The following is a 57,671-nucleotide window of genomic DNA, read 5'->3' as shown; positions in this document are numbered from 1 at the left end:
GGAACGGATATCTTCAAACAGGTTCGCATCGTTTACATAAACGTTGGCGAAATCGGTATTTAAAATATCTCTGATTAGGGTAGAAGTACGATCCATCTCTCCCCAAACACGTTTAGAGGGTTCGGTATCCGGCAGTTTCTTAGTGAAACTTTCCCATTTGGATACAGAATCCAATAAGTCTTTTTGCAATTCGGCAACACCTTTTCCTTCGGAAACCGTTCTAATGATTACCCCAAAATTTTGAGGCTTAATACTTTCGATAATCTTTTTGAGTCGATTACGTTCGGTATTGCTTTTAATCTTTTTAGAAATCGATATTACGTTAGAAAATGGAACAAGCACAATATATCTTCCTGCAATCGAAAGATCAGAGCTTAACCTTGGTCCTTTGGTAGAAATAGGTTCTTTGGCAATCTGAACCGGTAAGATTAAATTTTTGCTGACGATCTCGGATATTTTACCCGCTTTGTTAATGTCGGCTTCTAATTTAAAGTTATCTAATAAATTGCCATTGACTGTGCCGTTACGCTTAATTTTAGTAAGCTTTATCAAAGACTGTACTTGTGGGCCCAAGTCGAAATAATGCAAAAAAGCATCTTTTTCGTAGCCAACATCAACAAAGGCAGCGTTAAGGCCGGGCATAATTTTTTTAATGCGGCCCAAATAAATATCGCCTACGGCGTAGTTATTGTTAACGTGCTCCTTATGGAGTTCTACAAGGTATTTGTCTTCAATTAAAGCTATGGTTACTCCCGTAGGAGTAGAATCGATTATTAATTCCTTTACCAAAAGCTACAGATTTTAAGGCAATTGAATGCCCTATTACACATGGACAAAAAACACATAGAATCCAAAAATAAATACCGTTTATCATGGTATTTATTTTTGGCCAATACACAGCTAGGAAAAACCTATTTTTTCTTGTGTCTGTTTTTTCTTAAACGTTTTTTGCGTTTGTGGGTAGCCATTTTATGTCTTTTTCTTTTTTTACCGCTTGGCATAATCTTAAGTTTTAAATGTTTTTATTAATCTGTTAATTAACGTTTATTCTTTAACTCGGCCACCTTTTTATCAACAAATGATGATACAGTTGGGTTGGCCGCTAATTTCTTGCTGTTTAAATAAGCGTCTATTGCTTCTTTGTTCTGGTTTAAGCTTTCATGAGCCATTGCTAAATAAAGGTAGGCATCAGGGCTAGCTTTAATCTGACTGATGATATTGTTGAAGCGAACAATAGCTTTGTCAAACTGTCCAGATTTCATAGCAAATATGCCTAAATTCATATTTGCCTTTAAGTTTTTAGGATCTTCCTTAACCACCTCCTGCAACATCGCTATACCTTGCATTGGGGCGCCTAAACCGTTTACAATGGTTATCCCCATTCCTGTTCTAGCATCAAGGCTAGTAGAGTCCAAGGCTAATGCTTTTGTAAAGGCATTGTTGGCTTTCTGAAGCATATTTGGTTTTAAAAGGCTATCCTGTGTATTATCGAAAGCTTTTAAAAACCTATTGCCTGCATTTATCCAATTGGTTAAAGAAGCTTCTCCATTGGCAACAACTTCAAGGTACAGGGCACTAGGTGCCGCTTGTTCCAAATCTTCCCATTTCTGGGCCAATTTCTGTGCCTGAGTAAGTTTTTCGGCACCAGAAGCACTTTGGTAAGTACTTTCTAATGCTGTTATTTCTTTGCCCGAAGCATTGCTGATCAAGTTTTTTGCTGTGGAAGAAATTTCTTCTAGGCTCAGTTGTGGTGCTTGGTTTTCACTGGTAGCTACGGCCGGTTTGGCTGTAGGCTCTTTGGTTTCTGCCAAGCCCTTGATATCCCTCGTAAACAAAAATCCGACAAGCAATACGATTGCGAAAATGATGATAGCCTGTTTTGTGCGGATATTGTTTGCCATAACGATACGATTAAGCTTCTGCTTTAACTTTTTTAGAGTTGTTTTTCACTTTGTCAACAAAAACTTTTGCTGGTTTAAAGCTTGGTACAAAATGCTCTGGAATAATGATCGCTGTATTTTTAGAAATATTTCTAGCAGTTTTTTGTGCTCTCTTTTTTACAACGAAACTACCAAAACCTCTTACGTAAACATTTTCGCCGCCAATCATGCTGTTTTTGATCACTTTGAAAAATGCCTCTACTGTTTCTTGAACGTCTACTTTTTCAATTCCTGTCTTTGTTGATATTTCCGAAATAATATCTGCCTTAGTCATATTTTCTATTTATTAAGTTATTGAGTATTAAATATTATAACTGTTTTGGGGTTGCAAAAGTATTGCTTTTTAATGAGATAGGAAAATAAAAGATGATTTATTTACAATTGAACTTATCATGTAAATGCAAGTTTTATCAAAAAGATAGATTAAGGTTGTATTTTTGGCGAAATGAGCTTCCAGAACGAAATCGTAAAATGGTATAAAATTAACAAACGCGACCTTCCTTGGCGAGGAACAACAGATGCTTATGTCATTTGGCTTTCGGAAATTATACTGCAACAGACTCGTGTAGAGCAGGGTATGCCCTACTTTAACAAGTTCTTGGAAAACTTTCCAAACGTTAAATCCTTTGCCGAGGCCAGCGAAGTACAGGTGCTCAAACTTTGGCAGGGATTGGGTTATTATTCAAGGGGAAGGAATATGCTGTTTACGGCTAAGCAAGTGATGGATCAGCATGCAGGCGTGTTTCCGGTTCGATACGAACAACTGGTTAAGTTAAAGGGAGTAGGCGATTATACGGCCGCAGCCATTTCTTCCTTTTCGAGCAACGAAGCCAAAGCCGTGGTTGATGGCAACGTGTTTAGGGTTTTGGCCAGGTATTTCGGAATAGAAGAGCCGATCAATTCTACCCTGGGCAAGAAAATGTTTGCAGAGCTGGCCCAAAGCTTAATTGACGGACAAGAACCTGCGCTCTATAACCAGGCCATTATGGAATTTGGCGCACTGCAATGCAAGCCTAAATCACCGGTGTGCTCCGTTTGTCCCTTACAATTGGGTTGTTATGCCTTAAAGCATAAAAAGGTAGAGATATTGCCCGTTAAATTGAAGAAGGTAAAAGTTAAGGAACGCTGGTTCAATTATTTTGTAGCCATAAAAGATGGCCACGTGCTAACCAAGGAACGGAAGGCGGGAGACGTATGGCAACACCTGTATGATTTCCCTCTGATCGAGACATTGGGTGCCGTTGGTTTAGAGGACAGCAGCTTTAGGGAGAAAATAGAAAATTACTTTGGTTCGGATGCAAAAATCGGCCTTGTAATGCAAAAGAAGCATATATTGACGCACCAAATTATATATGTGCAATTTTTTGCTTTAGACAATTATATTGTTAACTTTAATGAACATACAGAAATTAAATCTGTTTTATTGGAGGAGTTTGAGGCTTTGCCCCATCCAAAGGTAATCAGCGAATTTATGCAGCTGCATGTGAGGAACTAATCAAATAGAATATATGTCGGGTATTAATAAAGTTATTTTAGTAGGGCATTTGGGCAAAGACCCAGAAGTTAGGCATTTAGAAGGAGGGGTTACTGTAGCAAGTTTTCCATTGGCCACCTCAGAAACCTTTAACAAAGATGGAAAACGTGTAGAGCAGACCGAATGGCATAATATTGTGCTATGGCGAGGCCTGGCCGAAGTAGCCTCTAAGTATTTGCAAAAAGGTAAACTGGTTTATATTGAAGGTAAATTGAGAACACGTTCTTTTGAAGACAAAGAGCGCGTTAAAAAATATGTAACGGAAGTTGTAGCAGAGAATTTTACCATGCTGGGTAGGAAAAGCGATTTTGAGGCACCATCAACTGGCCAAGAAAATGCACCAAAAACAGAAGATACTTATGTAAGTCCGGTAGATGAAACTGGAGATCTGCCCTTTTAGTTTACTAATCAATTGTGATAAAAAAGGCCCGAATTTCGGGCCTTTTTTATTTATTCTACGGTTACTGATTTGGCGAGGTTTCTTGGCTGGTCTACGTTACAGCCCCTCAATACCGCAATGTGGTAAGAGAGCAATTGTAGAGGGATGGTAGCCAATAAAGGCAAAAAGGCCTCGCTGGCATCAGGAATTTCGATGCAGTAATCTGCCATTTTCTTTACATCGGTATCGCCTTCGGTTACGATGGCAATTACAACTCCTTTTCTGGCTTTTACTTCCTGGATGTTGCTGATTACCTTTTCATAAGAAGAATTTTTGGTGGCAATAAACACAACTGGCATTTCTTCATCGATTAAGGCAATGGGTCCATGTTTCATTTCTGCAGCTGGATAGCCCTCTGCGTGGATATATGAAATTTCTTTTAGTTTCAGAGCACCTTCCAAGGCAACAGGGAAACCACTTCCCCTTCCCAAGAACAAGCAGTTCCTCGAATCTTTGAATTTTTCGGCAATGGCTTTGATCTGCTCGTTAGATTCTAGAGCACGATGAATTTTATCTGGAATACAATCTAGTTCGGTCAACAGTTCGATCAACTTAGAGTTAACGATGGTTCCTTTTTGTTGCGCCATGTAAAATGCCATTAGGGTAAGCACGGTTACCTGGGCAGTAAAAGCTTTGGTAGAGGCTACTCCAATTTCTGGTCCGGCGTGGGTATAAACGCCCGCGTGGGTAATTCTTGGAATCGAAGCCCCAACTACATTACAAACACCAAATATGGTAGCGCCTTTTTCTTTGGCCATTTCAATAGCAGCCATCGTATCGGCGGTTTCTCCAGATTGGGAAATCGCAATCACTACGTCTTTTTCGGTAATAATTGGATTTCTATACCTGAATTCTGAAGCGTATTCCACTTCTACGGGTATGCGTGCGTATTCCTCTATCAGGTATTCGCCCACTAAGCCTGCATGCCATGAAGTGCCACAGGCGACAATAATGATGCGATCGATATTCTTTAGCTTCTCTGCAAACTCTTTAATGCCACCCAACTGTACTTTGCCTTCAGATGGATAGATACGGCCACGCATACAGTCTCTAATTGAACGAGGCTGCTCATAGATTTCCTTTAACATGAAGTGTTCGTAGCCGCCTTTTTCCAACATCTCCAGTTGCAGTTCCAACTCTTGGATGTAAGGAGTTTGTACTACATTGTCTAATCTTTTGATCAAAAGCTCATCACGTTTGATAAAAGCAATCTCGTTATCGTTAAGGTAAATTACGTTTTTGGTATACTCGATAATCGGAGTAGCATCTGAGGCAATAAAATATTCGCCTTCACCAACGCCAATAACCATCGGACTTCCTTTTCTGGCAGCAATTAGCTGATCGGGATGATCCTGATCCATAATTACGATAGCATAAGCACCATTTACCTCATTTAAAGCCAAACGAACGGCCTCTAGCAAGTCGATGCTCTCGTTTTTATAGATGTCTTCTACCAAATGGATCAATACCTCGGTATCGGTATCACTATTGAAAGTATGACCCCTCCTTAAAAGTTCTTCTTTAAGCGTTGCATAGTTTTCGATAATCCCATTGTGGATGATGCTCAATCGACCGCTGTTGGAAGTATGGGGATGGGAGTTCCTGTCTGAAGGTGCGCCGTGTGTCGCCCAACGGGTATGGCCCATGCCAATGGTTCCATTCAGGTTTTTATCTTCGGCATAGTTTTCCAGCTCTTGGACCTTGCCTGCTTTTTTATAGATATTCAGGTTACTGTGGTCGATTAGTGCAATACCGGCACTGTCATAGCCCCTGTATTCTAATCTTTTTAAACCTTTAATAACAATTGGCCACGCTTCACGGAAGCCGATATAACCTACAATTCCACACATACAGTATTGTTTTAAAAAAAATAAATCGCTCAAAAGTATTGCTTTTGAACGATTTAATCAAACGTTTGCGTTGAATATAATTAGCTAGTTGATCTTCGTATAGTAGATATTCAATTTCATTACCTTGTCGCTAGCTGCAGGGGTCTTTTTAAAGGTTCCAATAACCGCTCTTGCACCGGTGCTAAGTGATGGACTAATGTTAAACTCTGTAATTGGGGTAGGTGCTAGAAATGTACCGTAATCTTGTGTTTTCCCATCTAATAAATCTTGGATATAGGCAGTCACTACAAATACATATCGGTTCTTCGTGATATCAAAATAACCGCCAAAAATTGCTTCCGTTCTGGTAGCGCGAGGATCACCTGCTACAGTAGAACTTCCCCTGTCATTGTCAGGTACATTTCTTCTCTGTTCAGCAATGTCATATCTATAAAGCGCCAAACGAGGAGCGGCATTGAAGGGGAGTGCGTCTGTTCCTGTACTAAGATCTATCACCAACTCTGCCTTATTTACCACGACTTTACCTACATTGGCAGTAAAGTTCTTCAAATAAGGGAAAGAAATCTTTGTCCTTAAGCCTGAAAGTGGTTGCAAATAGGTAACTGGAAATTGTTGTGTAGGATTGCTCAATTGCGTGGTTATCTGAGTTGTATAGTTTTGCTTTATGGTAGCGGCAACTGGGCTGATCGTTGTTGTAATCGGAAAGCTAACGGCAGTTGTATCAATCGTACTAGAGGAGGTATTGGTAGATTTATAATAAAGTTCAAGCCTAGAATTGGTGCTCCCAAAATCGAAAAACATCATTCCGCCTACCCCTGTAGTATTAGCCTTGTTAATGTCGACATGAAGCCCATTGAAATAACGGATAAAATTATCGTTAAACTTCAAATCTGCAGCAGTAATATTGGTGATTAATCCTTGCATGTAAGCCTTGTCCAGTTGCAACCTGATTTGTGGAGTAACGGTTTTTAAGGTATCGGCCTTGCCTGTTACGATATCAGTAACTTTGTATCTGGTGTTAGGGTATATCTTTCCGTTTTTGTTGGCTAACAAAGTGCTGAAATGCGCCCAGTCCTTGCTGCTCAAATAAGAATTGGAAGTGGTCATGTTTTCTCTTAGCAAGGAAACATTGATGTTGAAGTTTTGGGTACTATCTCCATAAAATTCATTGGCATAATTTAAAACCAATACCGCTGAATCCAGTACAGGTGAACTTCCAAAAGAATAGCCATCGTTTGGCAAATTAACCGTCATTGCCAAGCTAGATTCGGTTTCGCCAAAGATTGGATCTTTAAGGTAGCCAAACGGGTGTCTAGCCAAAATAACACTAGCAACAATGTCGTCTTTAACTGTTCTCGAACTAATGGTAGCGGTATCGATTAATGAACCCTGTATAGCTGTGCTAGGGTCAATTTCCAAACCTATTGTTGAAGTCTTTTCACATGAAGCGAAAAGAAAAAGACTTATCAACAGGGTCAATAAGTCTAATTTTAAGAATCTCATATTTATATTAAAAATAATGCTGTATTAAGCTACTGAAACCAATTCCTCATTAGAGATCTCTTCATAAAAAGTGAAGAAGTTCTCGTAATTTTCGGTTAAATTAAAGGCTAAAGTCGGCTTATTAGAATCTTTAACAAATTTTAACACATCATTATCTAGCTTTTCATCTGCCAAAACCACTGCGTCTGAGTGGGTTACGGCGCCAATATGCATGCTGTTGCAATCGGCCTTAATAAAGGCTTTGGTGTCGTCCTCGGTCATGTTGTTCATTACCGCTTTTTTATGCAGGTCTGCATTTAAAGTTTCGGCAAAGCAGTTCTCATAAATAGAGTAAACCACTTTTGAATTCTTGAACGTAGGATCGTTTTTGTAGGTAGTTTTGATATAAGTAGGTACTAAAGCAGTCATCCAGCCATGGCAATGTACAATATCTGGTGCCCATCCTAGTTTTTTAACCGTTTCTAAAGCGCCTTTGCAGAAAAAGATCGTACGCTCGTCGTTATCGGCATAAAATTTATTCTCTTTGTCTCTGAAAACGTGTTTCCTTTGGAAATAATCTTCGTTGTCTAAGAAATAAACCTGCATGCGTGCCGCAGGAATTGAGGCTACCTTGATAATTAATGGGTTGTCATTGTCATCAATAATGATATTCATACCCGATAAACGAATAACCTCGTGCAGCCTGTTTCTTCTTTCGTTAATGTTGCCGAACCTTGGCATCAAGATGCGGATTTCAAATCCTTTTTCTTGCATTGCCTGTGGCAGTTGACGTGTAATTTCAGAAATTTTAGTGAGTTCGAGGAAAGGCGACATCTCGTGGGTAACAATCAGTAGCTTCGTTTTTGCCATCTCCATATTATATATTAAATTATGTTAATTTAAAGATTATCAAGGGGCAAAGGTACGAATAATATTAATATTTATCAATAACTTATGCAAGAGGCTTTGTAAGTTTTGGATAAATGCTCAACTTAGCACCCTTAAAATTAAACCGACAACTTGGAAATCATACATACGATAACCGCATTGAAAGCCTGGCTACGACCAATGCAAGATGACCAATCGAAAATTGCTTTGGTGCCCACCATGGGGGCGCTGCACAAAGGCCACCTCTCGCTCATCGAAATTGCGCAGCAACAAGCTCCAATTGTGGTTTGCAGTATCTTTGTTAACCCTACGCAGTTTACAGATCCAAAAGACCTCGAGAAATATCCAAGGCCCTTGGAACACGATATCAAAATGCTAAAGGAAGCAGGCTGCAGTGCCGTGTTTATGCCAACCGTTGCCGAAATGTATCCCCAGTACCCTCAACCAGAAAAATGGCATATAGATCTGGGCAATGCAGAATTTCTGTTAGAAGGCGAATTTAGAAAAGGCCATTACCAAGGAGTAACGCAAATTGTAAAAAAGCTTTTCGATGCAGTAGAGCCAGATTTGGCCTTTTTTGGACAAAAGGATTTCCAGCAGGTGCTGATGATCAAAAACATGGTGAAGTACTTTGACCTTCCGGTCGAGATTATTTCATGCCCGATTATAAGGGAAGACGATGGCTTGGCCATGAGCTCAAGAAATATCCATCTTTCTCCAAACGATCGGCAAAATGCCCTAGTATTGAGTCGTGCGCTTCAATATGTGAAGGACAATTACTTTCAATTGAGCCTCAACGAACTTTTAGACAAGGCAAAACACGTGATCAATGCGGTTCCCGGCGTAGAACTTGATTATTTTACCATTGCGGATCAGGAAACGCTATTGCCAATCAGCAATAAAGAAAGCGAAAATGCCATCGCGCTTGTTGCAGCAAAAGTGGGCGAAACCCGGCTGATAGATAATATGTTGTTGAGTTAGCATCAAGTATCAGGTATCGAGTAGCAAGATTGTAAAGCGTTTAGCGAAAGGAGTATGGCGTTTATACCCCCTAACTTTAACCTTCTGCCCTCCACCTTCCAGCCCTCCGCATTAAGATATGACCCGCCTTTTACCTTAAACCTTTCAACCCTCAACCTTTATCGCTAACTTTGCATTATGATTATCGAGATTTTAAAATCGAAAATACACCGTGTTAAAGTAACACAGGCAGAATTGAATTATGTGGGCAGTATTACCATTGACGAGGACTTGATGGATGCCGCCAACATTATTGCAAACGAAAAGGTTCAGATTGTAAACAACAACAATGGTGAACGTTTCGAAACCTATGCCATTCGTGGCGAGCGCGGTACAGGTACCATTTGCCTGAATGGCGCAACGGCCAGAAAAGTACAGGTGGGTGATATTTTGATCATTATGTCATACGGCTCTTTACCTATTGAAGAGGCCAAGAAATACCAGCCAATCCTGGTATTCCCCGACGATAATAACCACCTGCTGAAATAGCATCCGTAATTAATTGGCCCTGTTTTCCTCTTCGGTTTTTTTGCTTTCCCTGGCCTTGTAGGTCGAACTTCCAAAGTTGTAGGTTAAGGCAAATACCAATCGCTGAGCGCCAAAATAATGATAAAAATCATTGTTAAAGATGGTCTTGTCCCTGAAAATCAAGCCTCTTTTAATACTGTCGAATGCGTCGTAAAGGGTAAGCTTGGTATTAACCCTGCTCTTGAACCAGGCTTTTTGCAGTCCAAAATCAATTCCGTAAACCGGCTTCATGATGTAAAGGCCATTGCCACTTTTCGATTCATAGGTATAACTTGCATCAAATAACCAATCTTTTAAGCTGAAAACCTGGCTGCCGTTAAGCGTAAAGTTGTATACCGGTATTTTATAGGTTTTGCCGAAGTATGGCCTTAATTCCCTGTTGTAATAGAAACCAGCATTATTGTTCATCCGCCACCACTTATTTACAGTGACGGGCAAGCTCACCTGTAGATTCGCGAAATCTCTGTAAGGGATATTTCGGCCCAAAAAGATGAGCTCGTTTGTTGCCGGGTTGTATTCGGGATAACGCTCCATCGGGTCTGTTTCCCGGCCAGCGTTTAACGAAATGTTAAGTGCCTTTCTGCTGTACGACAAAGCTAAAAGGTTAGTGGTAGAAGGCTGCAAATAAGGATTGCCTATCCAATAATGTCGAGGGCTATAATAAAACCGAAAAGGATTGAGCATGGCAAAAGTTGGCCTAGTCATTCGTCTGCTATAGCTCAAAGTAAGTTGTTCGTTTGGAGCAATGGCATAAGTAATGCTCAGGCTCGGCAACCACTTCAGGTATTTTCTATCGGTAACCAGGCCGGTAGTAATAGAGTTGGCTTCCGTATTGGTATGTTCTGCCCTTAAGCTCAAGCTGTAATTAAATTTGTTCCACTGTCCAATATAAGAAAGATAGGCAGCAGCGATATATTCTTTATAGCCGAACTCATTGCTGCGCTTGGGGTCCAAGCTAAAAACATCGTTGCCCAACGTATCATAGCGAAGCTTGTTTTGGGTGGTGGTGTAGGCAAACTTGGCACCAAGCTCCAATTTTCCTATGCTCGTGTTTTGCGTGTAGTCTGCCTGAGTGGTGCGGATCAAGATATTGTTCCTGGAGTTGGTTTTCCAGTAATTCATCAATTGATTGCTAAATACATTTCGGTTCTGGATGTCCTCTGTTTGGCGATTGTCTACCTGGGCTACAGAAGCAATTACGTGCAGCTCGCTGTTTTTGAATTGCGCATCGTAATTGAGCCCGCCTGCATAATTATGCTGTTTGGGCAATGCATCATTATCGCTCTTAACAAGTCCAATGGTACTGCTTAAGTCGGCATTTTGGGTAATCAACTGATTGCGCGATGTGGCATTTCTATCGATCTGATAGGTGCGCACGAAAGCTTCCAAGCTCTGTCCTTTTTGGAGTTCATAGGCAACCTTGGCCTGTATGTTATAGTTTTGGTTGGCAGTAACGGTTCGCGTATCTGTAATCATGGCATTGGTATTGGGCAAGAACTGTAAGGCATGATATTTATAAAAAGTACTTCCGGTGGTATGCCCAAGTTTTAAATCGTAGATCAGCCGGTTAGTTTTGTAAACCAGCGATAAATTATTGTCGAGCAAGCTGTAGTTGTTTCGCTGAAAGCGGGCATTATAGGTGCCTCTCAAACCCAAAGTTTGGTTTCGCTTCAGCTTTACATCTATAATTCCTTGGTATTCGCCATCATATTTTGAAGAAGGCTGGTTAATCATTTCGATCGATTCGACCATGTCTGGAGACAAGCTGCTCAGGTAGGTTAGAATCTCATCGTTATTCATGTTTACGGGTTTGCCATCAACAAACAAAGTAGGCGTTGCCCTGCTGGCCATTTGCATGGTTCCATCTTGGTTAACTTGCAGGCCCGGAAGTTTCTTAAAAACATCTAATAGGTTAGATGACGACTTGAAAAAAGCATTATTGGCTACGCCGACCTTGATCTGCCCATTTTGTGTGCTAAAGCTAGGCGTTCCACCCGTAATGGTTACTTCTTTAAGCAGGCTTGGGTCTTCGACCATTAAGATGTGGCCCAGTTCTAAAACCTTTGGCCCGCCTTCGTTTACTTCGAGCTCCTTTTGAACTTTCTGATAGCCCATTAGGCTAACCGACAGTAGGTATTTTCCGTTAGGTATGGCGCTAAATTCGAATAATCCAGCGGTATCGCTAGCGCTATATTTGATCACGTTAGGGAGATTCTGGTCCGTTAAAACCAGGTTAGCCATGGGGATAGGTTGGCTGGTCTTGCCCTCAACCAATTTCCCCTTAATGGTTTGGGCGTTCAGCAATAGGTTCGTGCATGCAAAAAAGCAAAGCAGCAATGTCAGTTTCATCTTCGTGTGTTTGGATTTTATGGAATGGTCCAAAACTAGAAGAGAAGAACAGAGAAGGAGTTTTAATTCTCAGATTTGGGAGTTCGGAATTATAAAATGAGACCAGGTCTAGCCCGCCAAATTAAGGCTTAACTGTTCCTTGTACAAGGTTGGCGTGGTTTGTTTATGCTTTTTAAAGGCCGTATAAAAAGTAGATTTAGAATTGAAACCAACCTCGTAGCCTATGGCCTCGAGTTTAATGCCCTTATCGTTGGCGATGAGTTCGCAGGCCTCGTTTATCCTAAATTCGTTAATGTAAACGGCAAAGCTTTTGCCTAGGTTATCGTTCAGCAATTGCGAAAGCTGATGGCCAGAAATATGAATTTTTTTGGCCAGGTCGTTCAGCTTGAGGTCTGGATTTTTGTAAAGCTGTTCTTCATGAATGATTTTTTGCAGCTTCTCGGTTAGGGCCAATGCCTGCTCGTCGGCAATTTTTTTATTGGCATAGCGCTCCACATCTTGGGTGCCCAAAAAGAGGTTGCTGGTTTTCCGCTTGCTCACAAACAGAAAGATGTTCAGGTAAAGGATAAGCGAGAAGAACAAGGCGCCGCTGATACAGGGTCCATTAAAGAAATCAAAAAAAGATAATTTGAAGGCGGCTGGGACTACCAGGTTGCCTATATAAACAGAAAGCAATAGCTTTTCTATGGTCGAAACTTTTTCTTTTGCGTTAAAAACTTTGATAAAAGCAGGCCTGAGTAGCCATCCCGTTAAAAGGATACAGGCAGCAAATTGAACCAATATGAGGTTTCCAATATAGCTATCCCAGATTTCTGGCTGGCTATCATAAGGAGCAAGGATACTAACGGTTGCAATTGCCAATGTCCAGAACAGATAGATCCAAAGCTGATTGGTCGCGATTTTTGTTTCTTGGCCCAATGCCGATTTTATAAAATAGAAAAGAGAAGGGCCCACCAAAGCGCTTCCCCAAATGCCTATGTGGATATAAATGGCTGGTAATTCTGGGTAGAAATACAGAATAAAAGACTTGCCTATCTTTAGGCACACCGCCAACAGCAATAAGCCTAAAAAATAAGAGGAGGGCGATTTCGACTTTTTAAAGAGCAATAGATAGAGGCTGATGATAAAGCCATTGAATACACCTAAGGCGCTAAAGAAAAACAAGATTTGCTGACTCAGGTTCATTTAACAAAAATAATAATCTTCGGTTAACACTAAGCTTATTGTGGCAAACGATTTTGGATTGGATGTATTAAAATCGTGATATACCACTGCAGATGCCTTTTAAAGGGGCTGTTGTGTAAAAAATTGCTATGGTTGCATAGTAATTTAGGCAAGAAATACTAAATTTGGAAAATCTAACCAATTATAAACCATAATTATGCATTTTGAATTAAGTGAAGAACAATTGATGATACAACAGGCTGCCCGCGATTTTGCGCAGAACGAATTAAAGCCTGGCGTAATTGAGCGTGACGAACACCAAAAGTTTCCTGCCGAGCAAGTAAAAAAACTGGGAGAGCTCGGATTTTTGGGGATGATGGTTGATGGCAAGTACAACGGCAGCGGTATGGACGCGTTGTCTTATGTGCTGGTTATGGAAGAGCTTTCTAAAGTTGATGCTTCTGCCTCTGTAGTGGTTTCGGTAAACAATTCATTGGTTTGCTATGGTTTGGAAAGCTATGGCAACGAAGCCCAAAAAGAAAAATACCTAAAGCCATTGGCTTCAGGCCAAACCATTGGAGCCTTCTGCTTGTCGGAGCCGGAAGCTGGTTCTGATGCCACCTCGCAGCAAACTACAGCCGAAGACAAAGGCGATTACTATTTGCTAAACGGCACCAAAAACTGGATTACCAATGGCAGTACGGCCGGAGTTTACCTCGTAATTGCCCAAACGCACAAGGAACTTAAGCATAAAGGAATCAATGCGTTTATTGTAGAAAAGGGAACGCCGGGCTTTACCGTAGGACCAAAAGAAAACAAACTGGGCATTCGCGGTTCAGATACGCATTCGTTAATGTTCAACGATGTAAAAGTGCCTAAAGAAAATAGGATTGGCGAAGATGGCTTCGGCTTCAAATTTGCCATGAAAACCCTCGAAGGTGGCCGTATTGGTATTGCCGCACAGGCCCTAGGCATAGCTGCAGGTGCATACGAATTGGCTTTGGCCTATGCACAGCAACGCAAATCTTTTGGCAAGCCCATTGCAGAACACCAAGCCATTGCCTTTAAGCTGGCAGATATGGCAACGCAAATCGAAGCTGCCCGGTTGTTGGTTTATAAAGCAGCATGGCTGAAAGACCAAGGCCAATCTTATACTTTGGCAGGCTCTATGGCCAAGCTTTTTGCAAGTAAGGTTGCCATGGATGTAACTGTTGAAGCTGTCCAAATTCATGGAGGCTATGGTTTTGTAAAAGAATACCATGTAGAGCGCCTAATGCGCGATGCTAAAATTACCCAGATTTATGAAGGCACCTCTGAAATCCAGAAAATGGTGATCAGTAGAGGTATTTTAAGCTAGAGAGATATTTTTAACAAGATAAAAGCCACAGATTAACAGATTGTTAACTGTGGCTTTTTGTTTAGCTAATGAAAGCTGTAAACTGAAAAATGCAAACTGCTTTTAGGAGCGCAGGTTTATGCAATGGCTTAAAGTTAATCCGGCTTTCCGCTATATCTTTTGCCTTAGGGGCAAAAAGGATGTCGCTCCAATTCGGGCTATTTTACCTTGGCCGGTGCAACTGAACATAGCCGCACAAACTTTGTTCTTAAACCCGATTGACAGCGGTAGCCTGGAGCGAAGCGAAAGCTTAAGCAAAAAGCGGGACTGACAATCAATGAAACACCGCCTCTGCTTTTTAAACACCACTTGGCTAAAATCTGTTAATCTATGCTAGGGGCCTAGGGTATGGCGGTTGGCGTTTTCAATTTCTCGCTATACGCTATACGCCCTACTCCATACACGCTACACTAGTCTTTATCCGTTCCAAATATCGAATCCAATATCATTTTGATTACTGCAACGGCTATTGCCAAAATAGTGGCCGATAAAAATCCAGAAGTATTAAATCCGGTCATGAAATGATCTACCAATAAAATCATCAATACGGTAATGATGAATGAGATCAGGCCTAGGGTCAATACGTTGAGCACAAAAGTGAATATCCGCAAGATAAAACCTATGGTGGCATTAGCTAGGGCAATAAGCACGGCGGCAATTATGGCGCTGCCAAAGCCATCAACCTGTACACCGGGTACCAGGTAGGCGCCGGCCATCATGGCAAGGCCCATCAATAAAACTTCTAAAATTAATCTCATATTTATCTAATTTAGTTGGATGTTTAATAAAATTACATTTTTTGTGCCAATTTGTTTGGCCTTGCTCCTTTTTGGCTGCGGCAATAAAGAAAAGGAAGCTTTGTCCATCCGATTTTCGGCAGACAGTACGGCCATCGTCATTTCGGGCATAGAAGAAGCGGGACTGCTCCAGCTAAAAACCAATCTGGCGAAAGATACCGCCTACCAGCAATTGGTGTCGGTGTTGCAAACCCCAGCCGAAGACGATTCGACCAGCATGGAAATAGACTGGCCCGGCAAGCTGAGCATTAAGGGAGATAGCCTTTGGTTTGCGCCGGCAAATCCTTTCGTTAAAGGAAAAAGCTACCTCATAGAAACCATGCTCAACACCCAATTTGCAAGCGGTGGTGATATCATTCGTTCTAAAGTAGGTCATACGGTAAAACCGCTACAACAAATTTTGGTTCGCTAAGCATGCAAATTCCATACTAATATGAAAAATATAATTACAGCAATACTGCTGGCACTTATTTTAAAAGTGGTTTACGATGTATGCAAGAGCAAGGTTTTGTCTACGGTCGAAAAGATTATTTTTTGCTTGGTTGTTCTCATTTTGCCCTTCTTGGGAGCTGTGATATTTTACAAGTATCAACACAATAAATTTCTGGCTATGCGCAATAGAAAAAACGAGAACATTTTTTAATTCTGATCAGCCATTCGATAAAGGCCTTAAGGTAAAGTCACTGCAACAAATTTTGGTTCGTTAGTGGCTCATTTGCAGCGCACTGTTGCATTTTGAAAAAATAATTTGTACATTTGCATCGTAATTAAGGAAAGAGAGGGGACCGTGTCCCCTCTTTTCTTTTGCAAGAATTTAGGATATGCAGGTAGAAAACAGAGTTAGAGAACTCGTAGAAGAGAAGATTGCAGACAGGCCTGAGCTGTTTTTGGTAGAAGTAAGGATGTTGCCAAACAACAAACTGATCATCCATGTAGACGGCGACGAAGGAATAAACATTCAAGATTGTGCAGCAATCAGTCGCCATGTTGGTTTTCATTTAGAAGAAGAAAATACCATTGATAAGGCTTATAACCTGGAAGTTTCTTCGCCAGGAGTTGGCGAACCGCTTCAGCTGAAACGCCAATATCATAAAAACATAGGCAGAGAACTCGGCATTAAGCTGGCCGATGGCGAAAAAAAAGAAGGCAAGCTTTTAGAAGTTGGCGAAAATGCCATCGTTATTGAAGAGAAAGTAAAAGAAAAAGGTAAAAAAGCGCAATTGGCAGAAACATCAATTGAGTTTGAAAATATAATAGAAACAAAGGTTTTAATTTCATTTAAGTAGAAAAATGAACAATATTAATTTAATCGATTCATTTCAGGAGTTTAAGGACTTCAAAAATATCGACCGCCCGACAGTAATCAGCGTACTGGAAGAGGTATTTCGCAGTATGTTGCGCAAAAAATATGGAACAGACGAGAACTGTGACGTAATTGTGAACCCAGATAACGGGGATTTGGAAATCTGGAGAACCAGAAAAGTAATGGAAGACGGATTTTCTGAAGACGACGACCTGGAGATCGAGCTGGCCGAAGTAAAGCTGCTGGATCCGGATATGGAAGTTGGCGACGATTACATCGAACAGATTACTTTGGAGAGCTTTGGCCGCAGGGCGATTTTAGCTGCCCGCCAAACTTTGGTATCTAAGGTTTTGGAATTAGAGAAAGACGAAATCTTCAAAAAATATAAAGATAGAGTTGGCGAAATCGTAACCGGCGAAGTTTACCAGGTTTGGAAAAAAGAAACTTTGGTATTGGATGATGAAGGCAACGAGTTGATGATGCCTAAAACGGAGCAGATCCCGGCCGACTATTTCAAAAAAGGAGATGCCGTGCGTGCGGTAATTTCTAAAGTTGACATGGTTAATGCTACGCCAAAAATCATTATCTCGAGGATTGCGCCAGAGTTCTTGCAACGCTTGTTCGAAATCGAGGTTCCAGAGATTTTTGATGGTTTGATTACCATTAAGAAAATTGTTCGCGAACCAGGCGAGCGTGCCAAGGTTGCGGTAGAATCATACGATGACAGGATTGATCCGGTAGGTGCCTGCGTTGGGATGAAAGGTTCTCGTATCCACGGTATCGTGAGAGAGCTTAAAAATGAAAATATCGACGTAATTAACTTTACCAACAATATTTCATTGTACATCCAACGTGCGTTGAGCCCTGCAAAAATCACCTCTATTAAATTAGATGATGCCACTAAACACGCTTCGGTTTACTTAAAGCCAGATCAGGTTTCATTGGCAATTGGTCGCGGTGGCCACAACATTAAATTGGCAGGTAAATTGACGGGATATGAAATTGATGTTTACCGCGAGGCTGGCGAAGAAGATGAGGATGTGGATATCGAAGAATTCTCGGACGAAATCGATAGCTGGATCATCGACGAGCTTAAAGCAATTGGCTTAGATACTGCCAAAAGCGTATTGGCCCTGTCGCTTGATGAACTGGTGAAGCGTACCGATTTAGAAGAAGAAACAATTAAAGAAGTGATTGCCATTTTGCAATCGGAATTTGAATAACGCTTATGGCTTGAATAAGACAAGAATAAACGTTACTTTTGTATATAAACAGTAAAAAAAATAGGATAATAAATGTCAGACGATAAACCCATAATTTTATTTAAAGCAGCTAAGGAACTTAACATCGGAATTGCTACGGCAGTAGATTTTCTGGGTAAGAAGGGCTTTGCTGTGGAAAATAAGCCCACTACGAAACTTTCAAAAGATATGTATGATACCTTGATGAAAGAATTTCAGGGGGACAAAATCGTGAAAGAAGAAGCCAATCAGATAGTTATAGGTAAAATTCGTCGTGATGAACCCGAAGCAGCTGAGAAAGCTCCTGAGACGCCTAGAAAAAAACAAGATTTTGAAAACGAAGGTGTTTTAATCAAAAACCTTCATTCATATACTCCTCCTGCAGAAAAACCTGTAGCAGAGAAACCTGTTGAGGCTCCAAAAGAAGAGCCGGCTCCTAAAACAGAACCTGTTGAAGAAGGCGCATTGCCAGGTGTTAAGGTTGTAGGTAAAATAGACCTCAACGATCTTAACCCTAAAAACCGCGTCCCGAAAAAAGAAGAGCCAGCTCCAGTAGTTGAAGAGAAAAAAGAAGCTCCGGTTGAGGCGCCTAAAGTTGAAGCGCCGGTAACACCACCAGTTCAGGAAGAAAAACCTGTTGAGGTGAAGAAAGAAGAGCCCAAAGTTGAACCTCAGCCTCCAGTTGAGCCCGAAGCAGCTAAACCAGCTGTTGCAGACGATGGCGTAATTAAAGCTCGCTCAGTTAAATTATCAGGACCGAACATTATTGGTAAAATCGTTTTGCCAGTTACGCCTGATCGTAGAAACCAGCCTGTGGCTTCATCTGCAGATAGCGAAGCGGCTAAACGCAAACGTAAACGCAAGAAAACTGTTGGTGGCAATCCAAATGCTCCAGGTCAGCAAGGTGGTGGCCAGCCAGGCCAAACGCAAGGTCAGGGACAACCCGGACAGCCGCGTAACCCGAATGCACCAGGTGGCAATAGGCCAGATTTCAGGAATAACCCGAACCACCAAGGTGGCAATCGCCCTAACCCTAACTATAGAGGCAACCATAACAAGCCAGGTGCACCGGCTACTCCTAAAGAAGAGCCAACAGAAAAAGAAATACAAGATCAGATCAAGGCAACATTGGCTCGTTTGAGCGGTGCCGGTAAGTCTGGTAAATTTGCACAACGTGCTAAATTGCGTCGTCAGAAACGTGATGATGTAGCAATGAATGCCGAAGAACTTGCAGCAGAAGAACAGTTGCAGTCGAGGGTATTAAAGGTTACAGAGTTTGTTACGGCAAACGAATTGGCCAACATGATGGACGTACCGGTAACCAAAATTATTGGTACCTGTATGAGCTTGGGCATGTTCGTTTCGATTAACCAGCGTTTAGATGCTGAAACCCTAACCATTGTAGCCGATGAATTCGGTTACGAAATCCAGTTTGTAAAACCAGATGAGGAAGAAGATAGGGTAATTGAAGAAGAAGATGCACCAGAAGATTTGGTGCCTCGTGTACCAGTAGTTACCATCATGGGTCACGTTGACCACGGTAAAACTTCATTGCTAGATTATATCCGTAAAGCAAATGTGGTAGCTGGTGAGGCCGGTGGTATTACGCAGCACATTGGTGCTTATAAAGTAACTACCAACTCTGGCAAACAAGTAACCTTCTTAGATACACCGGGTCACGAGGCGTTTACCGCGATGCGTGCACGTGGTGCCAAAGTTGCGGATATTGCCATTATTGTAATCGCGGCTGATGATGCGGTGATGCCTCAAACCAAAGAGGCCATTAACCATGCACAGGCAGCAGGCGTACCATTGGTATTCGCCTTCACCAAAATTGATAAGCCAGGTGCCAACACCGACCGTATCAAAGAACAGCTTTCTACCATGAATATTTTGGTTGAAGAGTGGGGTGGTAAATTCCAGTCGCAAGAAATTTCAAGCAAGAGCGGCTTAAATGTCGATTTGCTTTTAGATAAGGTATTGTTAGAAGCAGAATTGTTAGAATTGAAAGCCAATCCTGATAAGCGTGCTACAGGTACCGTAATTGAGGCTACTTTAGATAAAGGCCGTGGTATTGTAACTACCGTTTTGGTACAAGGTGGTACCCTGAGAGTAGGAGATCCGATCTTGGCAGGTAGCTATAGCGGTAAAGTAAAAGCCTTGTTTAACGAGCGTGGCCAAAAAGTTGCCGAAGCTGGCCCATCAGTACCAGTTCAGGTATTGGGTATGCAAGGTGCACCAACTGCAGGCGATCGTTTCAATGCATTAGAAAGCGAAGTAGAGGCAAGAGAAATTGCCAACAAACGTTTACAATTAATGCGTGAGCAAGGTTTACGTACACAAAAACATATCACTTTAGATGAGATCGGTCGTCGTTTGGCTATCGGTAACTTTAAAGAGCTGAACTTAATCGTTAAAGGTGACGTGGATGGTTCGATCGAGGCTTTGGCAGATTCGTTGCTAAAACTATCTACCGAAGAAATCCAGATCAATATCATCAGCAAAGCGGTGGGTCAGATTTCAGAATCCGATGTATTGTTGGCTTCGGCTTCAGATGCGATCATCATTGGTTTCCAGGTACGTCCTTCGCCGGGCGCCCGTAAGTTGGCCGAAGCTGAGCAGATCGATATCCGCTTGTACTCGATCATCTACGATGCCATCAACGAAATCAAGGCGGCAATGGAAGGTATGTTGGCTCCAGAATTCGAAGAGAAGATTGTGGCCAATGTGGAGATCAGGGAAACCTTTAAAATTACCAAAGTGGGAACCATTGCAGGTTGTATGGTACTCGAGGGTAAGATCACCAGAAACAGCAAGATCCGTATCGTTCGCGATGGTGTAGTAATCTATACCGGCGAGCTGGCTTCATTGAAACGTTTCAAAGACGATGTGAAAGAAGTAGCCAAAGGTTATGAGTGCGGTTTGAATATCCAAAACTTTAACAACATTGAAGTAGGTGATATCGTAGAAGCCTACGAACAAGTAGAAGTAAAACGTAAACTGTAACAGTTTAAAAATTTAAAATATAAGGAGCGATTTTCATCGCTCCTTTTTTTGTTAAGTATCTATATCTTTCTTATTACATAGGATAAATAAGCCGAAACTGATTAAACTTGTAACAATTCTGCAGGTCTAAAATATGAGGAGCGATTTTTGTCGTTCCTTTTTATTTTTAACCAACTACTATTAATGACTGACCAAGCCATTTCGCAACCTGCGAAAAAGAACTTCGATTTTATAGATTCTATCCGCTGCATCTCCATGATGTTTATTGTTTTGGAGCATTGTACCCATGTTGGCACCTACATTTTCGAAGGCATTACCACAATGAATGTTTTTTACATGAGCCTCATCCAGTTGGCAAAGGCGGGAACAATCATTTTCTTTATTTTGGCCGGTTTTTTATTAGGCGAGAAGTTTTTTACCTATTCGCCAATGCAGTATTTCCAGCGCCGCGTGAAGATCGTATTCATGCCATGGGTGTTTTGGTCGCTCATATTTGTATTTGCCATGACCTATAAAAACTGGATTATTTATAGAAAAGGGCCGGATTTCAATAGCCTTGATAACCTTTTGGAATCTTTCAAGATCGTATACCTGTATAGTAACTATTGGTTCATTATCAACTTTTTAATCTGCATCGGCATCTTATTGATGTTTAGAAAATACCTATACTCCTATAAGTTCGGCGCAATCTTGTTTTGCTTTACCGCATTTTATGCCGCTAATATTTACTTGGAGTGGTTTCCGCCACACCATACCATGGCAATTTTTGGATTTGTATTCTTCTTGTGGCTGGGCGCCATGTTTAATAAACACTGGGAAAAAGTAAGTAGCTTCGTTGCCAGGGTTGCGATGTCAAAATTCCTGTTGCTGTTTTTGCTAAGTTTTGCTGCTGCGGTATTGGAAATCATTTTCTTGTACAACAGACATGCCCTCGATCCCTATAACACGCTCCGCATTACCAATATCATCTACTCCATAGCCACCTTTTTATTGCTGATCAAGATCAAAGACCTCAAGTTTGTGAACGTATTCAAGCCTAGAGAGACTACCTTTGGGATTTACCTGATCCACTATATTTTTGTTTTTAATATTTTGCCAGAGATACTGAGGCCTTTTAAATTTTCACCCATCACAACGTACCCAATCATTGGATTTTTTGCGCTAACTTTATTGAAGTTTTTAATTGTTTATTCGCTAACCTTTGCTGTGGTCCGACTAATCAACCTAACCAGATTTAAATGGTTGATTGGAAGATGAAGATTTAATATATGCTCAAACGTTTATTCAGGAAAAAAAAGAAGGGGCATGCTGGCCCAACGCTTATCCCCAATCTTTACAACACCGATTATGGCAAAAGCGTACTCATCTCCTACATCGTTTCGCCATTTAAAAGCGAAAACAGTTTTTGGCACCAGAATTATTTTACCTCTCATCTCATTGCAGAAGTTTTTTCTGAACTAGGCTATAATGTTGACGTAGTAGATTTTCTGTCTAAAACCGAGAACCTGGATTATGGCAAATACGAAGTGGTTTTTGGCTTCGGACATGTTTTTGAGCAATCTTTTTATCATCCTGCACGTCAAACGGCTAACCGGATACTGTTCGTTACAGGTGCGCATGAAGACTTTCAGAATATGATGAGCCTTAAATGTGTGGAAGATTTTTATCAGCTATCTGGAAAATGGATACCTTCAGAGTCAAAGGTTTTGGCTGCCGGAACCTATTATGCCATGCACAGCGCCGACTTCACCATTATTCTGGCCGAATCACATGTGTATAATGATTTCCAGTCCCGCTTTAAGAACCCATTGTATTCGTTAAACAATAATATTATAGGCGCTTTTACAGCTTTTGAAGAAAAGACTGTCGCAAATAGAAACCGCAATTTTCTGTTTCTAAGTGGTGCTTATCAACTGGCAAAAGGTCTGCATATCATGTTAGAGCTGATCAAGCGCAGAAGCGACTTGAATTTTTATATTGTGTTGCCAAGCTTGCACCCTGAGCTCGAAGAATATTATCGCAGCGTTTTATACGATCGTCCAAATGTGGTGTTTTTTAAATCCATCCGAATGGATTCGGCCGAAATGCGCGAAGCCATTGAGAAATGTACTTATATACTTTCGCCAAGTTATGTTGATGGTTTGCCGGGTGGAACAATAGAACCAATGTCTGCCGGTTTAGTGCCCGTTGTGAGCAAATATTGTGGCTTTGCAGAAAAAGATTTTATCTTTGAAATGGAAGACCTTACGGTAGATTGCTTGGAGCAGAACATAGAAAAAGTACTGGCACTCAGCGATGAAGAATATATGACCTGCAGCTCGAATGTAAGAAACTATGTGATAGATAATTTCAGCATAGCAAGCGTTAAAGAGTCTTTTAAGAAGTTAATGACAGCAAACTTAAAATAAGCCTCAGATGCAGAGCAAAATTACCGGAGGAGAAACGGAGAAGATATTTTCAGCAAAGATACTCAACAAATACGATGTAGCTTATTTTAGGTGTAAAGACACAGGCTTTATACAAACAGAAGAACCTTATTGGCTAGAAGAGGCTTATTCTTCTGCCATTACCAAACTGGATATTGGTCTGGCCTCTCGTAACGAATACCTTAGAGATACGGCAATTCCGGTGTTGGGTAAGTATTTTAATACCGATGGCAAATTTTTGGACTATGCCGGAGGCTATGGCTTGTTTACCCGTTTGATGCGCGACAAGGGCTTTGATTTTTACCATACCGATCCTTATTGCAAGAATTTATTTGCCGAATATTTCGATCTGTCCGATTTGCCACCGAATACCAAATTTGAGCTGGTCACCGCTTTTGAAGTATTTGAACACCTGCCCGATCCCTTAGCTGAGGTAAAGAAAATAAGCCAGTTGTCTGATAACCTCTTGTTTAGTACCGTACTACAACCAGCAACGCCATTAACTTCAACAGATGATTGGTGGTATTTTATTCCAGAAACCGGTCAGCATATTGCTTTGTATACTGAGGAATCATTAAGAGCGCTAGGCACCAAATTTGGTTATAATCTTTATACCGACGGCATTGGTACCCATTTGTTTACCAAGAAGACATTAGATAAGAATCCATTCGCCAAAGAGAAGGATCCTTTTTTCATCAGAAAGATGAGAAAAGCAGTTCGAAAATTTGATAAAAAACAAGAACTGGAAAAAGAAAGCCTTTTAACCAGAGACTGGAATTTTATCAAATCAAAGTTGAGCTAGTTGCTATTCAATAAATCTTTATAAACCTGTACGGTATTGGCCACGCAATCAGCCATAGTGAAGTGCTTGAGCCGTTCCTTGCCTTTAGCCCTAAGTTCATCGGCATAGTCAGGTTCATTGATTATTTTCTCTACGGTTGCCAATATCGAAGTGGCTTGCTCAGGGTCAAAATAAGCTACGGCTTCTCCGCCAATTTCGGGCAGACATGAAAGATTGCTGCAGGCTATGGGACAGTTGTTTCTAAAGGCTTCTAACATGGGCAATCCGAAGCCCTCCTGCGATGAAGGATAAACGAATGCCAAAGCATGTTGGTAAAGAGATTTAAGGTCTTCATCTGTAGCATCTAACTGGTGGCATTGTGTATCGATTTGTAGCTCCTGAAGCAGTGCTTTTTCTTCATCCGTAAACTCGCCTCCGCCAGTGCAGAGCAGTTCTAAATTCTTTTGTTTGTTAAATAAGGGAGCCAGCGCCTTTGCCATTGGCTCAAAGTTTTTATAGTGGCCACGTGAACCTACAAAAAGAATAAATCTCTTGGGCAGGCTAAGCGGACTGGCCTGAGTTGTAGATTCTTCCTCCTCTGGCAAACCATGATACACTACCTTGGTTTTTGTCACATACCCGGGATAGTGCCTCAAAATTTCGTTCAAGGTAAAATTAGAAATCGCGATGATCATGCCAGCTGCATCCATCATCTGTTTTTTTTGGGAGATGACTTCTGCAGAATCGGCAAACATTTCCGGACTGTTTTCGTAAATCATATCGTGGATAGTCACCACCATGGGCTTGCGGTTGTAGGCAAGCGAATAAGTATCATAGTAAGTGGCATGAAAAATATCATAATTGCCCTTTTTAAGTTGAGCTACACTGTGCTTTTCATTCCAGGAGAATCTTTTCCCTATTTTTCTCAGGTACCATCTGCCAAACAGGTTATCCATTGGCTGCTTAAAATTCCTGATGTAATAGTTTTTAACGTAAAGCACGGCAATTTTTACGCTGAGCGATTGGTCTTTGTTCATTTCGCTGGCCAGATTGGCAAAGTAGCGCGAAATTCCACCATAACGTTGTATGCTGAAAATCTCATGGTCGAACAAAACTTTAATCATTGCGGTATTGATTTTTAAATCTATTTTTGGGAGATAAGCCGGCAACGAATATAGATAAAATCCATTAATGACGACAGTAAGCAAGCCCAAAATATCCATTGTTACCATCAATTATAACAATGCCAGCGGACTAAAGGATACCATCCAATCTGTATTGGCGCAAAGCTATGATGCGTTAGAGCATGTGGTTATAGACGGAGCATCTACAGATGGTAGCCAGGCGGTTTTGGAAGAGTTTAGACCCCATTTGGCTTATGCCCTAAGCGAAGCCGATAGTGGTATTTATAACGCCATGAACAAAGGCGTTAGGGCGGCTACAGGCGAGTACCTGTTGTTCATTAACAGTGGAGATATTTTGATAGATGCCGATGTAATTGCCAATTGCGTGGCGCTGGGCTTTGACAAAGAACTGATTATTGGCGACCTGCTTTTTATCAATGGCGAAGAGAGAAAAGTATGGAAACCCGCGCATTTGCTCACCTTCGACCTATTTTGCAACATGGGCATTCCACATCCTACAACCTTTATCCAAAGAGAACTGTTCGATAAAGTAGGGCTATATGACGAGAAGTATAAAATAGTTTCCGATTGGAAGTTTTTTATGTTGGCTGTTTGCAGACATGATTGCAGCTACAAAAGAATAGCTATTGTGGTGGCTGGATTTATGGAAGGTGGCATCAGTACACAGGAGGCTCATCGTCCCTTAATGCTTGAAGAGCGAAAAAGAGCAATTGCTGAAAGCTTTTCGGCTTTTTTGCCGGATTATGAAGAATTATGGGCTTCCAGAAAACAATTGAGGAAACTTCGGTATACAATCAAAATCAAGAAGTTTTTAGGTATCCGTTAGGTCTTTCCTCAACCATTTAAGGTATCAGGTTTGGATCCCGCATCAGTTTTCTTTTGAGGTTGATTGATTTAATGAATGCCTTGACAAATCCCGACGCAGTTTTCATGTCTTTATAGTAATGAATAAACTTGTTGAAATTTAAATATGATGTCCGCGCCATCAGTCCCTTATAAGTACTGATCAGTAGTTTATGATTTTTGGAGAGCAGCTCCCTTTTTTCGGCATCGGTTAACTCCGATTTCAAAATGTATTCATTGAGCAGGTTTCTCAACAAACCTTCGGCCTCGACAATTTTTTTTGATTGTTGTGTAGCGCTCACCTGGTGTACGCGTACCAGTACAAAAGCTTGGTCATTGTCTAGAAAAGCAAATCTGAAATTTGAAATTGCCATCCTGAACCAAAAATCCCAATCTTCCAGGTAAGCCATCCCTGCTCTGAAAGTGCCAACCTTTTGCAAAAGATCTTTGCGAAAAAGCGGACTTTGAATAACGGCTAGGTTATGTTGAACAAAATCAGAAATAACTGGGTAGCCAGCCCCGTTAACTACAGGCATAGCAGTCTTGTTTTTTAAACTGAGATCAGTATAATGTTTTCGCTGCGGATCATTATTATCGAAAAACCATGTAGTTGCCAAAGAAATATCCGTGTCTGCATTTGCGTTAAAAAAAGCAACCTGTAATGCAAATTTCTCTTTCGAAAGCAGGTCATCAGCATCTAAAAATTGGATATAGCTTCCTTTTGCTAAGCTTAAACCCGTATTTCTCGCAACAGAAACGCCCTTGTTGGCTTGCTTGATATAAGAAAAGCGATTGTCTGTGGCTGTAAATGATGTTACAACAGTTTCCGTGTCATCTGTAGAACCATCATCAATAATAATCGCTTCCCAATGTGGATAGCTTTGCTCCAATAAACAAGTTAAGGTTTCGGCAATTAAGTGTCCATAATTATGGGTAGGTATAATTACCGAAACAGTTTTTGGCTCCATCTTAATCGTTTATTGCATTTTTTACTGCTTGAAGGTACTGTGTTCCCCATTTCTCATCCGGTTCTAAGTGGCAACCTTCGCCCCATTCGTTCCAGGCATTGATAAATAAGAACCTTTCGTTTTCTGGCAGATTTGCTATCGTATAGTCTTTCATGTGCTTGGCCCAGTTTTCAAATAAGGCTGGCGTAGAACCTACATAAATAGCGGCATGTTTTTTCCTGCGGGCAGAATTATCCCATGATGGCGTAACTGTCCTGAAATATTTATAATCAAATTTCGGTTTGGCCATCATGTTATTTGCCATTTGCTCGTAAGAGAAAATCCCGTTTTGGTAAAAGGGAGATTTTTTGATCCCGGTGAGGTGCAAAAACTTGTTGAATAGGTATGAAGCCATATTCTTTTTCGCAATTTTCTGTCCCCTGTAGGCTGTATCTGGAGCGAATTCCATGCCCGCATCAAAGCCGTGTGTTTTTGGATCCAGGTCCTTTTTAAAGTTCTCTATCCTAATCAAGAAAAGATCGTCAAAACCAGCTTTTTTTGCTTCGGCTCTCCAAATTTCGCTTGCTGCTTTAATATCAGGATGCAGTTCGGTTCTGTACATTAAAAATACAGGCTTGTTATCTATCTTAATGTAGCGCTCATCTTTAAAAAATGGCATCAGGTATTGGATGTGCTCTAAATCATCAGCCAAGGAATAATCCTGTTTCATCAGCACCTGTTTCTCTTGGCCATCCCAGGTTCTTGTCCAATTTTCATTGGCCCAGCACAGGCAAAATGGAAAGTCTGGTTTTTTGGCTTCCAATAAATTATGCAGAGGCTTTTCTAAAAGCAGTTTCCCATTAAACCAATAGTGATAAAAGCAAAAGCCGTAAATGCCATATTCTTTTGCCAACTGAGCCTGATCTTCTAGCGCCTGATTAAAGCTCAAGTCATAATAGTTCTCATTCAAAGGAACATGAGGCTGATAGTGGCCCTTAAAGAGCGAGGTTGCCTTTTTTACGTTGGTCCACTCTGTAAAACCCTTGCCCCACCATTCGTCATTTTCTTTTATCGTGTGGTACTGTGGAAGGTATAAGGCTATCGGTTTTATGTTGTCTTTCATATTAGTCGTTAAAGGTTTGCATGTCGATTAATCGCTTGTAAAGGCCATTTTTGTTCATCAGTTCTTGATGTGTGCCATTTTCGGCAACCTGTCCCTTGTCTATCACCACAATCTGGTCTGCCTGTTGGATGGTGCTCAAACGGTGCGCAATTACAATTGATGTTCTGTTCTGCATCAAATTGTTCAGTGCTTCTTGTACCAATTTCTCTGATTCGGTATCCAGAGCTGAGGTGGCTTCGTCTAACAACATGATCGGTGGATTGGCCAATACGGCCCTGGCAATACAAATACGTTGACGCTGGCCTCCAGAAAGCCTGCCCCCCCTGTCGCCAACGGTCGATTGATAGCCTTGTTCGGTTTGAAGAATGAACTCGTGGGCGTTTGCAATTTTGGCAGCGGCGATCACTTCTTCTTCAGTAGCATCGGGTTTGCCAAAGGCGATATTGTTGAATATCGTATCGTTAAATAGAAACGATTCCTGGTTAACTGTTCCCATTTGCTGACGAATGCTTTCTACAGTCAAGTCTTTGTAATCGTGTCCATCTATTTTTAGGGCTCCCGATTTAGGATCGTGAAAGCGAGGGATCAAATCCATCAAAGTACTTTTTCCTCCGCCAGATGGCCCAACCAGTGCTACTGTTTTGCCTTTGTTAATGGTTAGGTTAATGTTGTTGAGTACCTGCTTTTCGCCGTAATAGAACGATACGTTTTCGAGCACAAGCGAATCTTCGAACTTAGGCAAGGCAAGGGCTCTGGGTTTATCTGTTAATTCTGGTTTGGTATCGATAAGGTCTAATACCCTTTCGCCAGCTGCAATTCCAGAATGAATACCGCTAAACGAATCTGTTAAGGCTTTTGCTGGACGCATTACTTGAGAGAAAATAGCAATGTAGGCTATGAAATCAGAAGCAGCTAAGGCATTGGCATCTTTGTGCAAAATAAGTGTACCACCGTACCATACAATTGCCGAAACCATCAATACACCCAAAAATTCGGAAACTGGCGAACCCAATTGCTGCCGACGAACCATTTTACGGTTAAGGTTAGAGTAAAAAACGTTCTCTTGGTCGAATTTTTCCTTGGTGCGTTCGCTGGCATTAAATGCTTTGATGATTTTTATGCCACTTAAAGCCTCATCTAAAAAGCCGATCATTTTGGCAAATGATTCGTGTGATTCTTTTGCTTGTTGTTTTAGTCTCTTCACAATCTTGCCTATCACAAAAGCTGAAATAGGGATAACGATCAGAGAGAAGAGGGTAAGCTTAGCGGAAATATTGAACAATAATACAATATAAACGATTAGTGTTACGGGCTCCTTAAACACCACCTGAAGTGTATTGGTTACCGTAAATTGTACGACCTGTACATCCGAAGCCACTTTAGAAATGATATCACCTTTTCTCTCGTTGTTGAAATAGCCAACGTGAAGGTTCATTACATTGTTGAATACCTGTTTTCTGAAGTTTAGCAAGGTATGCACCCTCAAGTCTTCCATGTACCGTTGAGAAAAATACTTGAAAAGATTGGAGAGCAGTACCGAAACAATGATGACGATACAGACGTAGCCCAAGGTTTTTACATCGCCATTTTGGGTGACAGAATCTTGTACAAATTTTCTGAATTGGCCCAGAATATTAAATGAAGACATGGCTTTGTCTGTTAAAGACGAAGCTGCTTTTTCTTTGCCACCATTAAGCAAAGTTTCAAACAGTGGAGATAAAAGCGCAAGATTTAACGTGCCAAACAAAATAGACAGTATGGTTGCGATCACATATGGAATCGCAAATTTTTCAATAGGTTTTGCGAAGGATAATAATCTAAAATAGGTTTTCATCTAAATATATAAAGGATACAAAGTTACGTTTTTTGTTCTTTGTTTAAGGCGCCCTGTATTTATGCATCTTAATAACGGATAGGCCAAGCGCAAAATATCCTGATAGAGAATTGATAAAATTATGTTTCTTTGTAAAGGACTTTAGCAGATGAATTCGTATTTAACACTTAGAAACGGTATTGAAAAAGGAGATTTTAGGATTTTGGCCAGGGCATTGACCTTGGTTGAAAATAATATTGAACCTGCTTCAGAGCTACTGAAAGTCATCCACGTTAAAAACGAAATCCCTGTGTTGGGCATTACTGGTCCGCCGGGAGCGGGGAAGAGTACTTTGGTTAATGCCATTACGGCTCATTTTGTAGCGCAAGGCAAAAAAGTAGCCATTTTGGCGGTCGATCCAACTTCGCCATTTAACTTTGGTTCTTTGTTGGGCGATAGGATAAGAATGGTACAGCAATTTAACAATCCAAATGTATTTATCCGTTCTATTGCTACGCGTGGCGCATTGGGAGGCATTTCGATAAAAACACTCGAAATGGTTGATGTATTGCGATCGGCAAATTTTGATTTGGTTCTGGTAGAAACGGTAGGTGTGGGGCAGTCGGAAGTAGAAATTGCCGGCTTGGCAGATCAAACCTTGGTTGTTTTGGTGCCAGAATCTGGTGATGAAATCCAGCACATTAAATCGGGATTGATGGAAATTGCCCAAGGCTTTGTCGTCAATAAGGCCGATAGGGAAGGCGCAGATGGGTTTGCCAACAAGCTGAAGAAACTGGTGAGCCAGCAACATCAGGATATCCCTGTTTTTAAAACAGTAGCTGATAAAAACGAAGGTATCGCTGGCTTGTGTAAGTGGATTGCGAAAGCCGGAAAACAGGACAGCGAACGCCGTAATTTTATGATGGCCGAGAAGGCTTTTCAGCTGATCCAGCATCGCCGTATGCAGGATGTAGATAAGATAAAGCTTCGCCAAGCAGTTGACGAAGCCCTATTACAATCTGATTTTAATATTTATAAATTTGCCGAAGGCTGGATTAAGCATTCATAAGCGCTTCGATTTCTTCTGCATCAATCGGAATGTTTGCCATTAAATCGATATTTCCTTCTTGAGTAATCAAGATATCATTCTCTAGTCTTACGCCAAAACCTTCTTCTGGAATATAGATTCCTGGTTCGCAGGTTAAGATGTTGCCCACTGCAAAAGGTGTATACCGCCCGGCAAAATCATGCACATCGATGCCCAAGTGGTGCGTGTTTCCATGCATAAAATATTTTTTGTAGGCAGGATAAGAGGGCTTTTGGTTTTTTACATCGGCAGTAGTAATCAGCTTGAGCTTAAGAAGTTGCTCTGTCATGATTTCGCCTACCTGTTCGTGGTAAGTATTCCAGATTGCCCCAGCCACCATCAGCTTTTTAGATTCGTTCATTACATGCAATACCGCATTGTAAACTTCCTTTTGCCTGCTGGTAAAACGACCATTTACAGGAATGGTACGGGTAAGATCTGCATTGTAGTTGCCGTATTCGGCTCCGAAATCCATTAAAATCAACTGGCCATCCTTACAAGGTTGATTGTTGTCGGTATAATGGAGAATGTTTGCGTTTTCTCCAGCTGCAATAATTGGTGAGTAGGCATGGCCAGTAGCGGCTTGCCTGATGAATTCGTGTATAATTTCTGCTTCTACTTCATATTCCATCACGCCAGGCTTTATAAATTTGAGCACCCTGATAAAGGCATCGCGTGTAATATCACAAGCTTTTTGGGTCAGTTCAACTTCAATTGGCGATTTAATGGCACGAAGCTCACGCAACAATGGGGCGGCGCGTTCATATTGGTGCAATGGATAGTTTTGGCGAAGCTGTTCAATAAATCTAATGTCGCGATAGCTTACCGTATGTAGATAGCGATCGTTTTCGTTAAGGTTGAGATAAACATACGTTGCATAGTTAATGATACTGTGTAAAATGTTTTCAAAATCGCTTAACCAATAAATGTTGGTAATGCCTGAAGTTTTACTTGCTTGGTCTTTGGTATATTTATGCCCTTCCCAAACCTTAATATGGTCATTTGTCTGTCTTAAAAACAGGACTTCCCTGTATTGAGGATTAGGACAGTCGGGGTAAATCAATAAAATTGACTGTTCTTGATCGATGCCAGAAAGGTAAAAAAGGTCGGCATTTTGCTTAAACTGGAAATTTTGATCGCCACTTCTCGGAAACTCATCGTTCGATTGTAAAATAGCTATTGAATTGTTTTTCAGTTCTTTACAGAAATTTTTTCGGTTTTCGATGAACAATTCGCTGTTTATTTGTTTATACTTCATAGATTTACTAGTTTAAAATGGAGTGCTTAGGCCAAATGTAATAAAATACGAACATTTTAAGAAGTTTGGAACGGAGTTTGTAAGGTGTTTTGAGATTATAAAAATTTGTTTAATTTTGTATTGCAAAAAATTATACAATTAATATTTGTTTAACCTTAAAAAAGAAAAATTATGAATTATTCTACTTTAAAGAAAGGTGTTGCAGCCTCTTTAGTAGCATTATTGGGAGTTACGTCTCTCGCTAGTGCTCAGGATGCTCCTGCATCGTCTTCTGCCAAAGTATTTGGTGGGAGAGGACAGTACAGAACGTGGTCTATCGGTGTAAATGGTGGTGTTTTAACACCAGTTGTTGTTACTGGCGGTACTAACGATTTCTCTAACTGGGACGTTAACTTAGGTTACGGAATTTCATTGCGTAAACAATTAGGTCATGCATTTGGCTTAGAAGGTAACATCTTCCGTGGTAAATTATCAGCTACTAACAAAGATTATCCAGGTGGCGTTGCTAACGGTGTTAAAGAATTCGAAACTGATATCCAATATTCAGCTGACTTAAGAGGTGTTGTGAATGTTGCTACAGTAGATTTCTTACGTCGTGAAAACTCAGTTAACTTCTTCGTTACTGCTGGTTATGGTTTAATGGCTTACAATCCAAAAGTAACTTTAGCTAACGGTACAGTTGTTAACAACAAAGGTAAATATGGCGAAGATGGCGATAAAGACTTCATCAAAGAAGCTTATATCCCTGTAGGTGCTGGTATCAAATTCAAAGTTTCTGATCGCGTATCTTTCAACTTGGCTTATACCATGAACTTTGTTGATGGCGATAACGTTGATGGAGTTTACGCTAACGGTACTACGAAAGATAAATATTCGTATGCTAACGCTGGTTTAGAATTCTCTCTAGGTTCTAAAGCTAAACCTAACTTGGATTGGGTTAACCCAGTAGCTATGATGTATGATGAGTTGAAAGATCCTACTTTACGTCAAGAAGTTGAAGCATTGAAAAACCGTGTTTCTAACGTTGAGAAATCAGTTGAAGACTTGAAAAAAGATTCAGATGGTGACGGCGTAGCGGATCAATTCGATAAATGTGCTGGTACTCCAGCTGGAACTAAAGTTGATGGTTCAGGATGTCCACTTCCTCCTCCACCAGCTCCAGTAGCACCAGTAGCTCCAGTTGATAACAAAACTGGTTTCGAGCCAATCCAATTCGAATTCAACTCTTCAGTTTTGAAAACCGAATCTTATCCAATCTTAGATAAATTATCTTCAGTATTGCGTGAAAACGGTGGTAAAGTAACTTCTAAAGGTTACGCTTCTAGCGAAGGTACTGCTGCATACAACTTGAAGTTATCTAAAGACAGAGCTAACTCTGTTAAAACTTACTTAGTAAACTCTGGCGTTAACGCTAGTCAAGTTACTGTTAAAGGTTTAGGCGAAGCTAATCCAATTGCTTCTAACGATACTGAAGAAGGTCGTATCCAAAACCGTCGTGTTGAGACTTCAAGAAACTAATCTTGCTTAACTCGATAAGAAAAGTCCCGACCAATTGGTCGGGACTTTTTTTTTATCTTACATTTGCATATGTACTTCTTTAGAAAGAAAAAAGACCGGCCCAACAATTTTAATATCAAGATTATGCATGCCATCAATGCCATTGCTATTATCCTGTTTCTTGGGGGCATTATTTGGAAATTAGTTCAATGGTTTATCCTAAAGAAATAACCAATCCCTAGCGTTAAATTCTAGATCCATACATAAATACTCTTCATGAAAACAATTATCAATACGACCAGCGCTCCAGCTCCAATTGGCCCTTATAGTCAAGCAGTAATTGCCAACGGCTTTTTATTTGCCTCGGGACAGGTGGCTATCAATCCAGAAAATGGCGAACTTAACCAGACCTCTATTGCGGAAGAAACACACCAGGTGATGCGGAACATCAAGGCCGTTCTTTTAGAAGCAGAATATGATTTTGACCATGTGGTAAAAACAACCATCTTTCTATCGGATATGAGTTTGTTTGCCGAGGTGAATGAAGTATATGGTTCTTATTTTGAGTCAGATTATCCTGCAAGAGAAACAGTAGCGGTAAAAGGCTTGCCTAAAGGTGTAAACGTAGAAATATCAATCACAGCCTATAAAGCCTAAGACTGTGCAGCAGTCTAAAACCAAATATCTGCTGGCCGCATTTTTATCTGTAGCCATTTGGGGTTTCTTTGCTATTCCTTTAAGAAATATCAAGGCTTTCCCTTCCCAGGAAATCCTTTATTATCGCATATTTACTTCTTTAGCTGTGATATGGCTTGCCATTTTATTGTTTAGGAGGAAATACCTGATGCAAGATATAAAGTACTTTAAGCTGGCACTTCCCAAAGAAAAACGGATTATCATTTATCAGATATTGGGCGCCACTGTATTGCTCACACTCAACTGGTATACTTTTATCTATGCAGTTAATAATGTAAGTCTCAAATCTGCCGCTTTTGCCTACATGGTTTGCCCATTGATTACCGCTTTTGGAGGATTCCTGATCTTAAAAGAAGAGCTCTCCAAGCTCAAGTTGGTTTCATTAGCTATTGCGTTGCTCAGTATCGTGATGTTGGCTACAGGTTCTTTTATAGAAGTATTGTGGTCGGTTATCATCGCTGCACTGTATGCATTCTACCTTATCATTCAACGTAAAATGCAACACTTGGACAAACTCAATGTATTGGCCGTTCAGATTGCCATTGCCGTACTCTTGATGTTGCCTTTTTATTTGAGCTCGCATCAGGAAGTTCCTTCAAGTATTTGGTTTTGGGGCAACATTTTAGTAATTGCAGTTTTGTTTACCATTATTCCGCTGTTCTTAAGCCTTTATGCCCTAATAGGAATACCTTCGTCAACATTAGGCATTATCATCTACATTAACCCAATTATTGCTTTTACGGTTGCCATTGTTTACTTTGGAGAGCAAATAGATATGCATCAGCTGTTGGCTTATCTGTTATTGCTGTTCGCGGTTTTGCTATTTAATTGGAACTTGATAAAAGATATCTTTATTTTTAAGAGAAAATAGTCTGTTTTGCGAGCCTCAAATTTAGATACTCCTCTTGTTTACCTTAAGGGCGTAGGCCCTAAGCGTGCCGAGCTTTTGCAAAAAGAATTAGGCATGAGCAGCTATAACGACTTGCTTTATCATTATCCTTTTAGGTATATAGACCGTACCCGATTTTACAAGATCAAAGAACTTGATCCTGAAATGCCCTTGGTGCAGGTGGTAGGGAAAATACTGAGCAAAGAAGTTATAGGTGAAAAGCATAAGAAACGTTTGGTCGCCAAATTTGCCGACGAAACCGGAGCAATAATGGAGCTGGTTTGGTTTCAAAGCATCAAATGGGTTGAAGATCACGTCATGCGTGGCAGTACCTACATCGCCTTTGGCAAACCAACTTTCTTTAACAGCAACTTTAGTATCTCGCATCCCGAGCTCGAAAACTATCCGCGTCCCTCAGGTTTAACAGGCAACCTTACCCTACAGCCCATTTATAACTCTACCGAGAAACTTAAAAAGAGTTTTTTAGATAGCAAGGGGCTCCAGAAACTGATCCAGCATGTGATCGAGCTCCATATCAACGAGGTTCGCGAAACTTTGCCAGCCTATGTGCTCGAAAAGTACAAGTTGATTAGCCGGAAAGAAGCACTGATCCATATTCATTTCCCAGCCAATCAGGCCAAGTTGCAGCAGGCTGAGCGCCGACTAAAATTTGAAGAGCTTTTCTTTATCCAGCTACAATTGCTGTACAACAAACAGGTTCGAAGCTTGAAATTTAAAGGTTTATTGTTTGATACGGTTGGTGAGCGCGTAAATACATTTTATAAGGAAATGTTGCCGTTTGATTTGACGAATGCCCAGAAACGGGTAATCAAGGAAATCAGGATCGATACCCAAAAGGGTAGCCAGATGAATAGGCTGGTACAGGGCGATGTAGGCAGCGGCAAAACCGTAGTGGCCCTCATCAGCATGTTGCTGGCCAACGATAATGGCTATCAGGCCTGTATGATGGCACCAACAGAGATTTTGGCTCGACAACATTATGAGTCGTTGGTTTCGCTTTTAAAGGGCGAATTGATAAACGTTTCCATATTAACCGGTACTACCACTAAAAAGCAACGAACGGTATTGCACGAACAATTGGAGAGTGGAACAATCAATATCCTGGTAGGTACCCATGCGTTGATTGAAGATAAAGTGAAGTTTAAAAACCTGGGCTTGGTGGTGATTGACGAGCAGCATCGTTTTGGTGTAGAGCAAAGGGCCAAACTGTGGAGAAAGAACACAATTCCACCTCATATTTTAGTAATGACAGCTACGCCTATTCCACGTACCTTGGCCATGACCTTGTACGGCGATTTGGATGTGTCTGTAATTGACGAACTTCCGGCAGGCAGAAAACCCATTGAAACAAGGCGCCTCTACGAAGGACAGCGTTTAAGGATGTTTGGCTTTATGAAGCAGGAGATTGCCAAGGGACGCCAGGTTTATGTAGTTTATCCCTTGATCAAGGAAAGCGAGAAGCTGGATTTGATGCATCTGGAAGCTGGCATAGAGCAGTTGCGTTTTGAATTTCCCTTGCCTAACTACCAGATCAGTATTGTGCATGGGCAAATGCCAAATGCCGATAAGGAATATGAAATGCGCCAATTTATTGAGGGCAAAACGCAGATCATGGTGGCTACAACCGTGATAGAAGTTGGGGTGAATGTACCCAATGCCTCAGTAATGATTATTGAAAACGCAGAGCGATTTGGTCTTTCTCAATTGCACCAGCTAAGGGGGCGTGTGGGCCGTGGTGCCGAACAATCTTATTGTATTCTCATGTCGACCAATAAGCTGGGGCAGAACTCCAAGCTCCGCCTCGAAACCATGGTGAAGACCAATAATGGCTTCGAAATTTCGGAAATAGATCTGCAACTAAGAGGCCCTGGCGATATTACGGGAACACAACAAAGTGGCGTGCTTGAACTTAAAATGGCCAACTTGGCCAAAGACCAGATTATTTTACAGGAGGCAAGAAATACGGTGATCGAAATATTTGAACGCGATCCGATGGTAGGCCTGCCAGAAAATAGCTTGCTCAAGACCTATCTCGACAAAAAGAACCAAGGGATTGCCTTCGACAAGATTTCTTAATCACAACCTGACATATCCTTCACTTCAAACAAATGTTTATTGGAGAATAGTTGCTTCTAATCCTCGTCGCTGCCAGGCAACGAACCTGAACCGGTGTAGGCACCTTTGCGGATAATCGGCATCTTCAAATATTTGTACAGCTCATCCAAATGCATTAAACTGCCGTTGGTTAAGTTGCCCAAAAATATCACTACCACATCCTTGTCTAAATCGCGTACATAAATATGGCGGAAACCGTGCCACCAGCCGGTATGGTAAACCACTTTGTCCATGCCATTGCCATCGAACATGCGCCAGCCATAACCATAATTGAAGTGTCCGTTTACAGGTTTGTTGCGACCGACGTAGGCAGAATCCAAACTTTTCTGACTAAGCAAACGGCCATTTTTTAGGTATTTGTCATATAGCACCAAGTCATGCAGGGTGCTGTAAATTCCTTTGTCGCCCACTGGCCCATCTAAAAAGTTCTGAACTACAGAATAGCGCCAGGTACGATCATGGCCCACTACATCAACCGGAACTTTTTCATACTCTGTAGTAGAATAAACATGGGTATGCTTCATGCCGGCAGGCTTAAAGATATGCTCCATCATGTACTGCGAGTACCTTTGCTTGGTTACTTTTTCTATAATCGCGCCAAGCACCATGAAATTGGAGTTATTGTAATGAAAAACCCTGTTGGGCTTAGTATAGGGGTTAGGTTTTTTATCGGCTATAATATCCATCACCTGCTGGTTGGTTACGCCTTTTTTCATGTTGAGTTTTTCCTTACGGTAAATGTCGTCTATGAAATAAACATAGTTCATCATCCCACTGCGGTGCGATAACAAAAGTTGTATGGTAATCCCGTCATAAGGGAAATTAGGAAAGAACTTTTTTACGTCGTCGGTAAGCTTCAATTTTCCGGCCTCAACCAATTGCATAATGGCTACACCAGTAAAGGTTTTGGTGATGGAAGCCAATTCAAATTCAGAACTGATTTTTAGGCTATCGCGATGCAAATAATCTGCCCATCCTATTGCTTTCTCATAAAGGATTTTGCCCTTTCTGGCGACCAGCATGTTGCCGTTGAAGCCATATTTCTTGTGCAGGTTCTGAACAAAATCGGCAATCCAGGGATCTCCTTTTTGAGGATCGTAGGCAATGAGCAGGCTATCGGCCTTATCGTCTTCCTTAGTTCTTATTTTCTTTTGCGCCTCTGTTTTTTTGGCTTTTTCTTCTTTACTTGTGCAGGATGAGAGGTAGGCAGTGCTGAGCGCTAAGGCGATAATAAGTAGACGAAACTTCATGCAATAAAATATACGGGGTTAAAAGCCGACAAAATAACGATAATTGATTTTTTAAACGTAAAAGAGTTTTAAACATTACCCCAATATTGATTTATTGTGATCATAAAATTTTAGCCTGCCTTTTTTAAGAGCACTATACCGTTCGAATTATTGTCTACATCGCCCCTAACCATTGCCTTGATAATAAAAGATGCACCTGTTTCATAAGCCGTAATGTTTATTTTATAGGCATTGTCTTTTTGTGCAGAGCCTGTGGCTCCATCATGTATGTCTTCGCCTATTTTTACGCCATTCTTAAATACAGTAATAGATTGTATTTCGAGTTTTGTATCGCCACCAGTGTACATAAAAGTTAAGGTGTATTGGCCGTTTTCTTTGATCTTTCCAGTTGCATTGATTTCAAGCTGGCTAAATTCCTTTCCCTTGATTTTGTCTGGATTCCACTCCGCGACTACTTCTCCATATTTTTTAAACTGATCGTATTTTTCCGGAAAATAAAGTGGCAACGAATATTGTTCCCTGTTGAGCATGGTTATGGCCATAAAATCCTTTAGCTCCGCTACTTCAACATTTTGGGTATAAACTGGAGAATAAGGATTGGGGTAGGTGCCATCAGTAGTGTAGCGGATTTGTGCGCCTTCTACCAGATTTTTTAGCTTAACGCTATAGCCCTTATTGGTTTTTTCATTACTGATGAGTTTAGGTTGAGGCAAACGAAAGCCATAACCGGCATTTTGATAACGCAGGTAATGGCTGCTCAGCCTCTTTTCAAAATCTGCCCAGCTTTGTTTGGCTACCGGTGTCCACACAACTTCGGCCAATGCAGACATGCGTGGGAAAGTGAAGTAGTCGAAATATTTTTCAGAACGATTTTCGTTCAGTGGGCCAATTTCTTGAAGGATAGTGCCATGTATAAACTGATCGGCCCATAGCGTAGCCGAAGCGCCGAGCACTTGTTTGTGGTATTTTGGATCGAGGCCTTCTACCAAAGGGTTGAGCTGATAAACCTTTTCCATTGGAACCAAGCCTACCCATGTAGCCGCTTTTACTTCGCCGGGAATGTTGCTTTCGGCCATATCAAAATAACAGAACTTGGTGAGCGACATCACTACATCGTGGCCATTTTCTACTGCCTTAAATGTTTTTTTAGGATCATGCCAAACCATACCAACAGCTTTTTCCTTTAAGCCATCTTCAATAATCTCGTCCCAGCCCACAATTGTTTTGCCATAAGGCTTAATCATGTTCTGTACGCGCTGGTTAAAATAAACCTGCAGGCCAGCTTCAGTCTTCAGGCCCAAGTCAGCTTTTCGCTTTTGACAATTCGGGCATGCCGCCCATCTCGTATAAACCGCTTCGTCTCCACCAATATGAATGTATTTAGAAGGAAACAAGGCAAATACCTCCTTGAAAACATCAGCTAAAAAATCGAAGGTAGTTTCTTTGCCTACACAGTAAAGTTCTCTACTGATGGAATGTTGCAAGGGCATTTCAAATTGTTCGCCCGTGCAACCCAAATAAGGGTAAGCTACAACGGCGGCCAAAGTATGGGCCGGCAGTTCTATTTCTGGAACTATTTCTACATTTCTGGCCATGCCATAAGCTACCATTTCCTTAATGTCTTCTTGTGTGTAATAGCCACCGGTACGTTCGGCCCCTTTGCCTCGCCATGCACCCATAGAGGTAAGCTTCGGATATTTTTTGATTTCCAACCGCCATCCGGCATCGTCTATCAAATGGAAATGCAAAACATTCATCTTGTACATGGCCATCATGTCGATAAACCTAAGCACATAATCCTTGCTAAAGAAATAGCGAGATACATCGAGCATCATGCCTCGCCAAGGATAAAGTGGTGCATCTTGAATGCTTACGCCCTTAATGGCCCAAATTTTTCCCTTTTGTCTTTGGGGGTTATAAATCTCTACAGGCAAGAGCTGCAATAAAGTTTGTATGCCATAGAACACGCCTTGGCTGGCGTTGCCTGTGATGTTAACTTTGTTGGTATTTACATGAAGCTGGTAGGCCTCCTTGTTGGCTGATGGAGTTTTGCCCAGGCCTAAAAAGATGCCATCTGCAGCCGCATTGGCTTCTTGCAGTTTAAAGTCGAAGCCCGTAGCTGGCGACAAGGCCGCAACCAACAATTCAGCTTGCGTTTTGAGCCCTTTTTGGTAATAGATCTTTGTTTGGGGTTTGATTAAAAAAGTAGTCCCGTTTTCTTTAGCAACTTGTGGCAAAGGAATAATATTTATTTGCGAAAATGAATTAAAGGCATTCAGGAGCAAACATAAAAGCAAAAGGCAGACGGCTTTGGTGCGCATAAAAATAGTTTTAGGTAGGTTTTTTCTGATTTTAGCCTTAAAGTAAGGATTGAATACGGCTTTTTGTTGCTTAAGGAGCGTGCAAACGTTTGTTCATGTGGCATTAATGTTGCAAATTATATGTGTCAAAAGAGGGCTCGTTTAACCAAAAAACTTAAATTTGCCAAAAAACTAGCAACATCATGAGTTTCAGAATAGAACACGATACCATGGGCGAGGTACAAGTGCCCGCAGATAAATATTGGGGCGCACAAACCGAACGTTCGCGTAATAATTTTAAAATTGGTCCAGAGGCTTCTATGCCAAAGGAGATCATCCATGCTTTTGGCTATTTGAAAAAGGCCGCCGCTTTGGCCAATACCGAATTAGGCGTTTTGGCACAAGACAAGGCAACGCTAATTGCAAAGGCTTGCGATGAGGTGATTGCCGGCCAGTTAGATGCCGAGTTCCCTTTGGTAATTTGGCAAACAGGTTCGGGTACGCAGAGCAACATGAATGCCAATGAGGTGATTGCCAACCGTGGCCATGTAATTGATGGTGGCAGCTTGGCAGATGATAAAAAAGTGCTGCACCCTAACGATGATGTGAACAAATCGCAATCTTCTAACGATACTTATCCAACCGCTATGCACATTGCTGCTTACAAACAAGCAGTAACAGTGACCATTCCAGGTTTGGAGAAATTAAGAAATACCTTGGCCCAAAAAGCCGCTTCGTGGACCGACATTGTAAAAACCGGCCGTACCCACTTTATGGATGCTACGCCCTTGACATTAGGTCAGGAGTTTTCTGGCTATGTACAGCAAATAGACAATGGCATCAGGGCAATTAAAAATGCCTTGGAGATGATTAAAGAGTTGGCTTTAGGCGGTACAGCAGTAGGTACTGGCTTAAATACACCAAAGGGATATGATGTATTGGTGGCCCAAAAAATTGCCGAACTAACCGGACTTCCATTTGTAACGGCACCGAATAAATTTGAGGCTTTGGCAGCGCACGATGCGATGGTTGAACTTTCAAGCGCCTATAAACGCGTTGCCGTTTCTTTGATGAAGGTAGCTAACGATATCAGGATGTTGAGCTCAGGCCCACGTTGTGGCATTGGCGAAATTGTGATCCCTGATAACGAGCCTGGTTCTTCAATTATGCCGGGCAAGGTAAATCCTACCCAGCCAGAAGCTTTGACAATGGTTTGTGCACAGGTAATGGGCAATGATGTAGCCGTAAGCATTGGTGCCAGCAATGGTCATTTTGAATTGAACGTATTTAAACCTGTAATTGCGGCTAACGTATTGCAGTCGGGTCGTTTAATTGGCGATGCCTGCGTTTCATTTAACGATAAATGTGCAGAAGGCATTGAGCCGAACAGACCGGTAATTAAACAACATATGGAAAACTCGTTGATGTTGGTTACCGCATTAAATCCACATATTGGTTATGAAAATGCTGCTAAAATTGCAAAGAAAGCCCACAAAGAAAATAAAACCTTGCGTGAGGCTGCAGTTGAGCTAGGCTTGTTAACCAGTGAACAATTTGATGAGTGGGTTCGTCCAGAAGACATGGTAGGAAGCTTGAAATAAGTTAAAGTTGAAAGTGAAAAGTTTAAACAGCATATTTAATTAATAGTACTGGAAATATGATTCTTGGTAAACGATTTTACTTTTTACTTTTCACTTTCAACTGCCTCTTTTTATATAGTGCCTGCACGCGTTTGCCTAATGTACAGGGTAAGGGCGAAACCTTGTTGCAAGGGGTATGGAGCCAAGATAGCGTAGCCAATTCCAGAGACCTGCTTACCTATACCCAGCACCGTTTCAAGATCAGCTGCGATTCGTTTTATGTTGACTTGACTACACATGCCAAAACCAACTATTATGCTGATTCGTGCTTTAATAACGGTGTTTGGAAAGAATATGCAAAAGGTACCTATGCAGTTAAAGGCGATACATTGATGCTCAATGGCACTTTTACCAAGGCCAATTATAAGCAAAAGATTTCTGGCTGCTACCGAATCGGACGCTATCTCAATAATTTTAAAATTAAATCATCAAGCAAGGAAAGATTGATCCTCGAAAACCTGGCCGATCAGCGCGAATGCATATTGGTTTTGAAAGAAACGATCACCTGCGTCCCTAAAGAATTATAATATGAAGAAATTGAACCTATTCAAGAAAATAGCAATTATTTTTGCTCTTGCATATGTACCTTTTACTGCGGGTGCATGGGGCGTATTAGGCCATCGCATTGTTGGCGAAGTAGCCGATTACTACCTGAGCTCAAAGGCGAGAAAAGCCATTCAACAGATTTTAGGAACAGAAAGCATGGCCATGGCCGCCAACTGGGCCGATTTTATCAAATCTGATACTTCCTATAATTACCTGAGCAACTGGCACTATGTAAATTTGCCTGAAGCTTTGTCGCAAAGCGATGTGTTCACTTTCTTGGATAAGCAGCCAGGACCAAACATCTATAACAAAACCAACGAAATGATTGCCGTACTTAAAAATGCAAAAAGTACAGCAGCGCAAAAGAAGTTGGCCTTACGGATGATCATCCACTTGATGGGCGATATGCACCAACCAATGCACACGGCCAGAAAAGACGATTTGGGTGGCAATAAAATTTTATTAACCTGGTTTGGCGAGAAATCTAATCTGCACCGTGTATGGGACGAAGGCTTAGTAGATTTTCAGCAACTGAGCTACACAGAATATACCAAAGCCATTAACCATCCAACTACTTTGCAATTGGGCGCATGGCAAAAAGCAAGTCTTAAAGATTGTGTTTTTGAATCTTATCAGATTTGCAACAAGATTTATGCAACAGGCATTAAAAACGATGATAAACTGAGCTATAAATACAATTTCGATTGGGTTGATACCGTAAATGAGCAATTGTTAAAAGGCGGCATTCGTTTAGCCAAAGTTTTAAACGATATTTATAAATAGTTTAATTATTTAACCGGAACAGCTATGAGAAAATTATTGTTGCTGGCCTTGATCTGCACAAGCCTGGCCTGTAAAAAAGATGCTTCAGAAAATATTACCAAATATAACTGGGTTTTGGCAACTGCTCAAGTTAATCCGGCAATGACCTTAAACGGAAAAACAACTACCGATTATAAAAATTTGCTTGGGCCAGGTAGCTGCTTGGCTTCTAATTATACCCTTTCATTTTCGCCAGATGGTACTTTTACTACAGGATCAAGTGGCTCCTTATGTGATATGTTGGCAAATGTAGGGCCCGATACTTGGGTACAAAATGGAGAGCAACTTACCTTTAAGACAGAAACAGGAACCACTTCAACGGCAACAGTGAAAGGCAATACCCTAACACAAAAGCACAGTTTTACAGATCCAGAGAACGGTATTACCTACACAGTAGTATACGTATATAAAGCAAAATCTAAATAGGCTTGAAAATTCTAATGATTTGCTTGGGCAATATCTGTCGCTCGCCTTTGGCCGAAGGGATTATGCGACATTTGGTAAACGAACAGCATTTGGGCTGGGAAATTGCTTCGGCTGGTACTGGCGATTGGCATATTGGGCAAGCCCCAGACAGAAGAAGCATTGCGATTGCCCAGACTTTTGGCTATGATATTTCCAAGCAGCGTGCCCGTCATTTTTCTGAAAGTCTGTTTGAACAATTCGACCATATCCTGGTAATGGATAGAAATAACCTCAGAGATGTACTCAGCCTGGCTAAAACCACAGCCCAACGGCAAAAAGTTAAGCTGTTCCTAGATAATGACGAAGTAGCCGATCCTTATTATGACAATGCACTTTTCGAACCCGTTTGTGGGCAGATTGAGAAAAGATGTAAGCAATTGATCGAAGAGTTTAGTTAGGAGTCCGAAGTCGGAAGTCCGAGGTCCGGAGGTTTGACTTATAGTTTTAGCGAAATGTAAACTGTTAGCTGACAACTGACTTAGTGGTTCGAATTTATTCTTAGGCTTTGATCTTTTATCCTCAGCCTTCTGCCTTCAACTCTCCACCGGCATCCTTCCGAGCATTGGTCAAATAAATATAATTGAACATGCAGAAAGAGGCAATAGCGCCAAAGGTATGCCATAGAAAATGCGTACCTGTGCTTATCCATTCCCATTTATCCGCAATGCGAAAGGTAAGTGCAATTACAAAAGCAATCAAGGCCATGCCAACCCATCTGCCGTTTCTCCACTTGGTACTCACCAAATAGCCAAATACCGGCAGCAGTACCAAAGAAGCCATCATGGCGTAGTTGATATTGATGAACAATTGGATGTTATTTGGCGCAAGCACGCTTCTAAAAAAGAACTGGAATGCCACATAGCCAATTACCAGCAATACGGCATAATACCACTTGAACAATTGGGCCAAGAAGTATACCCCGGCCGATACGCAAAGCAACATAATCGGCAGCCAATCCATCATGATAAACATGCGCCACTGTCTAAAAGCGTGGTAGGTTGTACCTCCAATACCACCGATAAAAAGCAGGACGAGGCAATAGGTTAAAAACACATGCGATTTGTAATCCTTCCAAAGCTTGAATGTCCAATAAAAGGCTATGGCCAAGAAAAAGCAAGAGGTAATGGCATTGAGCGGCTCGGGAAACAGGTGTTGCAGATTGGTTTCGGTGTAAAGCGTTCCGCCATCTGGTGGGCGTTGTAAGGCTAGCATCATATGGTTGGATTTCTTTTAGAAACGTAACGTGATTTTAAATGTTTTGATTTATTTTTATGAACCAGCACAAATGACAAAATTGTGCCATTAAAGTACTAAATCATTCATTAAATGCAAAATCCTCAGCTGTTTATGGTGCTTTTGGGTTGCAGGCCCGAAGGCAGGCATACCGAGCAACACGATATCTTTTTCGGCATTGCCGATGCCATTAAAGACCTTGTTCCAGAGATGATCGAGTTTTGGCCAGAAGCAAAAGGCAAGATCCATATCGATGCCTTTCGTGCCGTAACCAAGGTTGGAAATTATAGCGTAAGCGTTGTTGAAAAAGAAGAAGCAAAAATCGATAGAAACAGTTTGTTCTTTTTGAATTTGGGAGGCTACAGGAAAGACGAATTTGACGAATTGCACTATAAGATGCTGGTGGTGTCAGACCAAAAGGCGGTAGCCATCAAAGAAGCCAAGGAAACGGCTTTTTATAAACATACCTGGTTCGATGGGGCAAGCTCGCATATCGATGATAAGTATGGGGTTGATGTAGATGATATTTTCGAAATTCAAGACATTTTAAATGCGGCTTTCAAAGCCAAATATTCCCTCAAATTTGTTCCGGGCAATACCGGACCAGAAGATGAGATTAAGCTTGGATATTTTCCTTTGGCCAAAATAGCAAAGGGAGAAGTGTAAACGGCTAGCTGAAAACTGCCAATCGAAAATTGTTAATTGAGCTGATTGTAGCTAAAGCCAACTGTTTTGAAGCGCAATGCCTTTGCAGCAAATTAAAGGCAGTCCCGCTTTACGCTGTATCTTTTTTGCCTCTGTGGCAAAAAAGGATGTCGCTCCAATCTGGGCTATTTTACTTGGGCCTATGCAATCGGGCATAGCTGAGGAAACCAGAGTCTTCTAAACCCGATTGAACGGAAAGCCCGGAGCCGAGTTGCGAGGCGAGGACTTGCAGTAAAAGCGGGGCTAACATTCAGGTGAAACACAGCCCCTGCTTTTCAAAAAAAACTTATCAATCTGGCAATCTTCATTATTGCACGTTTCGAGCATAGATTGCTTTGTCACTTCGTTTCTCGCAATGACGTATGTAATTTGCTATTTTGCTGGCTGCTGGTGCGTGCTGATGGCAATCCTGTTCCAAGCATTGATGGTAGAAGAGGCAATGATGATCTGTGCAATGTAATTATCGTCGAACAAGGCTTTTGCTTTTTGATAGGTTTCTTCAGAAAGGCCACCATTGGCAATCAAAGCCAACTCTTCGGCCATCGCCAAAATCACACGTTCTTCTTCGTTAAAAAGGTCGGTTTCGCGCCATGCGTTTAAAAGGTAGATCCTTTGTTCTGTTTCGCCATATTTTCTGGCATCTTTGGTATGCATGTCGATGCAAAATGCACAGCCGTTAATTTGCGAAGTCCTGATCTTGATCAGCTCCTTGTGCATTCTATCAAGTTTAGAAGTAGCTAAGTAATTTTCTAATCCAATCATGGCTTTGTAGCCAGCTGGTTCTAATTCTGCGATATTAATTCTGGTGTTCATGACTTTATTGTTTAAATGATGGAACAAATTTAGGCAAGATGAACCTTGCAAAACTTAAGCTGGTTTAAGAAATGAAATATCCTTCTTGTTTTGTTAGTGAGAATACCAACTAGAACTAAAAAAACTAGCGCTTTTTTCGGAGCTCGCTCAGGTACTCGGGCGTAATGCCCAAATAGGAAGCGAGCATATATTGAGGGATGCGCCGCACAAAATCAGGGAATAACGTAACAAAGTGCAGATAGCTTTCTTCTTTCGAAAAATCATGGAAGAACTTAACCCTTCTTTGGGCCGCGCCATAGGCTCTTTGCATCATAATTCTAAAATACCGTTCCAACTGAGGCAATTGTTTAAACAGTTCTTCCTGTTGGTGATAAGAAATACCCAAGATCAGCGAATTTTCAATGGCTTGGATGGCAAAATCGCCTTTGGTTTGCATGCCAAAACTGATGTAATCCGAAATCCACCAGTTTTCTAGGGCAAATTGTACAATTTGTTCGATCCCTTTTTCGTTGATGAAAAACATGCGTAAACAACCCTCTTCAACAAAATAGTTGTACCTGCAGATTTGCCCCTCTTCTAAAAGATAGACTTTCTTTTTTACGGGCAAGGGAACGATGTACTTCAAAAGAATCGAAATCTCATCGTCGCTAAGCGTAACATAGCGTTTGATATGTTGGATAAGGTTGGGATACATTGACGTAAATATATCTCTTATTCCCAAATGCGCTAAGCTAATTTAAACATTTATTGAAGGCACCTGTTGTTTAACTACAATCAAAAACATTTAGATTATGGAAACGAGAACAGTGAATGCAGAGGTATTAAATGACCTTATCCAAATTAACAACGACAGAATTGCTGGTTATGAAAGGGCAATTGAGGAATTGAAATCAGAAGATGCCGATTTAAAATCGCTATTTGTAAGTATGATCGGCGAGAGCCATAAATATAAAATGGCTTTGGCTACAGAGGTACAGGCATTGGGCGAAGAGGCTGAAGAAGGAACCACCAATTCGGGCAAAATATACAGGGCATGGATGGATGTGAAGGCAATTTTTACGGGCAACGACAGAAAAACGGTGCTCAATAACTGCGAGTTTGGCGAAGATGCTGCCCAAAAAGCCTACAAAATGGCATTGGAAGAAGAAGTATCGGCAAACATCAGAACCTTGATCAGCGACCAAAAAGCTGCCTTAAGGCAATCGCACGACGAAATTAAGAGACTGAGAGACTCCCAAGCGTAGTTTTGCAAACTCCCTAAAAAACAAAGCCCCGATTTTACATCGGGGCTTTGTTTTTTATTTCTGTTCCAGTTCCTTATCCAAATAATAAGTTACTTTTTTGATGGCATTGTCTATCGTATCGCTTAAAATGGTAATAAAAGAACCCGATGTGGCGGTATTGATCAGTTTTTTCAAACAATCGTCGCCATGGTTGTTGATGTCGATCTGGATATCTGGCTTTACCTCTTTTAAGCCGGTAAGCAATAAATCGATCAGCTCCTGCTGCTTGCGCCCACGCAGGTATTTCTCTTGGCAAATAACCACTCTATCAAACATCTGTGCCGCGATACGGGCAGTTTCTATAATGTCTTCGTCCCTTCTGTCGCCGGTGCCCGAAATTACGCCTACATGCTCGGTGGCTTCAACAGTTTGCAGATAGGCCTTTACGCCATTAAATCCGTCGGGGTTGTGCGCAAAATCAACCAAAACCTTAAATTCCTTGAACTTAAATATATTCATTCGGCCAGGCGTGTGCGCAGCCGATGGGATGAAAGTTTCTAGAGAAGTGCGGATGTCTTCGGTTTTATAGCCCCACAAGAAAGTGGTTAGCGTTGCTGCCAATACATTCTGGATCATAAACTCTACGGTACCGTTAAAAGTAAGCGGAATGTGGGTGGCCTTTTCTACACGGATTTTCCAATCGCCTTTTTTAATGGTTACAAAACCGTTTTCGTAAATGGCGGCGATGCCTCCCTTTTTGCAATGCTCTTTAATCACCGGATTTTTTTCGTCCATGCTAAAGTAGGCTACATTGCAATCGGCACTAGCTGCAATTTTTAGGCAATAGGTATTGTCGGCATTGAGTACTGCCCAGCCATTTCTTTTTACTGCACCAATAATAACCGATTTCACACGGGTCAGATCATCTAGGTTATGGATGTCTGAAATGCCCAAGTGGTCTTCCTGGATATTGGTGACCACACCGATATCACATTTGTTAAAGCCCAATCCAGAACGAAGGATGCCCCCTCTGGCGGTTTCTAATACGGCAACTTCAACCGTTGGATCTTTCAAAATAAATTCTGCACTAAAAGGGCCGGTGGTATCGCCTTTCATCAGCATGGTGTTTTGTACATAAATACCATCAGATGTGGTAAAGCCTACACGGCTGCCGTTATTTTTTACAATATGTGCAATTAAGCGGGTAGTAGTAGTCTTCCCATTGGTGCCTGTTACCGCAATAATCGGAATGCGGGCATCTTTGCCCGGAGGATAAAGCATATCGATTACTGGTGCGGCCACATTGCGGGGCAGGCCTTCGCTAGGCGCCAAGTGCATTCTGAATCCGGGAGCGGCATTAACTTCTAAAATTACGCCTCCGTTTTCGGTCAGAGGCTCGGTTAGGTTTTGTGCCATGATATCGATGCCACAAATATCTAAACCTACAATCCTAGAAATGCGCTCGCAATTGAATACATTTTGCGGGTGCACCTGATCCGTTACATCTATAGAAGTACCACCTGTACTCAGGTTGGCGGTAGATTTAAGGTAAACGATTTCATCTTTGGGCGCTACCGTTTCAAGGGTATAGCCTTTTTTCTCCAAAAGATCTAGCGTATCTCTATCTACATTGATTTCGGTCAGTACGTTTTCATGGCCATAGCCACGGCGTGGGTCAGAATTTTCCTGATCGATCAGCTGTTGAATGGTTTGTTTGCCATCACCCTTTACATGGGCAGGTACGCGCAGGGCTGCTGCTACCATTTTATGATCGATCACCAATACCCTAAAATCGTGGCCGGTAATGAAACGCTCTACAATAATCCTTCTCGAATGCTCTTTGGCATAATGAAAAGCAGCAATGGCGGCTTCTTCTGTTTTTACGTTGATGGTTGCACCACGGCCATGGTTGCCATCCAAAGGCTTAAACACCAAAGGGAAGCCTACTTTTTTAATGGCTTCGTGTACATCATCAAGGCTGCTTACGGTAACGCCTTTGGCCACCGGAATGGCTGCATCTTCCAGCAAACGCTTGGTTTCGTCTTTGTTGCCGGCAATATCCACAGCAATGCTGCTGGTACGCTCGGTCATGGTAGCCCTAAAGCGAACCTGGTTTTTGCCATAGCCCAATTGCACCAAAGAACCTTTGTTTAGCCTGATCCATGGAATATCACGTGAAATGGCTTCATCAACAATAGATCCGGTACTTGGACCTAAACGCTCCGATTCACGCAATTCACGCATGCGGTGGATGTCGTACTCCAAATCATATTCCTTGTTGTCAATCAGTGCTTCCGCAATGCGAACAGATGCTTCTGCTGCATAAACCCCGGCTTTTTCTTCCAGATAACTGAATACTACATTGTAAATGCCTTCGGTTTTGGTTTGCCTGGTACGGCCAAAGCCTGTATCCATGCCGGCCAAAGTTTGTATTTCGAGTGCAATATGCTCAATCACGTGTCCCATCCAGGTTCCTTCCTCTACGCGGCTTAAAAAACCACCGGGTGCACCTTTAGAACACCTGTGGCTATGCAGGCTAGGGATCAGTTTTTCTATGCGCTCCCTAAACCCATCGATCAAATTGGTTGGCCTTTGCTCCAAGTCTTCCAAATCCAATCGCATCTGGATCAATTTCTTTCTGTTCACCGACCAAATATTTGGTCCCCGTAATACCTGTATGCCTAATATCTTCATTAATATAAAATTTGCTTTTTGAATGCTGTTGTTGCAATGGGGGATGCTCGGTTCGCGATTAGCTCACAAACCTTTGTTTAAAGTATAAAAATTTTTTGAATTTAACATTCACCCGGCGCAATTAAAAGTTGACAATTGAACTTACAAATTCTGCTTTGATTGTTAATTAAAAGTATAATATTGATAAAAAGAGTGTTAAATATTAGACTAATGCGCCTATATTTGGCATTTTAGCAGCATTTAGACAGGTACAATGGTTCCAAAAGGAAAATTAATCATCATAGGTGGCGCAATAGATACAGGAAGTTTTGCCGAAACACAGTTCGGATTGCCACAAAACATGAACTTTTTTGAGCGTGGAATTTTAAAACGGATTGCCACAGAATCAATTAAAGGAAACGATTCTCGTTTTGAAATCATGACAACCGCTTCGTTGATTCCAGAAAAAGTTGGAGAAGAATACATCAAGGCCTTTGCACAGTTAGATGTGCACGACATTGGCGTACTGAATATCGGAAGCCGCGAAGAGGCCAACAAGCCTGAATATGCAGAGCGGATCAAATTGGCGGATGTAATTATTTTTACCGGAGGTGATCAGTTGCGGCTATCCTCAATTTTTGGTGGTACAGAAATCCACCGTATCTTATTGGACAAATACCAAAACACAGATTTCGTTATTGCAGGAACTTCTGCAGGTGCGGCTGCCAGCTCTAAAAACATGATTTACCAAGGCAGCAGCAAGGACGCGCTTTTAAAAGGCGAGGTAAAAATTACCGGTGGTTTGGGCTTTATTGATGATGTAATTGTAGATACGCATTTTGTGCAGCGTGGCCGTATTGGCCGCTTGTTGTACGCTACCGCCAGTAATCCTGGAATTTTAGGCATTGGCTTGGGCGAAGATACCGGACTTTACATCCATAACAATACCATGGAAGCCATTGGCTCGGGCATGGTCATTTTAGTAGATGGCCGGTTTATGGCCGATACCAACCTTACCGATGTAGAAATGGGCCAACCTGTTTCCATTAAAAACATGGTGGTGCACGTGATGTGCGATGGTGATATTTATGATCTAATGAGCCACCAGTTGGTGATCCATCACCCTAAAGCAGTGCCGACGGAATAGACAGACGTTAGGCGATTGGCGTGAGGCGATAAGCGTTTATTGACGCTACACCTAACTCAATACGCTGTACGCAATACCCCAAACACTCAACTCAAGATGAAAGTAATCATACACGGTGGATTTTTCAGCGAATCTGCTACCAATCAGGAAACAAAAAAGGCCAAGCAAGATGCTTTGGCAGCTATTGTAGAAAAGGCCTATCGCTTTTTAGTCAACCATACCGCTTTAGAAACAGTGGTGTATACGGTAGCCCTGCTAGAAGACAACGAACTTTTTAATGCAGGCATTGGCTCGCAAATCCAGAGCGATGGCAAAGTAAGGCTAAGCGCTGCTTTAATGGATGGCCAAACCCAAAAATTTAGTGGAGTAATCAACCTCGAAGACGTAAAAAACCCAATAGAAGTAGCTGAAAAACTGCTGGCCTACGATGACCGTGTACTGAGTGGAGAAGGCGCGCAAGCTTTTGCAAGGGCAAATAGTTTCGAATATTTTAGTCCGGTTACCGCACAACGTCAAGCCGAGTACGAAGAAAAACTGAACCAACAAGGCAGAAAAGGAACGGTAGGCTGCGTAGCTTTAGATGCAGAAGGGAATTTGGCGGCAGCGACCTCAACAGGAGGCAAAGGCTTCGAAATTCCTTGCCGCGTGAGCGATTCGGCAACAGTTGCCGGCAATTTTGCCAATCAATTTGCAGGAATTTCTTGTACGGGCGTAGGCGAGGATATTGTGAGTGGTGCATTGGCGGCTAAAATCGTAACCCGCGTAACCGACGGTTTTACGCTTGAAGAGGCTTGCAACAAGTCATTTGCCGAATTAAAATCTTTTGACGGCTTTGCCGGTGTGGTGGGTATTTCTGCCAAAGGCGAAGTTTACCACTGCGATTCGCACCCCTATATGGTGTGGGCAGCTTTTGATGGTAGTTTACAAGTGTTTAACTAAAAAATATTTATCTTTATCGGATGAAGATAATTCAGTTAGCTCTCATCTCCCTATTTTTTACTTCTATTGCTGTAGCCCAAAATATAAATGCTGGGCCCCAAGACGTTTCTCAAAATACGGTAGGGAATGCCATTAACATTGCGGTTTCTATCAAAGACGAAACGGATGGCGATGACTTTTTTGCCGATGCCGAGCGCAATGAGCGCCAAGGCGATTTGAACGAAGCGCTCACTTTATTCGGTAAAGCGGCCTTTGAATATAACAACGACAGGAAATTCAGTCGCTATGGCGCTGCTTTATTGCGCATGAGCAATATCCATTTGTTGCTTTCGCACTACACAGAGGCAGAGCAGGTCATCTTAAACGTAGCACTCAAAACTTATTCAAAAATAGGCAGCAAATCTGGCCAGATGGCTTCTTACAACCAATTGGGCAAAATCTATTATGCTGCCAATAAACTCACCCAATCCCTTTGGTTCTATACCCAACAGGGCATTTTGGCGCAACAACTCAAAAACCATACTTCTTATATCGATTCGGTATTGGGAATCGCCCAGATCAAAATCAAAAAGAAAGAATATGTGCTGGCCACCAAAGACGTAAACAGGGCTGAACTATTGGCAAAGAATGCCAAGATTACCCAGTTTAACCAGCAGATCAAAACAAGCAGGAGCCTGATCAACGAAAAAACCACAACCAAAAAATAGGTTATTTTAGCTTAAACATTAATTTTAGATTGGGTTATCTTTATAAAGATTACAAAAAAGATACAGATTAATACTGTATCTTTTTTGTTTATTTAAGAAATTGGTATCATATTGGATGATGATTTTATAAGAATGGATTTTAAAACTGTTAAAGAGATGTTGAGAAGAGTATTGATGATAACGTTTACAGCCGCGGCCCTGGCCTGTAGCGCATCGCCAAAAGCCCAAAAAATGGTTGAAGGCGTACAAAATATAAAGCCAGATGAACAACAAAGCTTGGTGTTAAGGCAAGTGGTAAACCTAATCGAGAGCTATAACTATAAGAAGTTGGAAATTAACGATTCGATTTCTTCTATCGTTTTAGACAGGTATATCAAGGCATTGGATCCCTCTAAATATTATTTCCTGGCCAGCGATATCAAGGAATTTGATAAGTTTAGGACAACCTTAGACGATGATTTCAGAATCGGCGATCTAAGTGCCCCTTTCTATATTTTCAATGTTTACCTTAAAAGATACAATGAGCGCATCGATTATTCGATTGCCCAAATTAAAGGCAAATATGATTTCAACCAGAACGACACTTATGTGTACGACCGTGAAAAAATGCCTTGGATTACGACTGCGGCAGGTTTAGACGATGTTTGGAAGAAAAGGGTAAAATACGAATTGGTGAACCTGAAAATTGCGGGTACTTCTGATGCCAAGAATACAGAAACTTTAACCAAAAGATACCAGAACCTAAAATCACAAGCAGCCAAATTCAATAACCAGGATGTTTTCCAGATTATAATGGATGCTTTTACGGAAGCGGTAGATCCACATACCAATTACTTTAACCCTCGAAACGCAGAAGTGTTTAACCAAGAGATGTCTCGTTCAATTGAGGGCATAGGTGCCACTTTGCAATTAGAGAATGAAGTAACCAAAATTGTATCTATTGTACCTGGAGGTCCAGCTTTCAAAAGCAAGCAATTAAATGCTGGCGATAGGATTGTAGCCGTAGCCCAAGGTGCCAATGGCGAATTCGAAGATGTAATTGGTTGGAGAATTGACAATACCGTTTCAAGAATTAAAGGCCCTAAAGGTACTACCGTAAAACTAAAAGTAATCCCTGTTGGACAAGAGCTTTCTTCAAAACCGATTATAATTACTTTGGTGCGTGAAAAAGTGATTTTAGCTGACCAGTCTGCCAAAAAATCAGTAAAAACTATCCAATCGGATGGCAAGCCTTATAAGATCGGAATTATCCAGGTACCAGCTTTCTATGCAGATTTTAAAGCAGCTAATGCTGGCGATCCAAATTATAAAAGCACCACTCGTGATGTCCGCTTATTGATTGATACCTTGAAAAATACTGATAAAGTAGATGCCATTATCATGGACTTAAGGTCTAATGGTGGCGGTTCATTGATAGAGGCGATCGATTTAACCGGTTTGTTTATTGACAAAGGTCCGGTAGTACAGGTAAAAGACTTAAGAAATAGCATTGATGTAAACGAAGATAAAGATGCTGGCGCAGTTTGGACAGGTCCAATGGGTGTAATGGTAGATCGTTTAAGTGCATCGGCTTCAGAGATTTTTGCTGGCGCGATACAAGATTATGGCAGGGGAATTATCATGGGTACCCAAACCTATGGCAAGGGAACCGTACAATCGTCGATAGATTTAAACCGTTTGGTTAATCCATCGGTATTGCAAAAAATGGCTGCTCTTTTCAAAAAAGACAGCAAAGGCGTAGTGATCTCGCCACAGGGCAGCAACGCGATATTGGATAAAGATGGCATCCCACAATTGGGACAAATCAACCTCACCATGGCTAAATTCTATCGTGTAAACGGTAACAGTACCCAACATAAAGGCGTAATCCCTGATATCAATTTCCCATCTGTTTATCCTTTGGATAAAATTGGAGAAGATACAGAGCCATCGGCCTTGCCTTTCGACATGATCAAGCCATCTAATTATAAAGTAGTAGCTGATTTAACCGATATCAAAGCCAATTTGTTAAGGCTGCATGAGCAAAGAATGAAAAGCTCTCTAGATTATAAGGTACTGAACGAAGACATCGCAGATTCTAAAAAACGTGATGGTGAAACTTCTATTACCTTGAACGAAGCTAAATTGAAAGCCGAAAGAGATGCGTTAGAAAGCAAAGGCTTGAGCCGTTTAAACGAGCTAAGAGCATCAAGAGGCCTAGCTCCAGTTAAAAAAGGAGATAAGATCGGTAAAGATGAAGATTATGATTTGGTGCAAGACGAAAGCATCAAAGTAATGATCGATTTGATGAAGATGACCGAAGGCAACAGGTTAACCAATGTGCCTAAGACATTCGAGAAATAGAGAATAATAATTCGATGATAAAGAAAAGTCCCGGCCATTGGCCGGGACTTTTTTTGTTATTCTGTCATTGCGAGGAAGAATGACGAAGCATTTTGTGTTTACGAATGACAATAGTTTATTCTAACTTATTTCTTGCCTTTGTTTGGATCTAGCTGCATGGCCATCATTTCTTTCATGGTTTTGTTCATGCCTTCGGTGCTGCCATCCAAGAAAATGATGTTGCCATCACCGTATTCGGCAAATTGCTTAATGGCTTCTGTCCACATGGTAAATAAAATTACCGAAGTATCTAAATTGGCCTGTTGCATTTCTTGGGCGGCATTGGTCATCCCTTTAGCCACCTCTTCCCTAAACAAGGCAATACCTTGTCCACGCAATTGTGCCGCTTCACGTTCGGCAGTTGCCGCAATTTTAATGGCATTACCATCAGCTTCTGCTGCTTTGGTTTTGGTAATCAATAGAGCTTGGCCTTCGTTTTCTGCAGCGGCCTTTAGGTTGTTAGATGCTACTACGCGGCTCATTGAGCGCATAATCTCTTCATCAAAGGTAATATCGTTCAATTGCAGGTCTTGCAGGTGATAGCCCCAGCTTTCCAATACCTGGTCTATCTGGTGTTTTACGTGCTCTACAATCTCGTTTCTTTGTGCCAATACGTTGGCCTGTTTTTGTGTAGCTACATAAGCCCTTATCGATCCCTCAATGGTGCGGATCAAAGCCTGCATCAGGTTGCTGGCATCAACAAACTTAAAAGCTACGTTTTTAATGGTTTCCTCGTCGTGGTTCAATACCGAATACAGCAACATGGCCTTAAAATATACATTGGCCTGATCATGCGTAACGGCTTGGAAAGAAAGCTCAACCGAGCGGTTTTGTATCGAAATTCTAGAGTGGATCTGTTCAATGAGCGGAATCTTCAGGCTTAATCCCGGGCGTAGCTGCCTGCGGTATTTCCCAAATATGGTAATCACGGCAATAGTGCCCTGCTTAACCGTAACAAAAGAGCTAAAGAGGATGATCAGTCCGAAGAAAAGCAGCCCATAAAAAAAATAGTCCATGATATTTGATTTTAAATTACAACCAATATTACTAATAAATTGATTTTCTATGTAGCTTTATTTTAGATATTTTATAATCAAACATTTATGAAACTAAAATTAGGTTTATCGCTAATTGGCTTGGCTTTGCTAACAGCCTGCCAAAACAAGAATACCGAAAGTGCAGAACGGACGGTATTTCTGGATAAAGCCGGAATGGACACCACGGTTAATCCAGGAGACAATTTCTTCG

The 57,671-nt window shown here is 41.4% G+C and carries 53 protein-coding genes (2 of these 53 running past the window's edge); 32 read left to right on the top strand and 21 right to left on the bottom strand.

Annotated elements, in window-relative coordinates; genetic code table 11:
- The 3 genes from AC570H_RS16585 to AC570H_RS16575 all read right to left on the bottom strand — a co-directional run.
- A protein-coding gene (locus AC570H_RS16585) for an Rne/Rng family ribonuclease (protein WP_497356824.1) crosses the window boundary here: on the bottom strand, positions 1-789 show its 5' portion. It extends 762 nt beyond the left edge of the window; the window shows 789 of its 1,551 coding nt (coding positions 1-789); the start codon lies at positions 787-789; its stop codon lies beyond the left edge, outside the window.
- A gap of 248 nt (positions 790-1,037) precedes the next feature.
- A complete protein-coding gene (locus AC570H_RS16580) occupies positions 1,038-1,901 on the bottom strand; it encodes a tetratricopeptide repeat protein (RefSeq protein WP_497356822.1) in 864 nt (287 codons plus the stop codon).
- Between the two features lie 10 nt (positions 1,902-1,911).
- Complete coding sequence (locus tag AC570H_RS16575) at positions 1,912-2,214, bottom strand: HU family DNA-binding protein (RefSeq protein WP_055133196.1); 303 nt, start codon at positions 2,212-2,214, stop codon at positions 1,912-1,914.
- Between the two features lie 171 nt (positions 2,215-2,385).
- On the opposite strand from AC570H_RS16575, the gene mutY reads away from it, so the two are divergent.
- Together mutY and AC570H_RS16565 are read left to right on the top strand one after the other, a co-directional pair.
- Positions 2,386-3,435, top strand: coding sequence for an A/G-specific adenine glycosylase (gene mutY / locus AC570H_RS16570; protein ID WP_497356819.1), 1,050 nt, complete (start codon positions 2,386-2,388; stop codon positions 3,433-3,435).
- A 13-nt stretch (positions 3,436-3,448) separates the two neighbouring features.
- Complete coding sequence (locus AC570H_RS16565) at positions 3,449-3,874, top strand: single-stranded DNA-binding protein (RefSeq protein ID WP_497356817.1); 426 nt, start codon at positions 3,449-3,451, stop codon at positions 3,872-3,874.
- A 50-nt stretch (positions 3,875-3,924) separates the two neighbouring features.
- On the opposite strand, the gene glmS is transcribed toward AC570H_RS16565, so the two are convergent.
- The 3 genes from glmS to AC570H_RS16550 form a co-directional block, all read right to left on the bottom strand.
- Positions 3,925-5,763 (bottom strand): glutamine--fructose-6-phosphate transaminase (isomerizing), encoded by a 1,839-nt coding sequence (gene glmS / locus AC570H_RS16560; protein ID WP_497356815.1) that lies wholly within the window; start codon positions 5,761-5,763, stop codon positions 3,925-3,927.
- Between the two features lie 84 nt (positions 5,764-5,847).
- A complete protein-coding gene (locus AC570H_RS16555) occupies positions 5,848-7,266 on the bottom strand; it encodes a DUF4270 domain-containing protein (protein ID WP_497356813.1) in 1,419 nt (472 codons plus the stop codon).
- 24 nt (positions 7,267-7,290) lie between these two features.
- Positions 7,291-8,115 carry a glycogen/starch synthase gene (locus AC570H_RS16550; RefSeq protein WP_497356811.1) on the bottom strand — a complete coding sequence of 275 codons (825 nt, stop codon included), beginning with the start codon at positions 8,113-8,115 and terminating at the stop codon, positions 7,291-7,293.
- Between the two features lie 150 nt (positions 8,116-8,265).
- On the opposite strand from AC570H_RS16550, the gene panC reads away from it, so the two are divergent.
- A complete protein-coding gene (panC, locus tag AC570H_RS16545) occupies positions 8,266-9,114 on the top strand; it encodes a pantoate--beta-alanine ligase (protein WP_497356809.1) in 849 nt (282 codons plus the stop codon).
- 177 nt (positions 9,115-9,291) lie between these two features.
- Entirely contained in the window at positions 9,292-9,642 is a 351-nt protein-coding gene (gene panD / locus AC570H_RS16540) for an aspartate 1-decarboxylase (RefSeq protein ID WP_497356807.1), read from the top strand.
- Positions 9,643-9,651: 9 nt separating this feature from the next.
- Here panD and AC570H_RS16535 read toward each other — a convergent pair whose 3' ends face one another.
- Both AC570H_RS16535 and AC570H_RS16530 read right to left on the bottom strand, forming a co-directional pair.
- A complete protein-coding gene (locus tag AC570H_RS16535; protein ID WP_497356805.1) occupies positions 9,652-12,030 on the bottom strand; it encodes a TonB-dependent receptor in 2,379 nt (792 codons plus the stop codon).
- Positions 12,031-12,138: 108 nt separating this feature from the next.
- Positions 12,139-13,215, bottom strand: coding sequence for a helix-turn-helix domain-containing protein (locus tag AC570H_RS16530; protein ID WP_497356803.1), 1,077 nt, complete (start codon positions 13,213-13,215; stop codon positions 12,139-12,141).
- Positions 13,216-13,411: 196 nt separating this feature from the next.
- Here AC570H_RS16530 and AC570H_RS16525 point away from each other — a divergent pair, with 196 nt between their 5' ends.
- A complete protein-coding gene (locus AC570H_RS16525) occupies positions 13,412-14,551 on the top strand; it encodes an acyl-CoA dehydrogenase (protein ID WP_497356801.1) in 1,140 nt (379 codons plus the stop codon).
- 449 nt (positions 14,552-15,000) lie between these two features.
- Here AC570H_RS16525 and AC570H_RS16520 read toward each other — a convergent pair whose 3' ends face one another.
- The gene (locus AC570H_RS16520; RefSeq protein ID WP_497356799.1) at positions 15,001-15,348 is read right to left on the bottom strand and encodes a phage holin family protein; all 348 of its coding nucleotides are present in this window, start codon (positions 15,346-15,348) and stop codon (positions 15,001-15,003) included.
- A 19-nt stretch (positions 15,349-15,367) separates the two neighbouring features.
- Here AC570H_RS16520 and AC570H_RS16515 point away from each other — a divergent pair, with 19 nt between their 5' ends.
- The 7 genes from AC570H_RS16515 to AC570H_RS16485 all read left to right on the top strand — a co-directional run bounded on the left by AC570H_RS16515 (position 15,368) and on the right by AC570H_RS16485 (position 24,165).
- Positions 15,368-15,799 (top strand): hypothetical protein, encoded by a 432-nt coding sequence (locus AC570H_RS16515; protein WP_497356797.1) that lies wholly within the window; start codon positions 15,368-15,370, stop codon positions 15,797-15,799.
- 409 nt (positions 15,800-16,208) lie between these two features.
- The gene (rimP, locus tag AC570H_RS16510; protein WP_497356795.1) at positions 16,209-16,673 is read left to right on the top strand and encodes a ribosome assembly cofactor RimP; all 465 of its coding nucleotides are present in this window, start codon (positions 16,209-16,211) and stop codon (positions 16,671-16,673) included.
- A gap of 4 nt (positions 16,674-16,677) precedes the next feature.
- Positions 16,678-17,913 carry a transcription termination factor NusA gene (nusA, locus tag AC570H_RS16505; RefSeq protein ID WP_497356793.1) on the top strand — a complete coding sequence of 412 codons (1,236 nt, stop codon included), beginning with the start codon at positions 16,678-16,680 and terminating at the stop codon, positions 17,911-17,913.
- A gap of 72 nt (positions 17,914-17,985) precedes the next feature.
- Positions 17,986-20,937: a translation initiation factor IF-2 gene (gene infB / locus AC570H_RS16500; protein ID WP_497356791.1), complete on the top strand. Its 2,952-nt coding sequence runs from the start codon at positions 17,986-17,988 to the stop codon at positions 20,935-20,937.
- Positions 20,938-21,120: 183 nt separating this feature from the next.
- On the top strand, positions 21,121-22,194 hold the full coding sequence (locus tag AC570H_RS16495) for an acyltransferase family protein (RefSeq protein ID WP_497356789.1): 1,074 nt from the start codon (positions 21,121-21,123) through the stop codon (positions 22,192-22,194).
- Positions 22,195-22,205: 11 nt separating this feature from the next.
- Positions 22,206-23,345 carry a glycosyltransferase gene (locus AC570H_RS16490; protein ID WP_497356787.1) on the top strand — a complete coding sequence of 380 codons (1,140 nt, stop codon included), beginning with the start codon at positions 22,206-22,208 and terminating at the stop codon, positions 23,343-23,345.
- A 7-nt stretch (positions 23,346-23,352) separates the two neighbouring features.
- Positions 23,353-24,165, top strand: a complete 813-nt coding sequence (locus AC570H_RS16485; protein ID WP_497356785.1) for a class I SAM-dependent methyltransferase — start codon at positions 23,353-23,355, stop codon at positions 24,163-24,165.
- Here the strand turns inward: AC570H_RS16485 and AC570H_RS16480 are convergent.
- Positions 24,162-25,268 (bottom strand): glycosyltransferase family 4 protein, encoded by a 1,107-nt coding sequence (locus AC570H_RS16480; protein WP_497356783.1) that lies wholly within the window; start codon positions 25,266-25,268, stop codon positions 24,162-24,164. The genes AC570H_RS16485 and AC570H_RS16480 overlap by 4 nt on opposite strands.
- Before the next feature lie 67 nt (positions 25,269-25,335).
- Here AC570H_RS16480 and AC570H_RS16475 point away from each other — a divergent pair, with 67 nt between their 5' ends.
- Complete coding sequence (locus AC570H_RS16475; protein WP_497356781.1) at positions 25,336-26,115, top strand: glycosyltransferase family 2 protein; 780 nt, start codon at positions 25,336-25,338, stop codon at positions 26,113-26,115.
- 16 nt (positions 26,116-26,131) lie between these two features.
- On the opposite strand, the gene AC570H_RS16470 is transcribed toward AC570H_RS16475, so the two are convergent.
- From AC570H_RS16470 to AC570H_RS16460, 3 genes are read right to left on the bottom strand one after another with little or no spacing between them, the layout of a single operon-like run.
- Positions 26,132-27,100 carry a glycosyltransferase family 2 protein gene (locus AC570H_RS16470; RefSeq protein WP_497356779.1) on the bottom strand — a complete coding sequence of 323 codons (969 nt, stop codon included), beginning with the start codon at positions 27,098-27,100 and terminating at the stop codon, positions 26,132-26,134.
- Between the two features lies 1 nt (position 27,101).
- Positions 27,102-28,202, bottom strand: coding sequence for a glycosyltransferase WbsX family protein (locus AC570H_RS16465; protein WP_497356777.1), 1,101 nt, complete (start codon positions 28,200-28,202; stop codon positions 27,102-27,104).
- Between the two features lies 1 nt (position 28,203).
- Positions 28,204-29,850 (bottom strand): ABC transporter ATP-binding protein, encoded by a 1,647-nt coding sequence (locus AC570H_RS16460; RefSeq protein WP_497356775.1) that lies wholly within the window; start codon positions 29,848-29,850, stop codon positions 28,204-28,206.
- On the opposite strand from AC570H_RS16460, the gene AC570H_RS16455 reads away from it, so the two are divergent.
- Both AC570H_RS16455 and meaB read left to right on the top strand, forming a co-directional pair.
- Positions 29,849-30,028 carry a hypothetical protein gene (locus AC570H_RS16455; RefSeq protein ID WP_497356773.1) on the top strand — a complete coding sequence of 60 codons (180 nt, stop codon included), beginning with the start codon at positions 29,849-29,851 and terminating at the stop codon, positions 30,026-30,028. The genes AC570H_RS16460 and AC570H_RS16455 overlap by 2 nt on opposite strands.
- Before the next feature lie 156 nt (positions 30,029-30,184).
- Complete coding sequence (gene meaB / locus AC570H_RS16450) at positions 30,185-31,084, top strand: methylmalonyl Co-A mutase-associated GTPase MeaB (RefSeq protein WP_497356771.1); 900 nt, start codon at positions 30,185-30,187, stop codon at positions 31,082-31,084.
- On the opposite strand, the gene AC570H_RS16445 is transcribed toward meaB, so the two are convergent.
- Positions 31,071-32,360 carry an aminopeptidase P family protein gene (locus AC570H_RS16445; RefSeq protein WP_497356769.1) on the bottom strand — a complete coding sequence of 430 codons (1,290 nt, stop codon included), beginning with the start codon at positions 32,358-32,360 and terminating at the stop codon, positions 31,071-31,073. The genes meaB and AC570H_RS16445 overlap by 14 nt on opposite strands.
- Before the next feature lie 171 nt (positions 32,361-32,531).
- On the opposite strand from AC570H_RS16445, the gene AC570H_RS16440 reads away from it, so the two are divergent.
- The 5 genes from AC570H_RS16440 (at position 32,532) to recG (ending at position 37,539) form a co-directional block, all read left to right on the top strand.
- Positions 32,532-33,878, top strand: a complete 1,347-nt coding sequence (locus AC570H_RS16440; protein WP_497356767.1) for an OmpA family protein — start codon at positions 32,532-32,534, stop codon at positions 33,876-33,878.
- Between the two features lie 63 nt (positions 33,879-33,941).
- Positions 33,942-34,088: a DUF6728 family protein gene (locus AC570H_RS16435; RefSeq protein ID WP_497356765.1), complete on the top strand. Its 147-nt coding sequence runs from the start codon at positions 33,942-33,944 to the stop codon at positions 34,086-34,088.
- Between the two features lie 45 nt (positions 34,089-34,133).
- Entirely contained in the window at positions 34,134-34,514 is a 381-nt protein-coding gene (locus AC570H_RS16430) for a RidA family protein (protein WP_497356763.1), read from the top strand.
- Between the two features lie 4 nt (positions 34,515-34,518).
- The gene (locus AC570H_RS16425) at positions 34,519-35,424 is read left to right on the top strand and encodes an EamA family transporter (protein WP_497356761.1); all 906 of its coding nucleotides are present in this window, start codon (positions 34,519-34,521) and stop codon (positions 35,422-35,424) included.
- A 6-nt stretch (positions 35,425-35,430) separates the two neighbouring features.
- The gene (gene recG, locus AC570H_RS16420; RefSeq protein WP_497356759.1) at positions 35,431-37,539 is read left to right on the top strand and encodes an ATP-dependent DNA helicase RecG; all 2,109 of its coding nucleotides are present in this window, start codon (positions 35,431-35,433) and stop codon (positions 37,537-37,539) included.
- Between the two features lie 56 nt (positions 37,540-37,595).
- Here the strand turns inward: recG and AC570H_RS16415 are convergent, their stop codons facing one another.
- Together AC570H_RS16415 and AC570H_RS16410 are read right to left on the bottom strand one after the other, a co-directional pair.
- Positions 37,596-38,828 carry a serine hydrolase domain-containing protein gene (locus tag AC570H_RS16415; RefSeq protein ID WP_497356757.1) on the bottom strand — a complete coding sequence of 411 codons (1,233 nt, stop codon included), beginning with the start codon at positions 38,826-38,828 and terminating at the stop codon, positions 37,596-37,598.
- Positions 38,829-38,938: 110 nt separating this feature from the next.
- Entirely contained in the window at positions 38,939-41,149 is a 2,211-nt protein-coding gene (locus AC570H_RS16410) for a beta-N-acetylhexosaminidase (protein WP_497356755.1), read from the bottom strand.
- Positions 41,150-41,331: 182 nt separating this feature from the next.
- Here AC570H_RS16410 and fumC point away from each other — a divergent pair, with 182 nt between their 5' ends.
- The 5 genes from fumC to AC570H_RS16385 are packed head-to-tail and all read left to right on the top strand — an operon-like array spanning position 41,332 to position 44,999.
- A complete protein-coding gene (gene fumC, locus AC570H_RS16405; protein ID WP_497356753.1) occupies positions 41,332-42,729 on the top strand; it encodes a class II fumarate hydratase in 1,398 nt (465 codons plus the stop codon).
- A 56-nt stretch (positions 42,730-42,785) separates the two neighbouring features.
- Entirely contained in the window at positions 42,786-43,295 is a 510-nt protein-coding gene (locus AC570H_RS16400; protein WP_497356751.1) for a fumarate hydratase, read from the top strand.
- Between the two features lies 1 nt (position 43,296).
- Positions 43,297-44,097 carry a S1/P1 nuclease gene (locus AC570H_RS16395; protein ID WP_497356749.1) on the top strand — a complete coding sequence of 267 codons (801 nt, stop codon included), beginning with the start codon at positions 43,297-43,299 and terminating at the stop codon, positions 44,095-44,097.
- 24 nt (positions 44,098-44,121) lie between these two features.
- On the top strand, positions 44,122-44,562 hold the full coding sequence (locus AC570H_RS16390; RefSeq protein ID WP_497356747.1) for a hypothetical protein: 441 nt from the start codon (positions 44,122-44,124) through the stop codon (positions 44,560-44,562).
- Positions 44,563-44,564: 2 nt separating this feature from the next.
- Positions 44,565-44,999 (top strand): low molecular weight protein-tyrosine-phosphatase, encoded by a 435-nt coding sequence (locus tag AC570H_RS16385; RefSeq protein ID WP_497356745.1) that lies wholly within the window; start codon positions 44,565-44,567, stop codon positions 44,997-44,999.
- 121 nt (positions 45,000-45,120) lie between these two features.
- Here the strand turns inward: AC570H_RS16385 and AC570H_RS16380 are convergent, their stop codons facing one another.
- Entirely contained in the window at positions 45,121-45,816 is a 696-nt protein-coding gene (locus AC570H_RS16380; protein ID WP_497356743.1) for a hypothetical protein, read from the bottom strand.
- Between the two features lie 111 nt (positions 45,817-45,927).
- On the opposite strand from AC570H_RS16380, the gene AC570H_RS16375 reads away from it, so the two are divergent.
- Positions 45,928-46,500, top strand: coding sequence for a DUF1543 domain-containing protein (locus AC570H_RS16375; protein WP_497356741.1), 573 nt, complete (start codon positions 45,928-45,930; stop codon positions 46,498-46,500).
- A gap of 411 nt (positions 46,501-46,911) precedes the next feature.
- Here the strand turns inward: AC570H_RS16375 and AC570H_RS16370 are convergent, their stop codons facing one another.
- Together AC570H_RS16370 and AC570H_RS16365 are read right to left on the bottom strand one after the other, a co-directional pair.
- On the bottom strand, positions 46,912-47,352 hold the full coding sequence (locus tag AC570H_RS16370) for a carboxymuconolactone decarboxylase family protein (protein ID WP_497356739.1): 441 nt from the start codon (positions 47,350-47,352) through the stop codon (positions 46,912-46,914).
- 124 nt (positions 47,353-47,476) lie between these two features.
- Positions 47,477-48,046, bottom strand: a complete 570-nt coding sequence (locus AC570H_RS16365) for a Crp/Fnr family transcriptional regulator (protein ID WP_497356737.1) — start codon at positions 48,044-48,046, stop codon at positions 47,477-47,479.
- Between the two features lie 97 nt (positions 48,047-48,143).
- Between AC570H_RS16365 and AC570H_RS16360 the strand changes: the two genes are divergently transcribed.
- Positions 48,144-48,596 (top strand): ferritin-like domain-containing protein, encoded by a 453-nt coding sequence (locus AC570H_RS16360; protein WP_497356735.1) that lies wholly within the window; start codon positions 48,144-48,146, stop codon positions 48,594-48,596.
- A gap of 54 nt (positions 48,597-48,650) precedes the next feature.
- On the opposite strand, the gene cphA is transcribed toward AC570H_RS16360, so the two are convergent.
- Positions 48,651-51,269 (bottom strand): cyanophycin synthetase, encoded by a 2,619-nt coding sequence (cphA, locus tag AC570H_RS16355; RefSeq protein ID WP_497356733.1) that lies wholly within the window; start codon positions 51,267-51,269, stop codon positions 48,651-48,653.
- 253 nt (positions 51,270-51,522) lie between these two features.
- Between cphA and AC570H_RS16350 the strand changes: the two genes are divergently transcribed.
- The 4 genes from AC570H_RS16350 (at position 51,523) to AC570H_RS16335 (ending at position 56,384) form a co-directional block, all read left to right on the top strand.
- Positions 51,523-52,395, top strand: coding sequence for a cyanophycinase (locus AC570H_RS16350; protein ID WP_497356731.1), 873 nt, complete (start codon positions 51,523-51,525; stop codon positions 52,393-52,395).
- 96 nt (positions 52,396-52,491) lie between these two features.
- A complete protein-coding gene (locus AC570H_RS16345; RefSeq protein WP_497356729.1) occupies positions 52,492-53,334 on the top strand; it encodes an isoaspartyl peptidase/L-asparaginase in 843 nt (280 codons plus the stop codon).
- A gap of 20 nt (positions 53,335-53,354) precedes the next feature.
- Positions 53,355-54,041, top strand: a complete 687-nt coding sequence (locus AC570H_RS16340; RefSeq protein ID WP_497356727.1) for a hypothetical protein — start codon at positions 53,355-53,357, stop codon at positions 54,039-54,041.
- Between the two features lie 132 nt (positions 54,042-54,173).
- Positions 54,174-56,384, top strand: a complete 2,211-nt coding sequence (locus AC570H_RS16335) for a carboxy terminal-processing peptidase (RefSeq protein WP_497356725.1) — start codon at positions 54,174-54,176, stop codon at positions 56,382-56,384.
- A gap of 125 nt (positions 56,385-56,509) precedes the next feature.
- Here AC570H_RS16335 and AC570H_RS16330 read toward each other — a convergent pair whose 3' ends face one another.
- Complete coding sequence (locus AC570H_RS16330; RefSeq protein WP_497356723.1) at positions 56,510-57,439, bottom strand: SPFH domain-containing protein; 930 nt, start codon at positions 57,437-57,439, stop codon at positions 56,510-56,512.
- 87 nt (positions 57,440-57,526) lie between these two features.
- Between AC570H_RS16330 and AC570H_RS16325 the strand changes: the two genes are divergently transcribed.
- A protein-coding gene (locus tag AC570H_RS16325; protein ID WP_497356721.1) for a M13 family metallopeptidase crosses the window boundary here: on the top strand, positions 57,527-57,671 show its start. The gene runs 1,889 nt beyond the window's last position; only the first 145 of its 2,034 coding nucleotides appear in the window; its start codon is at positions 57,527-57,529; the stop codon falls past the right edge of the window.

The sequence above is a fragment of the Pedobacter sp. B4419 genome (assembly GCF_059693725.1).
The sequence above is the reverse complement of the archived record's forward strand: the minus strand, read 5'-3'. Positions and strand labels throughout refer to the sequence as shown.

Coding starts and splice junctions, on each gene's coding strand:
- AC570H_RS16580 (WP_497356822.1), bottom strand. CDS start 1,901: ATGGCAAACAATATCCGCACAAAACAGGCTATCATCATTTTCGCAATC.
- AC570H_RS16575 (WP_055133196.1), bottom strand. CDS start 2,214: ATGACTAAGGCAGATATTATTTCGGAAATATCAACAAAGACAGGAATT.
- mutY (WP_497356819.1), top strand. CDS start 2,386: ATGAGCTTCCAGAACGAAATCGTAAAATGGTATAAAATTAACAAACGC.
- AC570H_RS16565 (WP_497356817.1), top strand. CDS start 3,449: ATGTCGGGTATTAATAAAGTTATTTTAGTAGGGCATTTGGGCAAAGAC.
- glmS (WP_497356815.1), bottom strand. CDS start 5,763: ATGTGTGGAATTGTAGGTTATATCGGCTTCCGTGAAGCGTGGCCAATT.
- AC570H_RS16555 (WP_497356813.1), bottom strand. CDS start 7,266: ATGAGATTCTTAAAATTAGACTTATTGACCCTGTTGATAAGTCTTTTT.
- AC570H_RS16550 (WP_497356811.1), bottom strand. CDS start 8,115: ATGGCAAAAACGAAGCTACTGATTGTTACCCACGAGATGTCGCCTTTC.
- panD (WP_497356807.1), top strand. CDS start 9,292: ATGATTATCGAGATTTTAAAATCGAAAATACACCGTGTTAAAGTAACA.
- AC570H_RS16535 (WP_497356805.1), bottom strand. CDS start 12,030: ATGAAACTGACATTGCTGCTTTGCTTTTTTGCATGCACGAACCTATTG.
- AC570H_RS16530 (WP_497356803.1), bottom strand. CDS start 13,215: ATGAACCTGAGTCAGCAAATCTTGTTTTTCTTTAGCGCCTTAGGTGTA.
- AC570H_RS16525 (WP_497356801.1), top strand. CDS start 13,412: ATGCATTTTGAATTAAGTGAAGAACAATTGATGATACAACAGGCTGCC.
- AC570H_RS16520 (WP_497356799.1), bottom strand. CDS start 15,348: ATGAGATTAATTTTAGAAGTTTTATTGATGGGCCTTGCCATGATGGCC.
- AC570H_RS16515 (WP_497356797.1), top strand. CDS start 15,368: ATGTTTAATAAAATTACATTTTTTGTGCCAATTTGTTTGGCCTTGCTC.
- rimP (WP_497356795.1), top strand. CDS start 16,209: ATGCAGGTAGAAAACAGAGTTAGAGAACTCGTAGAAGAGAAGATTGCA.
- nusA (WP_497356793.1), top strand. CDS start 16,678: ATGAACAATATTAATTTAATCGATTCATTTCAGGAGTTTAAGGACTTC.
- infB (WP_497356791.1), top strand. CDS start 17,986: ATGTCAGACGATAAACCCATAATTTTATTTAAAGCAGCTAAGGAACTT.
- AC570H_RS16495 (WP_497356789.1), top strand. CDS start 21,121: ATGACTGACCAAGCCATTTCGCAACCTGCGAAAAAGAACTTCGATTTT.
- AC570H_RS16490 (WP_497356787.1), top strand. CDS start 22,206: ATGCTCAAACGTTTATTCAGGAAAAAAAAGAAGGGGCATGCTGGCCCA.
- AC570H_RS16485 (WP_497356785.1), top strand. CDS start 23,353: ATGCAGAGCAAAATTACCGGAGGAGAAACGGAGAAGATATTTTCAGCA.
- AC570H_RS16480 (WP_497356783.1), bottom strand. CDS start 25,268: ATGATTAAAGTTTTGTTCGACCATGAGATTTTCAGCATACAACGTTAT.
- AC570H_RS16475 (WP_497356781.1), top strand. CDS start 25,336: ATGACGACAGTAAGCAAGCCCAAAATATCCATTGTTACCATCAATTAT.
- AC570H_RS16470 (WP_497356779.1), bottom strand. CDS start 27,100: ATGGAGCCAAAAACTGTTTCGGTAATTATACCTACCCATAATTATGGA.
- AC570H_RS16465 (WP_497356777.1), bottom strand. CDS start 28,202: ATGAAAGACAACATAAAACCGATAGCCTTATACCTTCCACAGTACCAC.
- AC570H_RS16455 (WP_497356773.1), top strand. CDS start 29,849: ATGGCTTTGTCTGTTAAAGACGAAGCTGCTTTTTCTTTGCCACCATTA.
- AC570H_RS16460 (WP_497356775.1), bottom strand. CDS start 29,850: ATGTCTTCATTTAATATTCTGGGCCAATTCAGAAAATTTGTACAAGAT.
- meaB (WP_497356771.1), top strand. CDS start 30,185: ATGAATTCGTATTTAACACTTAGAAACGGTATTGAAAAAGGAGATTTT.
- AC570H_RS16445 (WP_497356769.1), bottom strand. CDS start 32,360: ATGAAGTATAAACAAATAAACAGCGAATTGTTCATCGAAAACCGAAAA.
- AC570H_RS16440 (WP_497356767.1), top strand. CDS start 32,532: ATGAATTATTCTACTTTAAAGAAAGGTGTTGCAGCCTCTTTAGTAGCA.
- AC570H_RS16430 (WP_497356763.1), top strand. CDS start 34,134: ATGAAAACAATTATCAATACGACCAGCGCTCCAGCTCCAATTGGCCCT.
- AC570H_RS16415 (WP_497356757.1), bottom strand. CDS start 38,828: ATGAAGTTTCGTCTACTTATTATCGCCTTAGCGCTCAGCACTGCCTAC.
- AC570H_RS16410 (WP_497356755.1), bottom strand. CDS start 41,149: ATGCGCACCAAAGCCGTCTGCCTTTTGCTTTTATGTTTGCTCCTGAAT.
- fumC (WP_497356753.1), top strand. CDS start 41,332: ATGAGTTTCAGAATAGAACACGATACCATGGGCGAGGTACAAGTGCCC.
- AC570H_RS16400 (WP_497356751.1), top strand. CDS start 42,786: ATGATTCTTGGTAAACGATTTTACTTTTTACTTTTCACTTTCAACTGC.
- AC570H_RS16395 (WP_497356749.1), top strand. CDS start 43,297: ATGAAGAAATTGAACCTATTCAAGAAAATAGCAATTATTTTTGCTCTT.
- AC570H_RS16390 (WP_497356747.1), top strand. CDS start 44,122: ATGAGAAAATTATTGTTGCTGGCCTTGATCTGCACAAGCCTGGCCTGT.
- AC570H_RS16380 (WP_497356743.1), bottom strand. CDS start 45,816: ATGATGCTAGCCTTACAACGCCCACCAGATGGCGGAACGCTTTACACC.
- AC570H_RS16375 (WP_497356741.1), top strand. CDS start 45,928: ATGCAAAATCCTCAGCTGTTTATGGTGCTTTTGGGTTGCAGGCCCGAA.
- AC570H_RS16370 (WP_497356739.1), bottom strand. CDS start 47,352: ATGAACACCAGAATTAATATCGCAGAATTAGAACCAGCTGGCTACAAA.
- AC570H_RS16365 (WP_497356737.1), bottom strand. CDS start 48,046: ATGTATCCCAACCTTATCCAACATATCAAACGCTATGTTACGCTTAGC.
- AC570H_RS16360 (WP_497356735.1), top strand. CDS start 48,144: ATGGAAACGAGAACAGTGAATGCAGAGGTATTAAATGACCTTATCCAA.
- cphA (WP_497356733.1), bottom strand. CDS start 51,269: ATGAAGATATTAGGCATACAGGTATTACGGGGACCAAATATTTGGTCG.
- AC570H_RS16350 (WP_497356731.1), top strand. CDS start 51,523: ATGGTTCCAAAAGGAAAATTAATCATCATAGGTGGCGCAATAGATACA.
- AC570H_RS16345 (WP_497356729.1), top strand. CDS start 52,492: ATGAAAGTAATCATACACGGTGGATTTTTCAGCGAATCTGCTACCAAT.
- AC570H_RS16340 (WP_497356727.1), top strand. CDS start 53,355: ATGAAGATAATTCAGTTAGCTCTCATCTCCCTATTTTTTACTTCTATT.
- AC570H_RS16335 (WP_497356725.1), top strand. CDS start 54,174: ATGGATTTTAAAACTGTTAAAGAGATGTTGAGAAGAGTATTGATGATA.
- AC570H_RS16330 (WP_497356723.1), bottom strand. CDS start 57,439: ATGGACTATTTTTTTTATGGGCTGCTTTTCTTCGGACTGATCATCCTC.